Origin of the sequence: Nitratireductor indicus C115, assembly GCF_000300515.1 — a bacterium.
Taxonomy (GTDB): domain Bacteria; phylum Pseudomonadota; class Alphaproteobacteria; order Rhizobiales; family Rhizobiaceae; genus Nitratireductor; species Nitratireductor indicus.
The window spans coordinates 1-56333 of sequence record NZ_AMSI01000015.1; the positions used below are offsets into that span (position 1 = coordinate 1).

56 protein-coding genes and 1 tRNA gene are annotated in these 56333 nt (G+C 61.0%); 36 read left to right on the top strand and 21 right to left on the bottom strand.

Translation table 11 applies throughout. From position 1 onward, the window contains the following. Window positions 1–541 precede the first annotated feature (541 nt). Complete coding sequence (rcdA, locus tag NA8A_RS18885; protein WP_040673115.1) at window positions 542–1075, top strand: protease adaptor protein RcdA; 534 nt, start codon at window positions 542–544, stop codon at window positions 1073–1075. Window positions 1076–1116: 41 nt separating this feature from the next. Here the strand turns inward: rcdA and NA8A_RS18890 are convergent, their stop codons facing one another. Next, window positions 1117–1944 (bottom strand): sulfite exporter TauE/SafE family protein, encoded by an 828-nt coding sequence (locus NA8A_RS18890; RefSeq protein WP_338086169.1) that lies wholly within the window; start codon window positions 1942–1944, stop codon window positions 1117–1119. Window positions 1945–1986: 42 nt separating this feature from the next. Between NA8A_RS18890 and ruvC the strand changes: the two genes are divergently transcribed. From ruvC to pal, 9 genes are all read left to right on the top strand, one after another. After that, a complete protein-coding gene (gene ruvC / locus NA8A_RS18895; protein WP_009451979.1) occupies window positions 1987–2502 on the top strand; it encodes a crossover junction endodeoxyribonuclease RuvC in 516 nt (171 codons plus the stop codon). Beyond that, complete coding sequence (ruvA, locus tag NA8A_RS18900) at window positions 2499–3116, top strand: Holliday junction branch migration protein RuvA (RefSeq protein WP_009451980.1); 618 nt, start codon at window positions 2499–2501, stop codon at window positions 3114–3116. Before ruvC ends, ruvA begins: the two co-directional genes overlap by 4 nt. A 143-nt stretch (window positions 3117–3259) precedes the next feature. Further along, window positions 3260–4306 (top strand): Holliday junction branch migration DNA helicase RuvB, encoded by a 1047-nt coding sequence (ruvB, locus tag NA8A_RS18905; RefSeq protein ID WP_009451981.1) that lies wholly within the window; start codon window positions 3260–3262, stop codon window positions 4304–4306. After that, on the top strand, window positions 4303–4761 hold the full coding sequence (gene ybgC, locus NA8A_RS18910; RefSeq protein ID WP_009451982.1) for a tol-pal system-associated acyl-CoA thioesterase: 459 nt from the start codon (window positions 4303–4305) through the stop codon (window positions 4759–4761). The genes ruvB and ybgC overlap by 4 nt, the downstream gene beginning before the upstream one ends. Before the next feature lie 278 nt (window positions 4762–5039). Beyond that, on the top strand, window positions 5040–5753 hold the full coding sequence (gene tolQ / locus NA8A_RS18915; RefSeq protein ID WP_009451983.1) for a protein TolQ: 714 nt from the start codon (window positions 5040–5042) through the stop codon (window positions 5751–5753). Between the two features lie 12 nt (window positions 5754–5765). Further along, window positions 5766–6224 (top strand): protein TolR, encoded by a 459-nt coding sequence (gene tolR, locus NA8A_RS18920; protein ID WP_009451984.1) that lies wholly within the window; start codon window positions 5766–5768, stop codon window positions 6222–6224. Window positions 6225–6228: 4 nt separating this feature from the next. Further along, window positions 6229–7287 (top strand): hypothetical protein, encoded by a 1059-nt coding sequence (locus NA8A_RS18925; RefSeq protein ID WP_009451985.1) that lies wholly within the window; start codon window positions 6229–6231, stop codon window positions 7285–7287. 64 nt (window positions 7288–7351) lie between these two features. Continuing rightward, entirely contained in the window at window positions 7352–8665 is a 1314-nt protein-coding gene (gene tolB / locus NA8A_RS18930; RefSeq protein WP_009451986.1) for a Tol-Pal system beta propeller repeat protein TolB, read from the top strand. 183 nt (window positions 8666–8848) lie between these two features. After that, on the top strand, window positions 8849–9355 hold the full coding sequence (gene pal, locus NA8A_RS18935) for a peptidoglycan-associated lipoprotein Pal (RefSeq protein WP_009451987.1): 507 nt from the start codon (window positions 8849–8851) through the stop codon (window positions 9353–9355). 155 nt (window positions 9356–9510) lie between these two features. On the opposite strand, the gene rpe is transcribed toward pal, so the two are convergent. Continuing rightward, complete coding sequence (gene rpe, locus NA8A_RS18940) at window positions 9511–10179, bottom strand: ribulose-phosphate 3-epimerase (protein WP_009451988.1); 669 nt, start codon at window positions 10177–10179, stop codon at window positions 9511–9513. 250 nt (window positions 10180–10429) lie between these two features. Between rpe and dgcN the strand changes: the two genes are divergently transcribed. Both dgcN and NA8A_RS18950 read left to right on the top strand, forming a co-directional pair. Continuing rightward, a complete protein-coding gene (gene dgcN, locus NA8A_RS18945; protein ID WP_009451989.1) occupies window positions 10430–11425 on the top strand; it encodes an N-acetyltransferase DgcN in 996 nt (331 codons plus the stop codon). A gap of 92 nt (window positions 11426–11517) precedes the next feature. Beyond that, window positions 11518–13170: an alpha/beta hydrolase gene (locus tag NA8A_RS18950; RefSeq protein WP_009451990.1), complete on the top strand. Its 1653-nt coding sequence runs from the start codon at window positions 11518–11520 to the stop codon at window positions 13168–13170. 592 nt (window positions 13171–13762) lie between these two features. Here the strand turns inward: NA8A_RS18950 and NA8A_RS18955 are convergent. Further along, window positions 13763–14137, bottom strand: a complete 375-nt coding sequence (locus NA8A_RS18955; RefSeq protein ID WP_009451991.1) for a hypothetical protein — start codon at window positions 14135–14137, stop codon at window positions 13763–13765. Window positions 14138–14454: 317 nt separating this feature from the next. Here NA8A_RS18955 and NA8A_RS18960 point away from each other — a divergent pair. From NA8A_RS18960 to NA8A_RS18980, 4 genes are all read left to right on the top strand, one after another. Then, a tRNA-Thr gene (locus tag NA8A_RS18960) sits at window positions 14455–14530 on the top strand. 323 nt (window positions 14531–14853) lie between these two features. Then, a complete protein-coding gene (locus NA8A_RS18970) occupies window positions 14854–15354 on the top strand; it encodes a cupin domain-containing protein (RefSeq protein WP_009451993.1) in 501 nt (166 codons plus the stop codon). Beyond that, window positions 15341–15964, top strand: coding sequence for a 2-hydroxychromene-2-carboxylate isomerase (locus NA8A_RS18975; RefSeq protein ID WP_009451996.1), 624 nt, complete (start codon window positions 15341–15343; stop codon window positions 15962–15964). Before NA8A_RS18970 ends, NA8A_RS18975 begins: the two co-directional genes overlap by 14 nt. A 190-nt stretch (window positions 15965–16154) precedes the next feature. Beyond that, on the top strand, window positions 16155–16913 hold the full coding sequence (locus NA8A_RS18980; RefSeq protein ID WP_276276120.1) for an IclR family transcriptional regulator: 759 nt from the start codon (window positions 16155–16157) through the stop codon (window positions 16911–16913). A gap of 91 nt (window positions 16914–17004) precedes the next feature. On the opposite strand, the gene NA8A_RS18985 is transcribed toward NA8A_RS18980, so the two are convergent. The 4 genes from NA8A_RS18985 to NA8A_RS19000 all read right to left on the bottom strand — a co-directional run bounded on the left by NA8A_RS18985 (window position 17005) and on the right by NA8A_RS19000 (window position 20838). Next, window positions 17005–17811: a helix-turn-helix domain-containing protein gene (locus tag NA8A_RS18985; protein WP_009451998.1), complete on the bottom strand. Its 807-nt coding sequence runs from the start codon at window positions 17809–17811 to the stop codon at window positions 17005–17007. Between the two features lie 145 nt (window positions 17812–17956). Further along, window positions 17957–19279, bottom strand: coding sequence for a TRAP transporter large permease (locus NA8A_RS18990; protein ID WP_009451999.1), 1323 nt, complete (start codon window positions 19277–19279; stop codon window positions 17957–17959). Then, entirely contained in the window at window positions 19272–19757 is a 486-nt protein-coding gene (locus NA8A_RS18995) for a TRAP transporter small permease (RefSeq protein WP_009452000.1), read from the bottom strand. Before NA8A_RS18995 ends, NA8A_RS18990 begins: the two co-directional genes overlap by 8 nt. A 76-nt stretch (window positions 19758–19833) precedes the next feature. Further along, entirely contained in the window at window positions 19834–20838 is a 1005-nt protein-coding gene (locus NA8A_RS19000; protein WP_009452001.1) for a DctP family TRAP transporter solute-binding subunit, read from the bottom strand. A gap of 208 nt (window positions 20839–21046) precedes the next feature. On the opposite strand from NA8A_RS19000, the gene NA8A_RS19005 reads away from it, so the two are divergent. The 5 genes from NA8A_RS19005 to NA8A_RS19025 are packed head-to-tail and all read left to right on the top strand — an operon-like array spanning window position 21047 to window position 26284. After that, complete coding sequence (locus tag NA8A_RS19005; protein WP_009452002.1) at window positions 21047–21877, top strand: IclR family transcriptional regulator; 831 nt, start codon at window positions 21047–21049, stop codon at window positions 21875–21877. Continuing rightward, window positions 21874–23043 carry an acetyl-CoA acetyltransferase gene (locus NA8A_RS19010; protein WP_009452003.1) on the top strand — a complete coding sequence of 390 codons (1170 nt, stop codon included), beginning with the start codon at window positions 21874–21876 and terminating at the stop codon, window positions 23041–23043. The genes NA8A_RS19005 and NA8A_RS19010 overlap by 4 nt, the downstream gene beginning before the upstream one ends. Further along, complete coding sequence (locus NA8A_RS19015; protein ID WP_009452004.1) at window positions 23040–24671, top strand: acyl-CoA synthetase; 1632 nt, start codon at window positions 23040–23042, stop codon at window positions 24669–24671. The genes NA8A_RS19010 and NA8A_RS19015 overlap by 4 nt, the downstream gene beginning before the upstream one ends. Before the next feature lie 21 nt (window positions 24672–24692). Continuing rightward, window positions 24693–25433, top strand: a complete 741-nt coding sequence (locus tag NA8A_RS19020) for an SDR family NAD(P)-dependent oxidoreductase (RefSeq protein ID WP_009452005.1) — start codon at window positions 24693–24695, stop codon at window positions 25431–25433. Beyond that, window positions 25430–26284 carry a PCC domain-containing protein gene (locus tag NA8A_RS19025; RefSeq protein WP_009452006.1) on the top strand — a complete coding sequence of 285 codons (855 nt, stop codon included), beginning with the start codon at window positions 25430–25432 and terminating at the stop codon, window positions 26282–26284. Before NA8A_RS19020 ends, NA8A_RS19025 begins: the two co-directional genes overlap by 4 nt. A 14-nt stretch (window positions 26285–26298) precedes the next feature. Here the strand turns inward: NA8A_RS19025 and NA8A_RS19030 are convergent, their stop codons facing one another. Together NA8A_RS19030 and NA8A_RS19035 are read right to left on the bottom strand one after the other, a co-directional pair. Further along, entirely contained in the window at window positions 26299–26712 is a 414-nt protein-coding gene (locus NA8A_RS19030) for a PPC domain-containing DNA-binding protein (RefSeq protein ID WP_009452007.1), read from the bottom strand. Beyond that, a complete protein-coding gene (locus tag NA8A_RS19035; RefSeq protein ID WP_009452008.1) occupies window positions 26705–27259 on the bottom strand; it encodes a PCC domain-containing protein in 555 nt (184 codons plus the stop codon). Before NA8A_RS19035 ends, NA8A_RS19030 begins: the two co-directional genes overlap by 8 nt. A gap of 208 nt (window positions 27260–27467) precedes the next feature. Between NA8A_RS19035 and NA8A_RS19040 the strand changes: the two genes are divergently transcribed. Next, complete coding sequence (locus NA8A_RS19040) at window positions 27468–27938, top strand: Lrp/AsnC family transcriptional regulator (RefSeq protein WP_009452009.1); 471 nt, start codon at window positions 27468–27470, stop codon at window positions 27936–27938. 24 nt (window positions 27939–27962) lie between these two features. Here the strand turns inward: NA8A_RS19040 and NA8A_RS19045 are convergent, their stop codons facing one another. From NA8A_RS19045 to ilvD, 4 genes are all read right to left on the bottom strand, one after another. Continuing rightward, entirely contained in the window at window positions 27963–29246 is a 1284-nt protein-coding gene (locus tag NA8A_RS19045; protein WP_009452010.1) for a TRAP transporter large permease, read from the bottom strand. Between the two features lie 6 nt (window positions 29247–29252). Then, entirely contained in the window at window positions 29253–29798 is a 546-nt protein-coding gene (locus NA8A_RS19050) for a TRAP transporter small permease (protein WP_009452011.1), read from the bottom strand. Between the two features lie 192 nt (window positions 29799–29990). Next, entirely contained in the window at window positions 29991–30992 is a 1002-nt protein-coding gene (locus NA8A_RS19055; protein WP_009452012.1) for a TRAP transporter substrate-binding protein, read from the bottom strand. Between the two features lie 181 nt (window positions 30993–31173). Then, window positions 31174–32847 (bottom strand): dihydroxy-acid dehydratase, encoded by a 1674-nt coding sequence (gene ilvD, locus NA8A_RS19060; protein WP_009452013.1) that lies wholly within the window; start codon window positions 32845–32847, stop codon window positions 31174–31176. A gap of 138 nt (window positions 32848–32985) precedes the next feature. On the opposite strand from ilvD, the gene NA8A_RS19065 reads away from it, so the two are divergent. Further along, window positions 32986–33897, top strand: a complete 912-nt coding sequence (locus NA8A_RS19065) for a LysR family transcriptional regulator (protein ID WP_009452014.1) — start codon at window positions 32986–32988, stop codon at window positions 33895–33897. Between the two features lie 37 nt (window positions 33898–33934). Here NA8A_RS19065 and NA8A_RS19070 read toward each other — a convergent pair whose 3' ends face one another. The 3 genes from NA8A_RS19070 to NA8A_RS19080 form a co-directional block, all read right to left on the bottom strand. Further along, window positions 33935–34978 carry a quaternary amine ABC transporter ATP-binding protein gene (locus NA8A_RS19070; RefSeq protein ID WP_009452015.1) on the bottom strand — a complete coding sequence of 348 codons (1044 nt, stop codon included), beginning with the start codon at window positions 34976–34978 and terminating at the stop codon, window positions 33935–33937. Continuing rightward, complete coding sequence (locus tag NA8A_RS19075) at window positions 34978–35847, bottom strand: ABC transporter permease (RefSeq protein WP_009452016.1); 870 nt, start codon at window positions 35845–35847, stop codon at window positions 34978–34980. Before NA8A_RS19075 ends, NA8A_RS19070 begins: the two co-directional genes overlap by 1 nt. Before the next feature lie 246 nt (window positions 35848–36093). After that, a complete protein-coding gene (locus tag NA8A_RS19080) occupies window positions 36094–37128 on the bottom strand; it encodes an ABC transporter substrate-binding protein (protein ID WP_009452017.1) in 1035 nt (344 codons plus the stop codon). Between the two features lie 363 nt (window positions 37129–37491). Here NA8A_RS19080 and NA8A_RS19085 point away from each other — a divergent pair, with 363 nt between their 5' ends. Beyond that, a complete protein-coding gene (locus NA8A_RS19085) occupies window positions 37492–38430 on the top strand; it encodes a polysaccharide deacetylase family protein (RefSeq protein WP_009452018.1) in 939 nt (312 codons plus the stop codon). Window positions 38431–38456: 26 nt separating this feature from the next. After that, the gene (locus tag NA8A_RS24450; RefSeq protein ID WP_009452019.1) at window positions 38457–38969 is read left to right on the top strand and encodes an ureidoglycolate lyase; all 513 of its coding nucleotides are present in this window, start codon (window positions 38457–38459) and stop codon (window positions 38967–38969) included. A 12-nt stretch (window positions 38970–38981) separates the two neighbouring features. On the opposite strand, the gene NA8A_RS19095 is transcribed toward NA8A_RS24450, so the two are convergent. Next, a complete protein-coding gene (locus NA8A_RS19095) occupies window positions 38982–39878 on the bottom strand; it encodes a LysR family transcriptional regulator (protein WP_009452020.1) in 897 nt (298 codons plus the stop codon). 134 nt (window positions 39879–40012) lie between these two features. Between NA8A_RS19095 and NA8A_RS19100 the strand changes: the two genes are divergently transcribed. The 8 genes from NA8A_RS19100 to NA8A_RS19135 all read left to right on the top strand — a co-directional run bounded on the left by NA8A_RS19100 (window position 40013) and on the right by NA8A_RS19135 (window position 49831). After that, on the top strand, window positions 40013–40936 hold the full coding sequence (locus NA8A_RS19100; protein WP_009452021.1) for an N-carbamoyl-D-amino-acid hydrolase: 924 nt from the start codon (window positions 40013–40015) through the stop codon (window positions 40934–40936). Window positions 40937–40985: 49 nt separating this feature from the next. After that, a complete protein-coding gene (locus NA8A_RS19105) occupies window positions 40986–42479 on the top strand; it encodes an amidohydrolase family protein (RefSeq protein WP_009452022.1) in 1494 nt (497 codons plus the stop codon). Window positions 42480–42685: 206 nt separating this feature from the next. Continuing rightward, window positions 42686–43675, top strand: coding sequence for a TAXI family TRAP transporter solute-binding subunit (locus NA8A_RS19110; RefSeq protein WP_009452023.1), 990 nt, complete (start codon window positions 42686–42688; stop codon window positions 43673–43675). A 125-nt stretch (window positions 43676–43800) separates the two neighbouring features. Further along, the gene (locus NA8A_RS19115) at window positions 43801–44190 is read left to right on the top strand and encodes a DUF1850 domain-containing protein (protein ID WP_143088102.1); all 390 of its coding nucleotides are present in this window, start codon (window positions 43801–43803) and stop codon (window positions 44188–44190) included. A 42-nt stretch (window positions 44191–44232) separates the two neighbouring features. Continuing rightward, complete coding sequence (locus NA8A_RS19120; protein ID WP_009452025.1) at window positions 44233–46485, top strand: TRAP transporter permease; 2253 nt, start codon at window positions 44233–44235, stop codon at window positions 46483–46485. Beyond that, window positions 46482–47165 carry an aspartate/glutamate racemase family protein gene (locus NA8A_RS19125; protein WP_009452026.1) on the top strand — a complete coding sequence of 228 codons (684 nt, stop codon included), beginning with the start codon at window positions 46482–46484 and terminating at the stop codon, window positions 47163–47165. Before NA8A_RS19120 ends, NA8A_RS19125 begins: the two co-directional genes overlap by 4 nt. Before the next feature lie 28 nt (window positions 47166–47193). Beyond that, entirely contained in the window at window positions 47194–48543 is a 1350-nt protein-coding gene (locus NA8A_RS19130) for a dihydroorotase (protein WP_009452027.1), read from the top strand. Between the two features lie 10 nt (window positions 48544–48553). Then, window positions 48554–49831: a Zn-dependent hydrolase gene (locus NA8A_RS19135; protein WP_240532824.1), complete on the top strand. Its 1278-nt coding sequence runs from the start codon at window positions 48554–48556 to the stop codon at window positions 49829–49831. A 12-nt stretch (window positions 49832–49843) separates the two neighbouring features. Here the strand turns inward: NA8A_RS19135 and NA8A_RS19140 are convergent, their stop codons facing one another. From NA8A_RS19140 to NA8A_RS19155, 4 genes are read right to left on the bottom strand one after another with little or no spacing between them, the layout of a single operon-like run. After that, the gene (locus NA8A_RS19140; protein WP_009452029.1) at window positions 49844–50296 is read right to left on the bottom strand and encodes an SRPBCC family protein; all 453 of its coding nucleotides are present in this window, start codon (window positions 50294–50296) and stop codon (window positions 49844–49846) included. A 45-nt stretch (window positions 50297–50341) separates the two neighbouring features. Next, window positions 50342–50785, bottom strand: a complete 444-nt coding sequence (locus tag NA8A_RS19145) for a PaaI family thioesterase (protein WP_009452030.1) — start codon at window positions 50783–50785, stop codon at window positions 50342–50344. Beyond that, entirely contained in the window at window positions 50782–52314 is a 1533-nt protein-coding gene (locus NA8A_RS19150) for a class I adenylate-forming enzyme family protein (RefSeq protein ID WP_009452031.1), read from the bottom strand. The genes NA8A_RS19145 and NA8A_RS19150 overlap by 4 nt, the downstream gene beginning before the upstream one ends. Beyond that, window positions 52311–53312, bottom strand: a complete 1002-nt coding sequence (locus NA8A_RS19155) for a zinc-binding dehydrogenase (protein WP_009452032.1) — start codon at window positions 53310–53312, stop codon at window positions 52311–52313. The genes NA8A_RS19150 and NA8A_RS19155 overlap by 4 nt, the downstream gene beginning before the upstream one ends. A 389-nt stretch (window positions 53313–53701) precedes the next feature. On the opposite strand from NA8A_RS19155, the gene NA8A_RS19160 reads away from it, so the two are divergent. From NA8A_RS19160 to NA8A_RS19170, 3 genes are read left to right on the top strand one after another with little or no spacing between them, the layout of a single operon-like run. Continuing rightward, window positions 53702–54232 carry a thiamine pyrophosphate-binding protein gene (locus NA8A_RS19160; RefSeq protein WP_009452033.1) on the top strand — a complete coding sequence of 177 codons (531 nt, stop codon included), beginning with the start codon at window positions 53702–53704 and terminating at the stop codon, window positions 54230–54232. A 14-nt stretch (window positions 54233–54246) separates the two neighbouring features. After that, window positions 54247–54852: a thiamine pyrophosphate-dependent enzyme gene (locus tag NA8A_RS19165; protein WP_009452034.1), complete on the top strand. Its 606-nt coding sequence runs from the start codon at window positions 54247–54249 to the stop codon at window positions 54850–54852. Between the two features lie 34 nt (window positions 54853–54886). After that, complete coding sequence (locus NA8A_RS19170; RefSeq protein WP_009452035.1) at window positions 54887–56299, top strand: aldehyde dehydrogenase family protein; 1413 nt, start codon at window positions 54887–54889, stop codon at window positions 56297–56299. Window positions 56300–56333: the final 34 nt, after the last annotated feature.

Here is a 56333-nt window from a genome sequence, read left to right on the forward strand (position 1 = left end):
GATCAATTGAGTCTGGAGCCTAGGGCATTTTGCTGCCAGGTGGCATCATCTGGCATCCGCATGAATGTGGAGCAGCAAAAGGGCGCTCTATATCGGCTCATTGTTTCGCAGATTGCGCGGCCTCGCGCTATCTACTTGATTCTTCTGTGTTCGAGCGATGTCGCTTGCTGTCGTTCGGGCGTGAATGGTCGCGAACGAAGACATGTTGAAGCTGATTTGAAGCGATATTCGACAGTGTCATTAACCCATTATTAAGCTTTACAGGCGTTTACTGTGTTCATCCAGTGATCTGGATTCTTACCGAGTGGCTGGAGCCATTCTGTTTGACGCCTCCCTGTTTAAACTCCTGAGAGCCGCCTCCGCGGCTCTTTTTTTGGTTCTGTTCGCGATGTTAACCCTTTGTTAAGGATGAGCTTGCCACGCGCTCGCCAGAAGAGCATCCTGCCGCCGGGCGGAAATATTGTGACGCCTCGAGAGTTATGGTTGAAAACCGGTTCGGATTCGGCGACCGGGAAGTGAGTATCAGTGGGGCGTAAGAACAATGATTGAAGGCAGGGGCGGGCCTGTAACGATGATCAAGCTTGCCGAACATCGCGTTTTCTCCGATTCCTTCAAGCCGCTCTACAATCAGGGCATGGGGCTTGTGGAGGAGGCCGCCGAGTATCTCGATGGCGATGGCCGCGCTGCGGCCAAGCGGCTGTCGCGGCTCGGTGCGAACCTCTATGCAGCGGAATCGATGCGCCTTACCACGCGGCTCATGCAGCTTGCCTCATGGCTTCTCCTGCAGCGCGCCGCCAATGCTGGCGAGATGACGCGCGAACAGGTTGCGGCGGAAAAATCGAAGGTGCGGCTCGATACATCCTCTCCGCAGGAAGAGGCCGACGGCTGGTTCGACCTGCCGGAGGCTTTTCGCGACCTCGTCGTGCGCTCCCTGCGCCTGCAGGACCTCGTGCGACGGATGGACGAGGAAATCTATGGCTCCGAGCGGGGCGAAGAGGCTGAACTGGATTTCGGCAGTTCCAACCCCGTCTTTGACCAGATCACGCTTCTCAAGACGGCGTTCGGGCACCGCTGACGGCTTGCCTGATCCTGCTTCCTGCCGCTTCCGGCTCGGAATCAGGGTACATTTCCGGTCGTTCGGAACAAAATTCCGAGAAGTATATCCGTGACGGGAAGCGCCAAAAGCGCGGCGGCGGCAACCAGCGTCAGCGCCAATCTTCGGTATGCCGCCTCGCTCGCCGCGCCGTAGAGCCGCTCGCCCAGATAGACACTGAGAGCATAGAGCGGTGTCAGGACCAGGCCCAGTAGCAGGCGCTCCCGGTTGAAGAGGCCCGCGGCCCACAGGTTCGCGGCGGAAAAGATCTCGCTGAACAGAAACAGCGTAAGGAGGTTTGCCCGGATGATCCCGGACGGCAGGCTCGAAGCCATCCAGTAGATGACGACGGGCGGGCCGGGCAGGGCCGCAATGCCTGACAGGAGGCCCGACAGGCCACCGATCGCAAAGGATATGGGCAGGCCCCGCGATCCGCGATATCGCCAACCGCTCCACAGGATCGTGACGCAGATCAGGATGGCGATGCAGATGATCCAGCGCAGGATCATCGCGTCGGTGTGCTTCAATATGTAGACACCAAGCGGGACGAGCAGCGCCATGCCCGCAAGTACGGGCAGCACCTCGCGCCAGCGTGCGAGCTTTACCACCGGAAGGGTGACGGGAAGAGTGGGAAGCGAGTCGATGACGACCAGCATGGCGACCGCCGTGACGGGATCATACAGCGCGGCGGCCACCGGCGCGATGATCAATCCGGAACCGAAGCCCGACAAGCCGCGCACCACGCCCGCAAGTGTTATCGTGAGAGCAAGAAGAGCGAAACTGGTGTCGAGTTCAGGCAGCCTTCGGCTCCTCTCATGGCCATTGCTTGAGAGTTGATGGTCCGTTTGCAGTCGCTGTGTGGCAATGGGCCTGTGTGCGGCTATGTTGGTGCCATGAACACGGCGATTCGCATCATCGGCATCGATCCCGGCCTGCGCCGCACAGGCTGGGCCATCATCGACGCGCAGGGCAACTCCCTGCGCTTCGTCAATGCAGGAACCGTTCGCTCGGACGACAAGGCGGATCTCGCTTCCCGTCTCTGCCAGCTCCATGACGGGCTAGCCGATATCGTCCATGGGCATAAGCCGGAAGAAGCGGCGGTGGAGGCGACCTTCGTGAACAAGGATGCCACCGCCACGCTGAAGCTCGGTCAGGCGCGGGGCATCGCCATGCTAGTGCCGGCGCGCGCCGGGCTGCGGGTTGCCGAATACGCGCCCAATGCGGTGAAGAAGGCTGTGATCGGCGTTGGTCACGGCGACAAGAAACAGATTCACATGATGGTGAAGGTGCTGATGCCGAAGGCGAAGTTCGATACGGATGATGCCGCCGACGCCATAGCCATCGCCATCTGCCATGCCCATCATCGGCAATCGGCTGTCGGCCGTCTCGCACTGGAAAGCTTGAAATGATCGGCAAATTGAAGGGGCTCGTCGACGAGATCGGCGAAGATCATTGCATTATCGATGTCGGCGGTGTCGGCTATGTCGCCTACTGCCCGGTGCGCACGCTCTCCGGGCTGGAAGAGGGGACAGCGACGACGCTCTTCATCGAGACCTATGTGCGCGAGGACATGATCCGCCTCTATGGTTTTCGCTCCGCGCTTGAGCGTGAATGGTTCCGTCTCTTGCAGAACAATGTCCAGGGGGTGGGCGCCAAGGTGGCGCTCTCGGTGCTTTCCACGCTGTCGGCACCGGAGCTTGCCAATGCCATCGCGCTCAAGGATGCCGCCACCGTGGCGCGGGCGCCGGGCGTCGGCAAGAAAGTGGCCGAACGCATCGTCACCGAACTGAAGAGCAAGGCGCCGGCCTATGCGGGCGAGGCGAGCGGCACCATCGGTCTCAAGCAGGAACTGGGCGAGGGGGCTGCGCCAACGCCGGTTGCCGATGCGGTTTCAGCACTTGCCAATCTTGGCTATTCGCGCGACATCGCGGCCAATGCCGTGGCGGCTGCGCTGAAGTCTGCCGGCGAGGGGGCCGATGCCGGAACGCTGATCCGGCTTGGCCTGAAGGAACTGGCGCGCTAGAGCGTCCTTTGGGGTGCATTTTCGGGTGCGCAATGAGGACGACAGGCCGGCCATAAAGTGCTGTAGGGTGTTTCAGCACATCGCGCTTTCGAGAACGGATCGATGTTTTCGGGCCGGTGTGCCAGCAAGATGGAAGTCTGCGAATGACGGATGCCGAACGGCTCATTTCAGCCGACAAGCGCGGAGAGGATATCGACGCCACGATGCGTCCGCAGTCGCTCGACGAATTCGTCGGCCAGAAGGCGGCTCGGGCCAATCTCAAAGTGTTCGTGGAGGCGGCGCGCGGGCGTGGCGAAGCGCTCGACCATGTGTTGTTCGTCGGCCCTCCCGGTCTTGGCAAGACCACGCTGGCGCAGATCATGGCCCGCGAGCTGGGCGTCAATTTTCGCTCCACTTCCGGGCCGGTGATCGCCAAGGCGGGGGATCTGGCCGCGCTCCTCACCAATCTCGAAGAGCGCGACGTGCTCTTCATCGACGAAATCCATCGGCTCAACCCGGCGGTGGAGGAAATCCTCTATCCGGCGATGGAGGATTTCCAGCTGGACCTGATCATCGGCGAGGGGCCGGCTGCGCGTTCGGTCAAGATCGATCTTGCCAAGTTCACGCTGGTGGCCGCGACGACGCGGCTTGGCCTTCTCACCACGCCATTGCGCGACCGGTTCGGCATTCCCGTCCGGCTCGATTTCTATACGGTCGACGAACTGCAATCGATCGTCTCGCGTGGCGCGCGCATCCTGGGCCTGCCGCTTTCGACCGATGGTGCGGAGGAGATCGCGCGGCGCTCGCGGGGTACCCCGCGCATCGCCGGCCGGCTTCTGCGCCGGGTGCGCGATTTCGCGACGGTGGCGAATGCCAGCGAAGTGACGCGCAAGGTGGCCGACGATGCTCTGTCGCGGCTCGAAGTGGATGCGCTCGGCCTCGATCAGCTCGACCGGCGCTACCTCACCATGATCGTCGAGAATTTCGGTGGCGGTCCGGTGGGCATCGAAACCATCGCGGCGGCGCTCTCCGAGCCGCGCGATGCCATCGAGGACATCATCGAGCCCTATCTGATTCAGCAGGGGTTCATCCAGCGCACGCCGCGTGGCCGCGTTCTCGCCGCCCGGGCCTGGCGGCATATGGGGCTGCAACCGCCCAAGGAACTGGCCGCAGCGCAGATCAGCCTTTTCCAGCAGGGAGAGGGCGAATGAGCGGAGAGAACCCTTCTGTCGGCCTTGCGGGTGAGCTGACGCCATTCGGGCACAGGCTGATGGCGCGGGTCTATTTCGCCGACACGGATTTCACCGGGGTCGTCTATCACGCGCGCTATCTTGAGTTCCTGGAGCGCGGGCGCTCCGATTTTCTGCGCCTTGCGGGCGTTCATCATACGGAGCTCGCCGACGGAAAGCATGGCGAGACGCTTGCCTGGGTGGTGCGGCGTATGGAGATCGATTTCCGCCAACCGGCGCGCATTGACGATATCGTGACTGTCGAGACGAGGACGGATAAAATCTCCGGCGCGCGCATTTTCATGGTGCAACGGCTCCTGCGGGGTGAAGATGTTCTTGTCGAGGCCAAGGTGGAGGCTGCGATCATCGGCGCTTCCGGCAAGCCGAGGCGATTTCCCAAGGAATGGGTGAAGGCATTCGCGCCGGCGGAGTGCTGAACCCGCAGCTTCGATAAGCCGGCTTGTTCTTTTCAGCGTCCTGAAAGGCTTCTGGCGGCCCGGGAATCCTAACGCTTAATTAACCATAACGGTTCATGAAGAAATTCATGAAATCCGTAGCGATTCCGTGCGCCTTCCTTTCACCAAAATTTACCGGATAAAGGGCGGTGAAGCATCTTGCGGGGACGCCATGGTTCGAATGAAGCCACCGGCACGCAAGTGGGCGCGACCGGAACCGGAAAGACACGCCGCCCTGATCTTTAAGAGGATGTTGGTCCATGGAAAGTGTAACGCTCGCCGCACCTGGTGGGGAGTTGTCGATCTGGGCGCTGTTCTGGCAGGCAGGCTGGGTTGTGAAGCTGGTCATGATTGGCCTGCTCGCGGCATCCGTCTGGACCTGGGCGATCATTATCGACAAGCTCATCGCCTATGGGCGCATGCGCACCGCTCTCAACCGTTTTGAAAAAACCTTCTGGTCCGGCCAGTCGCTCGAGGAACTCTACCGCAATCTCTCCGAGCGCAAGACCACCGGAATGGGCTCGATCTTCGTTGCCGCCATGCGGGAGTGGAAAAAGAGTTTCGAGAAGGGTGCGCGCTCGCCGATCGGCTTGCAGACGCGCATCGACAAGGCAATGGACCTGGCGCTGGTGCGGGAGATGGACCGTCTCGAAAGCCGCCTTGGCTTCCTTGCCTCCATCGGCTCCTCGGCGCCATTCATAGGCCTGTTCGGAACGGTGGTTGGCATCATGACCTCGTTCCAGGCCATCGCGGGATCGAAGTCGACCAACCTTGCGGTCGTTGCTCCCGGTATCGCTGAAGCGCTCCTTGCAACGGCCATCGGCCTTCTGGCGGCCATCCCGGCCGTTATCGCCTACAACAAGCTGTCATCCGACGCAGCCAAGCTGGGCGGCAGGATGGAAGGTTTCGCCGACGAGTTTTCAACCATCCTGTCGCGGCAGATCGACGAAAAGGTCGCCGCCAAGGCGGCCTAGGAGATCATCGATATGGGAATGTCGGTTGGAACGGCGGGCGGCAATCGTGGCGGGCGCAGGCGTGGACGGCGCGGCTCGCGCAGCGGCCTGATTTCCGAGATCAACGTCACGCCTTTCGTGGACGTGATGCTTGTTCTGCTTATCATCTTCATGGTGGCCGCACCGCTATTGACGGTGGGCGTGCCCATCGATCTGCCTGAAACACAGGCCAAGGCGCTCAATTCCGAGACGCAACCCATCACCGTCTCGGTGAATGACAAGGGGCAGGTCTATCTTCAGGAAACGGAAGTGCCGCTCAACGAGGTCGTGGCGAAGCTTCAGGCCATCGCCCGTTCGGGCTATGACGAGCGCATCTATGTGCGCGGCGACCGCGCTGCCGACTACGGCACGGTGATGCAGGTGATGGCGCGGATTTCGGCTGCCGGTTACCGCAATCTCGGCCTGGTGACCTTACAGGAACAGGAAAACTGACCGAATGAAGACGGGGCTCGTCACATCGGCTACCCTGCATGCGGCGCTGCTCGGTTTCGGGCTCGTCTCGCTGTCGGCGCCACGCGCCTATGATGTGACGGATGTCGAGGCCTTGCCGGTGGACATCATTCCCATTGAATCCATGACGCAGATTCAGCAGGGCGAGAAGAAAGCGGAGCTTTCCGAAAAGCCGGCGCCGAAACCCACGCAGCGCCCTGATTCCGTTCCTGATGCCAAGAATTTCGGCGACAACGATGTCGACCTGAAGACGCCGCCTACCCCCGAAGCGCGGCCGCGCGAGGTGACACAGACATCCGAGCCGCCGCCAGCGCCAAAACCGCAACCCAAGCCTGAGCCGAAGCCGGAACCCAAGCCTGAACCGCCGAAAGCGGAGAAGACGCCTGTGCCGGCGACGGAAGTGCGCCCGGAACCGCAGCCAAAACAGGATGTGAAGCCCGATCCCGTGGCGGAAACCATCGTTGCTGAAAGCGCGGAAGCCGAGAGCGTGAACCTGCCCAACAGTGCGCCGGTGCCGCAGTCGCGCCCGCAGCCGCCGCAGGCAAGCACGGCAAAGGCGCCGGACCGGAAGGATTCCGAAAAGCCGGCCCAGAAGACGGCGACGAGCCAGTCGTCCGAGAAGTCCGACAAGCTGCTCGATGATGTCGCGGCCCTTCTGAACAAGGAAAAGGCATCTGGCGGCGGCGCCAAGCGCTCGCAAGAGCGGGCCTCGCTCGGCGGCGAGCGCAATTCGCAAGGTCAGAAGCTCTCGCAGAGCGAAATGGATGCTTTACGTGGTCAAATCCAGCGCTGTTGGAACGTGCCGGCTGGCGCGATGGATGCTGAGAACCTGAAGGTTTCCGTGCAGGTGAGGCTGGATGCGAGCGGTGCCATCGAGGGCAGCCCACGCATCATTGCGGGCGGCAACGGAACGCCGGTGGAGCGGGCTGCGGCTGAATCGGCGCGGCGCGCCATTCTGCAATGCGCGCCTTACAACCTGCCGCCGGAAAAATATGAAGCATGGGCCGATGTGATCGTCCACTTCGACCCAAGGGATATGTTTTAACCAGGGGCACCATCGGCCTGCGATGGGCGCTGAAGCCTAACCAGAGTGGGAGAGGCAAGAGCAAATGCAAAGTTTCCTGAAAGCCACCTTCATGATCGCGGCCATGGCCGCAGGGTTCGCGATGGCCACCCTGCCGGCGCGCGCGCTGGTGGAAATCGACATCAACAAGGGCGTGGTCGAGCCCTTGCCCATCGCCATCACCGAATTCATTTCGGCCGATGGCAAAGGCGCTGAAATCTCAAGTGTGATCGAAGCCGATCTCAGGCGCTCGGGCCTGTTCGCACCGATCGAGAAGGGTGCCTTCATCGAGAAGATCTCCAATCCCGATGCCGCGCCGCGCTTTCAGGACTGGACGGTGATCAACGCGCAGGCGCTGGTGACGGGCAAGGTTTCGGAAACGCCGGACGGTCGCCTGCGCGCCGAGTATCGCCTCTGGGATACCTATGCGGGGCAGCAGCTCGTGGGCGAGCAGTTCTTCTCCAGCAAGGACAAGTGGCGCCGCATCGCGCATATCATCGCCGACAGCATCTATCAGCGCCTGACTGGCGAGGGTGGCTATTTCGATACGCGTATCGTCTATGTCGATGAATCCGGCCCGCGCAACAACCGTGTGAAACGGCTTGCCATCATGGATCAGGATGGCGCCAACCAGCGTTTCCTTACCGATGGGCGTTCCATCGTTCTGACGCCACGCTTCTCGCCGACGCGCCAGGAAATCACCTATATGTCCTATGAGAGTGGCCAGCCGCAGGTCTATCTGCTGCAGCTCGAGACTGGACAGCGCGAGCTGGTCGGCAATTTTCCGGGCATGACCTTTGCGCCCCGCTTTTCGCCCAATGGACAGAAGGTGATCATGAGTCTTCTGCGCGACGATGGCAATTCCAACATCTTCGCGATGGATCTGCGCAGCCGAAACACGACGCGCCTGACCACCTCCAACGCCATCGATACCTCGCCGTCCTATTCGCCGGATGGCAGCCAGATCGTGTTCACCTCCGACCGTGGCGGGCGGGCACAGATTTATGTGATGGGTGCCGACGGCAGCAATCCGCAACGCATCTCCTTCGGTGATGGCACCTATTCGACGCCAGTCTGGTCGCCGCGCGGCGATCTCGTCGCCTTCACCAAGCAGACGGGCGGGGAATTCCAAATCGGTGTGATGCGCACGGACGGTTCCGGCGAGCGCATCCTTTCCTCTGGCTTCCTTCAGGAAGGGCCGACATGGGCGCCGAACGGACGTGTGATCATGTTCTTCCGCCAGCCCGCTGGCTCGGGCGGACCGCAGCTCTATTCGATCGATCTGACCGGTCGCAACGAGCAGAAGATTCCGACCGCAAACTTCGGATCCGATCCGGCCTGGTCGCCGCTGCTCGAATAGCAGCAGCGGTGCCTGCCTTCCGGAACGCCGCGTTTCCGCCGCATTTTAAGCTAGTTTGCGCGAAATAACTGTTCCGAGAGTGAATGGTAAGGCTTCGTTAACCGCGTTTCTTGAGGGGTCCTTAATGGCAACGTGGTTACTGATCGTTGAACGAAATTTCTCTAATTTGAAGGAGAGGGGGCCATGCGCTCGATTGCAGCCATAGCCAGAAACCCGGTCAGCATCGCCCTGGTGGCGGCGCTCGCACTTGCTGGATGTGCGAACCAGAAGACGGTGCCGAATTCGGCTGCCGATCTCGGGCTTGGCGGCGCAGGCGGCCCGCCCGGATCGCAGCAGGAATTCACGGTCAGCATTGGCGATCGTATTTTCTTCGATACCGATTCCTCCCTTATCCGCGCGGACGCGCAAGGTATCCTGTCGCGCCAGGCTCAGTGGCTGAACAAGTACACGAGCTACACGATCACAGTCGAAGGCCATGCGGACGAACGCGGCACGCGCGAGTACAACCTTGCGCTCGGCGCACGCCGTGCTGCCGCTGCCCGCGACTTCCTGGTGGCGCGCGGTGTCGCGGGCAACCGTATCCGCACGATTTCCTACGGCAAGGAGCGCCCGGTGGCGACCTGCGACGACATCTCCTGCTGGTCGCAGAACCGCCGCGCCGTCACCGTGCTGAACGGCGGCAACAGCTGATAGCTGGAATACGGCAATGAAAGGCCGCGCTGCCCGGATGGGCGCGCGGCCTTTTTCTTTTCGTGAATTTTCTTGTGGGCACGGCATTCGGTCTGGCGCAATGCTCCATTGCATCGGCGGTTCCGCCTGACCTCACAATGCCGTAGCGGATCGCCTCAGCGGGCGGCGGCGCGGATCGCTTCGATGTTTCTTGTGTAGCTCTCTTCGCTGTTGCCCTTGAAGACGGCGGAACCGGCGACCAGAACGTTGGCGCCCGCTGCAACCACCTCGCCTGCCGTTTCGGGGGAAACGCCGCCGTCGATCTCGATGTCGATGGGGCGATCGCCGATCAGGGCCTTCACCCGGCGGATCTTTTCCACCACGGAAGAAATGAAGGCCTGGCCGCCGAAGCCCGGGTTGACCGTCATCAGGAGCACGAGGTCGACCTCGTCGAGCACGTATTCCAGAACGCTTTCGGGCGTCGCGGGATTGAGCGAGACGCCTGCCTTCTTGCCGAGATTGCGAATGGTCTGGAGCGACCGATGCAGGTGCGGACCTGCCTCCGCATGGACGGTGATGATGTCGCAGCCCGCATCTGCGAACGCGGCAAGATAGGGATCGGCGGGAGCGATCATCAGGTGACAGTCGAACACCTTGTCCGTGCGGTCGCGAATGGCCTTGATGATCGGGGCGCCAAAGGTGATGTTGGGCACGAAATGGCCGTCCATCACATCGAGATGGATCCAGTCCGCGCCTGCGCGGGCGACGGTCTCGACCTCTTCGCCGAGACGCGAGAAATCAGCGGACAGGATGGAGGGGGCGATGAGCGTCGGGCGCACGGTCATGGCAAGCTTTCCGGAACGATGAGACAATAATGAAACTTGGCTTGCCCTAGACCATTTTTTGCTCTTGTGGAACCTCCGGCTGTGCGGCAGGTGCCGCATGGTGCGTTTCGCTGCGCGAAGCTGGCTTTTGAGCCAGAAGCCGGCGCAGGAACGGGCCACTGCTTGACATCCCCTGTCACATTGCGCCTTCTGCCGGTCTGGCCTACGGGTCGACAGGATTCACCCCCGTAATCGAGAAGAGACGCCACCCATGTTGAAGACGCCCTATCTCCTGTTTCTCGGGGACGCTCCCGATCAGCTCGCCGCCAAGGTCGCGCAAGGCATCAAGGATTGGCGCCCCGAGCATTGCGTTGGCCAGCTGCGTTTGGAAGGCTGCAAGGCAAATCTGGGCCTGAAGGATATGACCGTCGAGGAAGCGCGCGCTGCCGGCGCCGAGACGCTCGTTGTGGGAGCCGCCAATCGCGGCGGGGTGATCTCTTCCAGCTGGATGGCCACGCTGACGGCGGCGGCCGAGGCCGGGATGGACATCGCCTCCGGCCTTCACAACCGGTTGACGGCGCAAAAGCCGTTGGTGGAAGCGGCGGAGAAGGCGGGAACCCAGCTTTTCGATGTGCGCGTACCGCAGGAGGAATATCCCATTGCCGACGGCAAGAAGCGCGCCGGCAAGCGATGCCTGGCGGTCGGCACGGATTGCTCCGTCGGCAAGATGTACACCGCGCTTGCCATGGAGCGCGAAATGCGTCAGCGGGGCATGAAGGCGACTTTCCGTGCGACGGGGCAAACGGGTATCCTGATCACGGGTTCGGGCGTGCCGCTCGATGCGGTGGTTGCCGATTTCATGGCCGGAGCCGTGGAAAAGCTGACGCCCGACAACGATGCCGATCACTGGGATCTGATCGAGGGACAAGGCAGCCTGTTTCATCCATCCTTTTCAGGTGTGACAATGGCCCTGATCCACGGCGGCCAGCCGGACTCTCTGGTGCTTTGCCATGAGCCCACGCGCACGCATATGCGCGGCCTGCCGCATTACGGCCTGCCTTCGCTGGAGGCCTTGCGCGACCTCGCGCTCGTCACAGCACAGATCGTCAATCCTGATGTCACCGTGACCGGCATCTCGGTCAATACGGCCGCACTTTCGGCTGAGGAGGCAAAAGCCTGCCTCGAAGAGATCGAAAGCCGGATGGGGCTCCCCACGATAGATCCCTTCCGCGATGGCGCGGGCCGCCTGGTCGACGCGCTTTCCTGAGGGGCGGGCTGGCCGTTCGGACTTGCCACGGAGCCTGAGAGGCTTCACTCTCGGCTCCGATTGCGAGGGTCCTTCCAGCACTGGGGATTGCAATGGTCGAGCTTGCGGTGGAACCGAAGACACGTATCTGGCACAGTTTTTCAGTTATCGGACTGTGCCTCGGTACGTTGCTCTTCGCTGCATCGTTGACGCCCTCGCTGCTGCCACGGGCCTATTCCGTCCAGGGCGTTCTTTCCGGAGTGTCGCTGGCGCTGGGTTATGGGCTCGGCGCTTTCCTCGTCTGGCTGTGGCGCTATCTGGAGCTGCCCGAGCCGCGCCGGTCGCCGCGTTATTACGGAAAATGGGCCATGGCGGCGCTGTGCGTCGGTGTGGCTTTGTTCTTTCTCTGGAAGGCGGCGGACTGGCAAAATTCCATCCGCGCCCTGATGGAGCTTCCGCCGGTCGACACGGCACATCCGACCAAGGTCGGCCTTATCGCGCTTATTCTTTTCCTCCTTCTCGTCGGTTTGGGGCGTGGGCTGAGGCGGGTCTATTTCTTCGTTTCGGCCAGACTTAAGCGTTTCGTGCCGCGCCGGGTGGCCTATGTGATCGGCTTCGTGGTGGTCGGATTGCTCGTGGCTTCGCTCGTTGATCGGATTCTGCTGCGCTATGCCTTGCGCGTTGCGGATTCTGCCTATGCCGAACTGGATGCGCTGTTCGAGGACGGCATCGAGCAACCCGCCGATCCGCTCAAAACGGGTGGGCCGGGGTCGCTGATCGATTGGGAGAGCGTTGGCCGCACGGGTCGCAGCTTCATCGTCGAAGGGCCGCGCCAAAAGGACATTGCTGATTTCACCGGCAGGCCGGCACTGGAACCCATGCGGGTTTATGTGGGGCTGCGCTCTGCCGAAACGGCCGATGAGCGGGCGATCCTCGCGCTCGACGAACTCAAACGCATTGACGCCTTCAATCGCTCGGTGCTGGTGGTGGTTGCGCCAACCGGCACCGGCTGGGTCGACCCGGAAGGTGCTGACACACTGGAATATCTGCACAATGGCGACACCGTGATGGTGGCGCAGCAATATTCCTATCTGACGAGCTGGCTCTCTCTCTTGATCGAGCCCAACTATGGGGCCGAGGCCGCCCATGCCCTTTTCAGCAAGGTTTATGGATATTGGAAGACCTTGCCGAAGGACGCCCGGCCCGAACTCTATCTCTATGGTCTCAGCCTTGGAGCGCTGAGCTCGGAACAATCGGCTGAGCTGTTCGATATTCTGGGCGATCCCTATCAGGGTGCCCTTTGGGCAGGCCCACCCTTCAACAGCCGCATGTGGCGGTCGATCACTGCTGACCGCAATCCCGGATCTCCGGCGTGGCTGCCGCGTTATCGCGATGGTTCCGTCGTGCGTTTCACCGCGCAGAAGAATGCGCTCGACATTCCCGGTGCCTCATGGGGGCCGCTGCGCATCGTCTATCTGCAATATGCAAGCGATCCCGTTGTCTTCTTCGACCCGCTGGCGTGGTACCGGAGACCAGCCTGGCTGGTTGGAGAGCGAGGACCTGACGTTTCTGCGGAATTGCGGTGGTATCCGCTGGTCACCTTCCTCCAGCTCACGCTGGATATGGCGCTCGCCACCACCGCTCCGCTCGGCTATGGCCATCTCTATGCACCAGAGCATTATATCGATGCCTGGATGGCCGTGACCGCACCGAAAGGGTGGCCGCCAGAAGAGATCGAGCGGCTGAAGCAGAAGCTGGCGAAATAGAGGGTGATCCCTCCAGTTATGGCTGGCACTTTTCAAGCTCAGTGAAGTTGCAGGAGATGCCGGCAATTTTCAGCCGACCTCCGTGCGCCTCTTCATCTCGCGATCAACCCATGCGGGGGATTGATCTCGCCAGTGATATGCATCGTATGCGCCTCATCGTGGCGGAACCGGCCGGATGGCCCATCGCGATTGCGACTTGATACGTTTGCAACTGAGCGCCTGCTTGCGAGTTTGCGGAAATCCGCACGATGCCTTTTTGCGAGAGCAAACTGCACAAATAGAGGCTCGCATGGGCCGGAAAGGAAGTTGCTACAATCGTAAGTGCAGCGGAAAATAGAACCGGAAGCTTCTTCATATCGAAAACTCCTTCGATGATATCGAGCGTTACGCCCGGATATCGGCAAGGCGTACATGACGCTCTTCAGCCTCTGCAAAGCCGGCAGGAGATTTTTCAAAATATAACAAGAGTCGACGACCGACTCTCAGAGTGCATATGTTGACTGATAAAGTATACATATAGCTGAGAAGATTTGCAAGATGTGCCGGGAAGGGGCGGGCATGATTATGCCAAGTGGGCGGGAAACCGCTTCAGTCATGGAAACCTTCCACGTTGTCCCACGGCGATCCGTTCCGGGCGCGTCGGAACCTGTTTAGGTTGTGAGGCGGTTCTGTCCGTGGTTTGAACAGGGCCCCGAACAGGTTCGTTCTGCGGCGCATGTTGCGAATAAACGTTCGTGAGGCGGCACGAGATGCTTTTCAACGTCTTGCCACCGGCGGGGGCGCCGCGGGCAACGAGCCTGCCGTAGATGATGCCATAGACGCTCCAGGGATCGTCTGCCGTTATCTGCATGGAACCGAAGTCAGGCATCAATGACGATTTGCATTTGAATTCCATTGCCGAAGCCAGGTTCTGACAGGAGAGCATTGCTGCAAAGACCGTGATGAAGAAGATGGATTGATTGTTCATGGGAGTTCCAATTTTGTGGAGCACCCTGCTTAGGCCCGCCCCCATGAAAAGATGCTGTATCAAGATTTTAATGCATAACTGATCGGGAATACGGAGCAGTATGCCGTGATCCTCTTGATCCTGGGTGACAACGTGGCAACTTGGGCCTTGCTTGCGGCAACCGGTTTCTTTCGTGAAAATTTGCCGGTCGGGGCGTAGCCCGTTCAGAAATCAGTTGCACCGCCCGCGCCCTCCGGGTATGTCAGCGGCGAATGTTTCGCAGGGGTCCCATTGAGGTGCCGTGGCGAAGCAGGCGCTTCGGGTTTCCCGAGCGATGGGCCGCTTTAGCTCAGTTGGTAGAGCATCGCATTCGTAATGCGGAGGTCGTCAGTTCGAGTCTGACAAGCGGCACCACTCCACCTCTCCCGTCCAGTTCTCCGATGATCTCAAGGATCATGCATTTTTCCGTCTTTTGGCCGACGACGGCCTTGCGAACGCGATGCCAAGCATCGGCGATAGAGCGCGATGGCTGGTCGAAATCAACGGAACGCTCTCCCGCATGAATGACGATCAGCTCAGCCGGGCCGCGAAGATGCTGAAGGCATTCGTCGGGTAAATCGGTCGTTGCAACGTGTTCGGTTGAAGGACGTTTTCGAAAGCCTGAGTTCTTTTCAGTGGAAGAGCGATTTCCGGCGTGCTGAAAACGTGCCAACGATCAACGCGAAGGGGGTGAGACGATGAACAAGGGACCCGTGGTTTCGCTGGGGGAACTCGATTTCGCCGAACAGCGCCATGGCCAGCATTTCGCCGCACGTTTTGCTGCCATCGCCGCTCCCCGTGGCGCCGAGAGGCTGGGTGCAAGGCTGGTGGAAGTGCCCGCCGGCAAGAAGGCATGGCCTTATCACTGTCACCATGCCAATGACGAGCTGTTCGTCATTCTTGCCGGGCAAGGCACATTGCGCTTCGGCGGCGCGCTGTATCCGGTCAAGGCGGGCGATGTGGTGGTATGCCCTGCAGGCGGGCCGGAAACCGCGCACCAGCTTCAGGCTGATGAAGAATATCCGCTCCGCTATATCGCTGTCAGCACCATGAATGAACCGGATGTCATGGAATATCCCGATTCCGGCAAGATCGCAGCCTTTGCCGGGGCAGCGCCAGGTGGAGACAAGAACAGGCGGAGGGTGGCCTTGACGGTGCGGGCGCAAAGCGCCGTGGATTATTGGGATGGTGAAGACTGAAGCTTCCAGTGGGAGTGTTATAGAGTTCTGGTTCGACTTCTCGTCGGGCTATGCCTATTTCGCGGCGCTGGAAATCGAGGCGCTTGCCGAAAGGGTGGGGCGGTCGCTGGTCTGGCGCCCCTTTCTTCTCGGCACTGCTTTTCAGGTTACAGGCGCGCGGGGGCTGTCCTCCACTCCGATCAAGAGCGACTATGCGCGTCGTGATTGGGCGCGGATGGCGCGGCGCAAGGGTGTTCCCTTCCTGCTGCCGGCAAATCACCCGGTCATCTGTCTGGCGGCTGTGCGGGTATTCTACTGGATCGACCAACAGGACACACAAAAGGCTTCTGTTTTCGCGCGGCGGGTGTTCGAGCTCTATTATCGGGGCTTGCTCAATACCGCCGATCTCGATGCGGTTACGGTTCTGGCTGCAGAACAGGGTTTTGAGCTGCAGGACGTGAAGCGAGGAGCAGCCGGCGAGCATATCAAGCAGCTGGCGCGAATGACGGCGGAGGCTGGTGTAGCGCGTGGCGTGTTCGGTTCTCCATTTTTCTTCGTAGACGGCGAGCCTTTCTGGGGATCAGACCGGCTGGACATGCTGGAGAACTGGATCGTGACGGGCGGCTGGTAGCGCTCGTATATCGTTATTTATCGAGCTGCAATTTGAGCGGGATCAATGGAACCATCTCGCCTTTGTGGTGTTGTTGCGATGGGATTTTGATAAAATCCCATCTGTTCAACGCTAAGAAGGCGAGTGCTTATTGGGTCAGGAAATCAAGCGCAACAGTGATGCAGAAGGTCGCTCCGCCGTATCCTCCGCTTTGTCCAGAGGATTGAATCTGCTCGTTGCCTTTATCGACGCGCCTGTCTGGCTCAGCAATTCCGATCTCGTTGAGAAAACAAGCTTTCCGGCGCCCACGGTTGCGCGGTTGACCCGCTCGCTGGCCGATATGGGACTTCTGCACTATTCCACGAAACGCCGCCGTTATCGTCTGGCCGCAGGGGTCATGCAACTCGGCGGCAGTGCGGAAGGCGGGGTTGGCCTGATCGAGAGTGTCCGCCCGCTGATCCAGCAATTTGCAGACCAGCATCTGGTGCATGTTTCACTGGCAGCACTGGATGGCGCGGGCGCGCGTATCGTTGAGGTGTTTCACAGTTCGTCGACGCTGGTGACGCTTCGGCTCGAGTCGGGTTATGTGTTGCCTCTTGCGGGCACAGCCACCGGGCACGCGCTTCTTTCCTGCCTGCCAATCGAGCGGCGGGAGCCGCTGATTGGCGAACTGGCGTTGCGCCATCCCCATGCATGGCCAGCCCTTCGCAAGGCGATGATGGCGGCGTTCGAGGAAGTCAAACGGAACGGCTATACCCGTTCCATGGGCAGTTGGTATACCGATATCAATGCGGTGGCAGCACCCCTCCATTGCCCGCATCACGACGCCATCATGTCGATTGCCTGCAGTGGACCGGCTCAGCATCTGCCGCCTGAGCGGCTGGAGGAGGTGGGCCATGCGCTTGTGCCTTTGGCGGAAGCCCTGTGCTCGCGCGCGGCGGAGGAATTGCACACCTATGCGGGGCACTGATTATGCGGGGCACTGGCAATGGCGCCTGCCGCTCTCATCCCCTTTTGTCCTTGTGCAGATGCGGGATGACCAATCCTGAGCGCAAGACGCTCTATTCGTCCAGATAGCGGATGCCTGCGGCGGCCGCCTTCTGTTCGATCAGGCTCGCGGCTGCCAACAGGCTTCTGGCGATGTTGTCGGTGCGCAGCGGCGATTGCGCCCTCGGTGGAAGTGCAACTTCCAGCGCCAGCGTGGCATCGACAAGATGAATGGGGGTTGCCAAAAGAAGGCAGCCGCTCTCCAGATGCTCGAACCTGTGACAGCCGAAACTCCGGTCGAAGGAGCGAGGTGGCCGTTCGGCCAGAAGGGCTGTGTCGCCGGTGGAGGGAATATGGTGGGCAGCCTGGCCAGGCGCGATCTGGTCGGACAGGGATGGAGCCGTCTCGTTCCCGCTTAATCGAAGCGAAGCGAGAAGCGCCTGCCCCGCGGCGGAGCGGTCCATCGTTGTCGTCGAGCCCGCACGCGCGTGGCCCGTTCCTGGCGTTTGTCCCCTGCAAACCATGAGGCAGATGGCATTGTCTCCATGCGGAGCAGCAAGCGCCACGGCTATGTCATGGGCGCCGGCGAGCGATTGCATGATGGGGTGCGCCACACCGACGATGGGCGTGTGTGCAAAAAACGCTTGTGCCAGCGCTGTCGCCGTACGGCCGCATTGATAGCGTTCAGCGAAGCGGGCAGGTTCAACAAATCCCTGCATTTCGAGGGTTTTGACCAGCCTTGCGGTCATGTTCTCGCGCAAGTCAGCGCGTTGCGCCATTTCCTTGATTGTCAGAGGCCCTTCGTTGCAGAGAATTTGCACCAGCGCCAGGCCGTTCTGTAATGCGACGGTGTTGCCGCCGGCTTCAGTCTTCGTCAGCAATTTCGGGGCCGCCCCTCTCCCTCAAATCCGTGCCTGAGCCCTTACACGGAAACCCGATGGACAATTTTTATGCTGGGTTGGGCGATTGCGCAACAGGCGCAGATCGATATAGCCGGGGTGCTCACAATGCGCCCCGGCCATGATTTTACCCCAGAAAATCGACCAGGAAGGACGACATTTCCGGGATGGCTGCGACAATGGCCAACCCGATGACCGCAGTTATCAGGAAGGGAATGGCGCCCTGAGCGACGCGCTCAAGGGGCAGGCGGGTCACATTGGCGGCCACATAAAGGTTGATGCCGACAGGTGGTGTGAACAGGCCGATGGCGAGGTTGATCATCACCAGAATGCCAAACCAGACGGGATCCCAGCCAAGCTCGCGCGAGACCGGCAGGAAGATCGGCAGGCAGATGAACATGATGGTGATCGCGTCCATGAACATGCCGGCAATCAGGAGGATCACCATGATAACAAGCAGGATCACCCACTGGTTGTCGCTGATCCCCAGCAAGACCGACGAGTAATGGCCGATCAGATCGTCGACGGTGACGACCCAGCCGAAAAGGCTGGCATAGGCAACCACCAGCATGACCACGGCAGAGGAGGCGGCGGCGTCGGTGAGCGAATCGTAGAGCCCCCTCAGCGTCAATGTTCGGTAGATGAGGCCGCCGACGAAAAGGGCGTAGACGGTGGCGACCAGAGCAGCTTCCGTGGGTGTGAAGGCGCCTGAATAAATGCCGCCCAAAATCACGACGGGGGTCATCAGGCCCCAGAAGGAATCGAGGAACGAGCGCCACAGGCGCCGGCCATAGGGCAGGTCTGCATAGGGTGTAGGCATCAGCCGGTTGAGATTGGGCGAACCTTCCGCGACCTTCGTCTTCTTTGCGAAGGGTAGGGTGAGGAGCATCAGAATGCCCATGAACAGGCCCGGTATGATGGCCGCGATAAAGAGATGCGAGATCGAGGTTTCAGCGATGACGCCGTAGATGACCAGGCCGATCGATGGCGGGATAACGATGGAGAGAGCGGCGCCCGTGCACACAAGGCCAGCGGCGAAAGAGCGGTTGTAGCCGTCTTCTTCCATGCCCTTGACGATGAGCGGGCCGATGGCCGCGACCGAAGCCGGGCCGGAACCGCTGACGGCGCCCCAGAACAGGCAGACGACGGTGCCCACCACGCCCATGCCGCCTGGCAATGTGCCGATGAGGACGCGGAAGAAGCGGATCATGCGCTCGGCGATCCCGAGCGATCCCATCAGCGCGCCTGCCAGGATGAAGAAGGGGATGGCCAGCAGCGAGAACTTCGCAATGCCGGTGGCGACGAGGTCGCCCACGAGGTCGAGGCCGAAACCGAGCGTCCACATGGCATAAAGTGCCGACAGGCCAAGCGCGAAGGCGACCGGAAGGCGCAACACCAGAAGAATGAAAAAGAGGATGAGCATCTGCGTGCCCGCGCCGAGATCAAACATGGCGGGGCTCCTCATCGGAAAGCGTCTTCCAGGTATCGAGTATGTGCTGGACGTAGCGGATCAGGATCAGGGCAAAACCGAAGGGCATGCCGACGCTGTAGTACCAGGCAGGAATCTGCAGAGCATAGGATCGGATGCCGCTCGACATTTGATTGGACACCAGAACCCAGCTGAACCATGCGGAAAGGGCCAGGAGCAAGACCGACAGGATGCCCGCCAGGACAAGAACCAGCTTGCGCAGAGGCTTCGGCAACAGCTCGAAGAACAGGGTGACCGCCAGATGGTCACCATTGCGCGCTGCAATCGCGGCGCCGAGAATGGTGAGCAGCAGGAAGCCGTTGGTGAGAAGTTCCTCGGACGAGGCGAGGGAGTAGCTGGTGGTGTAGCGGACCACGACATTGACGAAGCCGAGCGCCGTCATGGCCAGGAAAATGACCGCGCAGGCGATCTTCTCTGCGTCGCGCAGGATGAAGGACATCGCTTTTCTCCAGAAGCCCGATGGAGAAGGACCGGCCTTTTGGGCCGGTCCCGGTTCGGTTTGGATTACGCTGCGGTCAGTTCGCGCCCGCTACGGTATCCTGGAAGCTCTTTACCAGCTCGTCGCCGACCTTGGCAGCCCAGGTGTCGAAGGCGGGCTTGGTGGCATCACGGAAGGCTTTCAGCTCTTCTGCGGTGGGCTCGTAGACTTCCATGCCCTTTTCGCGCAGGAAGGCGATGCCTTCCTCAGTGCTCTTGCGGGTGATTTCCTTCTGGTAAATCATGGCTTCGGTTGCAGCCTTCTGGACCTTTTCCTTCGTCGCATCGTCGAAGGAGTCCCAGCGCTTCTTGCTGACGCCGATGAAGATCGGATCGTAGGAATAGTGCCAGGTAGTCAGGTATTTCTGCACTTCATAGACGCGCTGGGGAATGATGACGGCGCCGATGGGGTTTTCCTGGCCGTCGACCACGCCCTGCTGTAGCGCGGTGAAGGTCTCGGTCCACTGCATCTGCTGCGGATTGGCGCCAAGCGCATTCATGACGTCGATATACATTGGACCTGCAACGCGCATCTTGAGGCCCTTCATGTCTTCGGGAGACTTGATGGTGCGCACATTGTTCGTGACTTCACGGAAGCCGTTCTCGCCCCAGGCCAGAACCACGATATCGCGGCTGGCCATGATCTCGGTCATTTTCTTGCCGGGCTCGCCACCGGTCGTGGCATCGACCTGCTCATAATTGGAATAGAGATAAGGCAGCGAGAAGACGGCCATCTCCGGAACCAGCGGGGTGACGTTGATCGCCGAGGTGATGACAAAGTCCAACGCGCCGCGACTGACCATCTCGGCCTGCTTCATCTGGTCGCCGCCGGAAAGCGTGGCGTTCGGGAAGACGCGAATCGTGAGGTCGCCATTGGTGGCAGCGCTCAGAAGCTCGTTGAACTTTTCAGCGCCCTTGTGCCAGGTGGTGGCATCGCCGGTATTGTGCGAAAGGCGCAGCGTCTCTGCGTTGGCCGAGCCGAACATGGCGAAGCATGCGACAGCCGATGACAGGGCAATCGCGCCCAGCTTTGAAAATTTCATGATTTCTCCTCCGTCGATATTGCCGTTGCCGGCGTGTGGACCGCATGACCTCCATCACGCTCTAGGTCCACATAATGGATCAATTTCCACGTCTGTGGAAGGGGCAATTTACATTCTGATCCAGTTACTGCAAGATAATTCGTGAGACTTGATATTGTAGGCGCAGATCGAATAGAATTATGTTCCATATTATGGACCCGTGGAGAGCATGCAGGTGACAGCGTTGAACGGTGCGCAAAGCGTCGATCGCGCCCTGGCGCTTCTATCGACGGTCGGCAGGCATGCCGACCGTGGCGCCTCCCTGTCGTCGCTTGTTGAGGAAAGCGGCCTCAACAAACCGACCGTGCGCCGGCTGCTTCTGGCGTTGATCCGGGGCGGCCTGGTGGAACAGGATGAGGAAAGCCGCCTCTATTATCTTGGCGAAGAGGCCTATGTTCTGGGCACACTGGCTTCGCAGCGCTTCAATCTTCTGGAGATTTGCAGGGCAGGTCTTAGCCGCCTTTCCGAGCGCACGCAGGACACAAGCTTCCTGTCGGTGCGCCGGGACATGCTGTCGCTTTGCCTCTATCGCGAGGAAGGTACCTACCCGATCCGCACCCATGCGCTGCAAATGGGCTTCGAGCATCCGCTCGGCATCGGTGCAGGATCGCTCGCCATGCTGGCTGCCCTCCCCGATGCCGAGATCGAGGAAGCGCTGGCCGTCAACGAGACCGTGCTTCTGGAGCGTTATCCCAGCCTTCCGCCGGAACGGGTTCGCGCTGACGTCGCTCTGACACGGCAGCGAGGGTATTCGTTGAACCCCGGTCTGATCGTAGCCAATTCCTGGGGGGTTGGCGTTGCGTTTCATTTTCCCGATGGCCGACTCGCCGGTGCGCTGAGCATCGCAGCCATCGATACCCGTATGCAGGAGACCCGGCAGGTAGAATTAGCCGGCTATCTCAAGCAGGAAGTCGCACGCATTGAGGAGAAACTCGCGGCAATGTTTTCCGCCCGCAAGAGCGTTTTGGAGAAGCCGCAGATGAGGAGGCAGAGCAGATGACGAAAGCACAGATCGTAGGTTGGGCGCATTCGCCCTTCGGGAAATCCGAACTGGAAGACACCGAGCAGCTCATGGCTTCCGTCGCCACCCCGGCGATGGAGCATGCGGGCATCGACATGAACGACCTCGACGGCATTTTCGTCGGCGTCATGAACAATGGTTTCTCGAAGCAGGATTTTCAGGGCGCGCTCGTCGCCATGGGCAATGAGAAGCTGGCCCATGTGCCGGCGACCCGGCTCGAAAATGCCTGCGCGACCGGCTCGGCCGCGCTCTACAGCGCTATGGACTTCATCGAATCGGGCCGTGGCCGCATCGCCCTTGTGGTGGGTGCGGAAAAGATGACCGCGATGCCGACTTCCGAAGTGGGTGACATTCTTCTTGGAGCGAGCTACCGCAAGGAAGAAGCGAATGTGGAAGGCGGTTTTGCCGGCCTTTTCGGGCGTATCGCGCAGGCCTATTTCCAGCGTTATGGCGACCATTCCGAAGAACTCGCCATGATCGCTGCCAAGAACCATGCCAATGGCGCGCTCAATCCCTATGCCCATATGCGCAAGGATTTCGGCTTCGATTTCTGCAACACGGTTTCGGAGAAGAACCCTTATGTCGCCGGCCCGCTGCGGCGTACGGACTGTTCGCTGATTTCCGACGGGGCGGCGGCGATCGTGCTTGCCGACGAGGAAACGGCGGCTTCATTGCAGCGCGCCATCGGCTTCCGTGGGCGTCGCCATGTCAACGATATTCTGGCTCTCAGCCGCCGCGACGTGCTTGCCTTCGAAGGCGCGCGCCGTGCCTGGGCAGGGGCGCTTTCCGATGCGGAGCTTGGCATTAACGATCTCTCCTTTGTTGAGACGCATGACTGCTTCACCATCGCCGAGATGATCGAATACGAGGCGATGGGCCTGGCCAAGCCGGGCGAAGGGCATCGCGTCATCCGCGAAGGCATCACCGCGAAGGGGGGCAAGCTGCCGGTCAACCCGTCGGGCGGCCTGAAGTCGAAGGGGCATCCCATTGGCGCGACGGGCGTTTCCATGCATGTCATGGCAGCGATGCAGCTTGCCGGCGAGGCGGGTGATATCCAGGTGCCGAATGCAGAGCTTGCCGGCGTCTTCAACATGGGTGGCGCTGCCGTTGCCAACTACGTCTCCATCATGGAGCGCGTGAAATGACGAATGCCGCTCCCAAAGGGGGTGTCGCGCCCTGTTCGACGCGCGTGATGAATCTGGCCAATTTCCTGTCCCAGGCGGCACGCCGCCATGCGGATGAGCCCGGTTTCGTCTGGGGCGATCAGGTCTGGAGCTGGTCGGAAATGGAGGCGCGCGTCGAGGCCATGGCCCATGCGCTTGTCGCCGATTTCGGGGTCACCAAGGGCGACAGGGTGCTGGTGCAGTCTTCGAACTGCAACCAGATGTTTGAGTCCATGTTCGCCTGTTTCCGGGTGGGGGCCGTCTGGGTTCCCACCAATTACCGCCAGTCGCCGGATGAGGTCGCATATCTCGGCCAGGCGAGTGGAGCGCGTGTGATGATCTGCGGCGCGGCGTTTCCCGAACACGCTCGCGTGTGCAAGGAAACCTCGCCGGAGCTGGAACATCTGATCTCCATCGGTTCGGCCGACTTTGCTGAGGATTACGACGCGGTGGTCGCGCGTCATATCGGCCGGAAGTTGCCGAGCGTTGCGGTGGATCGGGACGATCCCTGCTGGTTCTTCTTCACTTCGGGCACGACGGGCCGCCCCAAGGCCGCGGTGCTGACCCATGGCCAGCTTGCCTTTGTCATAACCAACCATCTCTGCGACCTGATGCCGGGAACGGGGCCGGACGATGCCTCCGTCGTCGTGGCGCCCCTCTCACACGGGGCGGGCGTTCATCAGCTCACCCAGGTGGCGCACGCAGTCAAGACCATCCTGCCGCCATCCGACAAGCTGGATGTGTCGCTCGTCTGGTCGCTGGTGGAGAAGTGGAAGGTAACGAATATCTTCACTGTCCCGACCATTCTGAAAATGCTGGTCGAGGACCCATCCGTCGACCGGTTCGATCATTCGACGCTGCGCTATGTGATCTATGCCGGTGCGCCCATGTACCGGGCGGATCAGAAGCGGGCGCTGGCCACACTGGGTGCGGTTCTCGTACAATATTTCGGCCTCGGCGAGGTGACGGGCAACATCACCGTTCTGCCGCCGGCTGCGCATTCGGCCGAGGATGGCGAGCATGCGCGCATCGGTACCTGCGGTTTCGAACGCACGGGCATGCAGGTGCAGATTCAGGACGAGGTGGGTAACGAAGTCGCGCTGGGCGAGCCGGGCGAGATCTGTGTCATCGGCCCCGCCGTCTTTGCCGGTTACTACAACAATCCCGAAGCCAATGCGAAGTCCTTCCGCGACGGCTGGTTCCGCACCGGCGATCTTGGGCGGATGGACGAGCAGGGCTTTGTCTACATCACCGGTCGTTCGTCGGATATGTATATCTCGGGTGGCTCCAACATCTATCCTCGCGAGATCGAGGAAAAGATATTGATGCACCCCGATATCAGCGAGACGGCGGTCCTTGGCGTGCCCGATCCGGTCTGGGGTGAGGTCGGCGTTGCCGTGTGCATCGCGCGGCCGGGGGTGGATGTGGCAGGCATCGACCTGCGTTCCTGGCTCGACGGCAAGATGGCCCGCTACAAACTGCCCAAGCTGTTTCTCTTCTGGGATTCCATGCCGAAGTCGGCCTACGGCAAGATCACCAAGAAGATGATCCGCGAGGAGCTGGAAAAACGCGGCGAGATGCCGGTCTTCGACACGGCCAAGGCGGGCTGAGGCACGATGGGAGGAGAGGATATGAAGAGCGTCGCCATAACGGGCGGCGCGTCCGGGATCGGCCTTGCGTCCGCAAAGCTGCTTCTGGCGCGCGGTTTTGCTCCCTGGCTTCTTGACCTGAAGCCGCAGATGCTGGCGGATGCCTGCATCGAACTTGGACTTCCCACGGAGCGCGGCATTGTGTGCAATGTGGCTGACGAGGCGTCGGTTGCCGAAGCTATCGGCAAGGTGGCTCAGGCGGGGCAGTTCGTGGGCGTCGTCAATTCTGCCGGTATCGCTGTGGACCGGCCGGCGGTGGAAACGAGCGTCGAGGATTTCCGACGCATTCTGGACGTCAACCTGACCGGTTCGTTCATCGTGTCGCGGGCGGCTGCCCGCATCTGGCTCGAGCGCGGCGTGGCGGGTTCCATCGTCAATATAAGCTCGATCTCGGGCATGCGCGGCAACAAGGGGCGCAGCGCCTATGGCGCCTCCAAAGGTGGCGTCAACACGATGACCATGGTGATGGCGAACGAACTTGGCCCGAACGGTATTCGTGTTAATGCCATCGCACCCGGTCCGATCGATACGCCGCTTGCGCGTGCGGTGCACACGGAAGATGTGCGCGCCCAATGGCAAAAGCGTGTGCCGTTGCGCCGCTACGGCACGACGGAGGAAATCGCGGGCGCCGTCGCTTTCCTGATGTCGGAGGATGGCGGTTATGTGAACGGCCAGGTGATCGCCGTCGATGGCGGCTTCATTACGGCGGGGCTTTCGGCATGAGTGGCCGCAGCATCAAGCATCCAGGTCCGATAGCGCATGAGCGCCATGCCGCCGTGGCCTGCCAGGCGCAATCGCTGACGATCACGCTCGAGCCGGGCAAGACCTTCAATGCGAGTGTGGCCGATGCGCTCTCCGCGCATGGTTTTCAGGCGGGCTATGTCCTGCTTGAGGACGTGCCGATGAAGCGCATGGACTACGTCATCCCCGCGGGTAGCCCCGGCGAGAGCCACGCCGCCTGGTACAGCGAGACCTATGTATGCCCTTCTGGCGGCACGATCCGGCGTGCGGGCCTTCATCTTGGACGCCGTGACGGCGAGGCGTTTTTGCACTGTCATGGGCTTTGGGAAGTTCCGGGGGAAGGGTTGCGCATGGGGCATCTTCTGCCCTTCGATGCGGAGGTGGGCAAGGCCACACAGGTGCGCGCCTATGGCATTTCCGGTGCTCTTCTCGATGTGGCTGATGATGCGGAGACGAATTTCCGGCTTTTTTCTCCCCGCGCCGCGCCCATTGCGAACCCGGCACGCCCGCGTCGTGCAGTGCTTGCCACCGTGCAGCCCAATGGTGACATCTGCGAAGCGATCGAGGCGATCTGCGCCGAACATGGTTTCGATGAGGCTGAGGTTCTGGGAATAGGCAGTCTTGTCGGGGCCGATTTTGCGGGAGGAGGACATGTTTCCTCCTATGCTACCGAGGTCCTGATCCGTGACGGGCGGGTGAGCCGCACGGCGGAAGGGCTGCGCGCACGGCTCGATGTCGCAATGGTCGGGATGGACGGCGCGATTGCCGAAGGCGTCCTTGTACACGGGGCGAACCCCATATGCGTCACGTTCGAGCTTCTGATCCTCGGATGAGCGACGGCGGAGGATCAGGCTGCCGTTGCCGTATCCATCTGCGCCGGCAGCCACTCCTCCAGCGTTACTTCGAAGGTCATGCAGATCGGGTTTGCGCCCGCCACGAAGGGGCCGCCATAGACTTTGCCTTCCGTGTCGGCCACGACACCGCTGAGGCTGGCGCGAAGCGAGCCATCGGGCTGGGCGCGAACTTCGCCTGCGAGGCTGACGATCTCCACTGCCGGTCCCTGTACCTGCCGCACGCCGCCCCCTGCCGTTTCGAGGCAGGCATCGACCAGGCTGCCAAGCGCGCCGCGCACGAAGGCGTTGCGGAAGCCTTCGGCAAGGCACAGCTTCTCGACCGCGTGAACGAGGTCCTCGTTCGGTGCGATGCGCGCATAGGCGACGCGGCCCATGGAGCCGCTTTCAACGATGGTCCGGTCAGTCATCGGCCTGTTCTTTCCTGGGCTGGAGGAGGGGAATATTGGTCTCGGGATCATATGCCTGCTGCAGGTTGAACCCTTCGAGAGAAGTAACGAGGGCGGAGATCGGCTGCGGTCCGATCACGCAATCCTCCGTGAGGATGTGTCCGCCGCGAAGCTCTCCGGCGGCGGTGCGGAGGGTGGCGTGGCAATGAACGAGCGGCTCCCCTTTCAGGCTGCGCCCGAGCGTGGCATTGCCGAACACCATGTAGGCCGTGCCCGCATCGATGGGCGCCGTATAGGCGATCACGGCCTGACCCGAAGGGTCGGGCGGCGCGACGCAATAGGAAAGCACATCGAAAGCGCCGCCGAGAATTGTCAGGGAGGCGTTGCGGATGCCGATCCCGGCCAATGGCTTGACGATCGCTTCATAGAGCGTGCAGCCGGGAGCGAGAGAAAGGCGCACATGCCGGGCCGTAGGCGCGCCGAGGCTGTTGATCCGGACCGGATTGAACCGGCCGGGATGGATCAGAAGGCGCGGGCGCGCCCGGTTCGGCGTTTCGGCTTGGCGCAAGGCGTTCCTCCCGTAACCTGCTGCAACCTTTTGCAAAGTGTACTCCTGCACGCGCCGAAGGTGCTTTTGAAGGAGAGGCCGGGGAGGTCGGTTTCAGGCAAGATTTTTTGCCGCCAAAGTCGGCGACGGAAGAAATTTCTGTTTGGGAATTCGGGGGCGAACCGCGCGGTACGCCCCATGCAAAACGGTGTTCGTGGAGGCGAAACGGATGAGAACGCTTGATCGGATCGACCGCAAGATCCTCAAGGAGCTCCTGGCCGATGGCCGCATCAGCAATGCAGAGCTCGCCGAGCGGGTGGGGCTGTCGCAAAGCCCCTGCTGGCAGCGCGTCAAGCGGCTTGAGGATGAGGGTTTCATTCGCGGCTATGCCGCACAGATCGACCAGTCGATGCTTGGTTTCACGGAGACCGTTATCATAGAAGTGATGCTCGACCGGCATGACGACGACACGCTCGAAGCCTTTGGGGCTGCCATGACGTCCTTTCCCGAGGTGATCGAGGCTTTCCTCACCACGGGCGAATATGATTATCTGGTCAAGGTCGCGGTGAAGGGCACGGCAGGCTATGAGGAGTTCTTGCGCAAGAAGCTCTACCAGGTGGCCGGCGTGCGCCACACGCGCTCCTGCTTTGCGCTCAAATGCCTGAAGAGCGGCGGCTCCATTCTCGATGAAGCCGACTGAAGCCGGATAAGCTTACCGCTTCGATCAATAACCGCCCATCTTGGGCAGCCAGGTGGACAGCGCCGGGATGAAGGTGATGGCGAGCAACACCAGGAAATGCGCCACAAGAAAGGGCGGCATTTCCCGGATGATGTCGCTGACCCTTATCTTCACCGCCGATGACACCACGAACAGCAAGGCACCCACCGGTGGCGTCAGTAGCCCGATGGTCAGGTTGACGATGACCACGATGGCGAAATGGATCGGGTCAATACCGAGCGAATGGGCGATGGGGCTCAGGATCGGCACGAGGATCATCACGCCGGGCAGCGGATCCATGAACAGGCCGAAGACAAGCAGGAGCACATTGATCGCGAGCAGGAACAGGACCGGGCTGAGATCCCATGAGACGATGGTCGCGGCTATGGCCTGGGGAATGCCCTCGATGATGATGATCCAGGCGAAGGCGCGCGCGGCGGCGAGGATCAGAAGGATGGCTGCCGTCACGAGCGCTGAGCGGAACACGATCTCGGGGAGGTCGCGCAGACGCAGCGACCGATAGAGGAAAAGGCCGCACAAAAGCGCGTAGAACACCGCGACGACCGAGGCTTCGGTGGGCGTGAACATGCCGCTGCGAATGCCGCCGATGATGAGCACGATGAGGAAAATGGCGGGCAGGGCCTTGAATGTCGTGCGCACCATCTCGTCGAAAGGCGGGCGCGGGGACTGGCTTCTGAAACCGCGCGTGCGGCACACATACCAGTTGGTGGCGGCCATGGCCGAGGAAATGAGGATGCCGGGGATGAGGCCCGCCATGAACAGGGCGATGACCGAAACCCGATTATCCTGCATCGCATAGAGGATCATGATGATCGATGGCGGGATGATGGGACCGACCACCGAGGCGGAAGCCGTGAGCGCGCTCGCATAGGATTTGTCGTAGCCGTCCTTCTCCATCATGCGGATCATCATCGCACCAGGGCCGGCGGCATCGGCAAGCGCGGAGCCCGAAATACCGGCGAACATGGTGGAGGACACCACATTGGCATAGCCGAGGCCGCCGCGAAAATGACCGACGAACTGCGATGCGAAACGCAGCAGAATTTGCGTCATGGCGCCGCTGGTCATCAGCTCCGCCGCCAGGATGAAGAAAGGCACGGCCATGAGCGGGAAACTGTCGAGGCCGGAGAACATCTCCTTGACGACGACGATCTCCGGATAGTTGCTGCCGAGCCCGATTGCAGCCCAGGCAGCAAGCGCCAGAGCGAAGGCGACCGGCATGCCGATCAGGAGGAGCAGGAAGAAGGAGCCGAAGAGGATGAGCGCCACGGTCGTCTAGTCCCTGTTTGCCGCAAGCCCGGGCGTGGGTTCGCCATGGCCGGAGATGGACGCTGTGTCGGTTTCCACTTCCGCGAAACGGTTTTCCAGCACGAAGCTTTTTGCGATGAGGAGAAGGTGCACGATCAAAAGCGTGAAGCCGATCGGCATGGCGGCGTAGATATAGCTGAAGGAGATGCGGGTGGCCGGCGTCACCTGAAAGCGGGCGCGCGCCATGTAGTCCTTACCCATCCAGATCATGATGGCGCAAAAGACAAGCAGCAGAAGCAGGATGACGATGCGCAAGGCGCGTTGTGCAGCCTGCGGCAGCATCTCCTGAAAATTGGCGATGGCCACATGCCCGCCCATGCGTAGTGCCATTCCGGCACCCAGGAACGTCATCCAGACCATGAGATAACGCGCGACTTCCTCGGCCCAGGTTATGGAGAAATTGGTCGTATAGCGCAGCGAGACATTGGCGAACACGATCACCGCCATGGCGGAAAGCAGGACCACCAGAGCCCATTTGTTCGCGGCCAGAAAATAGTGCTCAAGCCTGTTCACTGTTCCCTCCCCAAAGGGTTGCCCCGGCAATCGCAGGGGAATGTCCCCGTCCTGGCATCAGGGTAATCTCCCAGCCCTGTTTAAAGCATGATCGTGGAAAGTGGGAACCGGATTCGGGAAATTCGATCCGCAAAAGGAAAGGACCATGGCAGCGCCCTGAGGGTGCCGCCATAGTCCTTCTTCGTCAGGCCGCTACTCGGTGGCGATGATCTTGTCGATCGTCGCCTTGTCGTACTGGCCGTAGTATTTCTCATAGGCCGGGGCGAGCGCCTTCTGGAACGCCGCCTTCTGTTCGGCGGTCATTTCGCTCACATTCATGCCCTCCTTCTTGAGCTGTTCAACGCCGGAAGTTTCGACATTGTCCACATAGGCACGCATAGCCGCCACGGCTTCCGTCGCAGCGTCCTTGAATATCGTCTGATCCTCAGGCGACATGCCCTCCCAGAGCTGCTTGGAGACGAGCAGCATGGCCGGCGAATAGACGTGGCCGGACAGGGTCAGATATTTCTGAACTTCGGAAAGCTTGGCAGAGGTGATGACGGAGAGCGGGTTCTCCTGCCCGTCGATCGTGCCTTGCTGAAGGGCGCTGATGACCTCAGGCCAGGCCATGGGCGTGGGGGCCGCGCCCAGCGTTTCGAATGCCGTGATGTGGATGGGATTTTCCATCGTGCGCAGCTTGAGGCCTGCCACGTCTTCCGGCTTGTCGATCTCGTTGCGGTTGTTCGTGATGTGGCGGAAGCCCTGCTCGCCCCAGGCAAGAGCGACGAGGCCTACATCGTCAAACTTGGCGAGGATGCTCTGGCCGACTTCGCCGTCCAGCACCTTGCGGGCATGGGTGAGATCGCGGAACAGGAAGGGGATGTCGAAGATGCCGGTTTCCGGCACGAAGTTGCTCAGCGTTCCGGAGGAAACGATGGTCGCCTCAATGGTGCCGAGCTGGAGCCCTTCGATAACTTCGCGCTCGCCGCCGAGGCCGGACGAGGGGAAGTGACGGAACTTGTAGCGGCCGTCGCTTTTGGCCTCGACGACCTCCTGCCATTTGTCGGCGGCAACACCGTAGTGCGAGGTCGGCGCGAGCGCATAGCCGATCTTGATTTCCTGCTGAGCGTTGGCTGCGCCTGCCCAGCCGAATGCGCCCAATGCAACCGCCAATGCGGCGGCGGGGGCGAAATTCCGTAATGCCAGTGCTTTCATGAAACCCTCCCTGATTTCGCAAAATTCATATGTACACTAACGCACCGAAACGGAAACCGGAATCGGTTTTCCAAGTGTCCGATGCGCAGATCCATCACCCTGCGACGTACGCTGTGCGCCCGCAGGTTGCAGGCGGGTTGCGTGAGGCCGCAGTGTTTCCTTAGCGTTTGGACCAGCCGCGTCATCCAGTCAATGCGCCATCGCTTGCAGGACCAGCAAGTCTGGCGAACTTGGCCAACACACCTCGCGTGTAGCGTGGTTCGGGCTTTTTCCACTCCGTGCGGCGGCGGGCGATTTCCTCCTCGGGAACCTCCAGCTGCAGAAGTTGCCTGTCGGCGTCGATGGTGATGCTGTCGCCTTCCTCGACCAGCGCGATGGTGCCGCCCTCATAGGCTTCCGGCGTGATGTGACCGACAAGAAGCCCCCAGGATCCGCCGGAGAAACGGCCATCGGTGATGAGGCCGACCTTATCGCCGAGCCCTCGGCCGATGATGGCGGAGGTGGGGGCGAGCATTTCCGGCATGCCGGGGCCGCCCTTGGGGCCGAGATAACGCAGCACCAGAACGTCGCCCGGGCGTATGCGGTCCGACAGGATGGCGTCCATCGCCGATTGTTCGTCGTCGAAGACGCGCGCCGGGCCGGTGATGCTCGTCGATTTGAGGCCGGTGATCTTGGCCACGGCTCCCTGCTCTGCGAGGTTGCCTCTGAGGATGGCAAGATGCCCTTGTGCGTAGAGCGGTGAGCCGATTGGGCGGATGACGTCCTGGTCCGCCGGCGGAGTGTCGGGGATTTCGGCGAGTTCCTCCGCGAGCGTTCGGCCGGTGATGGTCAGGCAGTCGCCGTGCAGGAGCCCGGCCTGCAGGAGCACTTTCAGAACCTGCGGGATGCCGCCTGCCCGGTGCAGGTCGACAGCCATGTATTTGCCGGTCGGCTTCATGTCGCACAGGACAGGCACCTTGCGGCGAATCCGCTCGAAATCGTCGAGCGTCCACTCCACGTCGGCGGCCTGGCAGATGGCGAGATAGTGAAGCACGGCATTGGTGGAGCCGCCGGTGGCCATGACGAGCGCAATGGCGTTCTCGACGCTGCGGCGATTTATGATATCGCGCGGCTTGAGGCCCTTGCGCACTGCCTCAACGAGAACCCGCGCGGAGCGTTCGGTGGAAAGCCGCTTTTCTTCCGAGACATTGGCCATGGTAGAGGAGCCCAGAAGCGCCATGCCCAAAGCCTCGAAGGACGAGCTCATCGTGTTGGCGGTGAACATGCCGCCGCAAGCGCCGGTGCCGGGAACCGCATTGCGCTCCACGGCCTTGAATTCATCCTCGCTCATATGGCCGGCCTTGAGTGCGCCCACAGCCTCGAAGGCGGAGACAAGGGACAGGTCGCGCCCGTTCAGGTGACCCGGCATGACCGTGCCGCCATAGACATAGATGGCGGGGACATTGGCGCGGGCGATGCCGATCATTCCGCCGGGCTTGTTCTTGTCGCAACCGCCGATGACGAGGACCCCATCCATCCATTGCCCCTGAACGACGGTCTCGATGCAGTCGGCGATGACCTCACGGGAAACGAGGGAGTATTTCATGCCCTCCGTTCCCATGGACATGCCGTCGGAGATGGTAGGGACGCCGAAAATCTGCGGATTGCCGCCTGCCTTGCGCACGGCTGAAACGGCCGCGTCGGCAAGCGGCTGCAGGCCCGCATTGCAGGGAGTGATGGTCGAATGGCCGTTGGCGATGCCGATCATCGGCTTGGAGAAATCCTCCTCCTTGTAGCCGAGGGCATAGAACATGGCCCGGTTGGCGGCGCGCTCGACGCCCTGCGTTATCACCTTCGATCGCTCATTCGCTGACATGCTATTCTCACTCTTCTGGCGCGCTTTCCCGCGGCTCTGCTGCTACAGGCGGCTTGAGTGGAAAGCCTAGAAGCGATTGAGTGATATGAGAAATATATATATTGTATTGTATTGATCTGTCTGACGAATGAGGGTTCCATGGAAATCCGGCAGGTGCGCCATTTCGTCGTGCTGGCGGAAGAGTTGCATTTCGGGCGGGCGGCGGAACGGCTTGGCATGACCCAGCCGCCGCTCAGCCAGAGTATCCAGCTTCTGGAAGCGGCACTCGGCCTCAAGCTTTTCGAGCGCACGCGGCGCAGCGTTTCCCTGACCCCGGTGGCGCGGGAGTGGCTGCCGCATGCAAGACGGGTTCTCGAAGAGGCGACGCAACTGCCTGAAACCGCGCGGCGTTTGTCGCGGGGCGAGGTGGGCACGGTGCGCCTCGCCTTTGTGAGTTTCGTGAGCTACAGCTTTCTGCCGGCGCTGGTCCGGCGGTTCAAGGAGCGGTTTCCGGAGGTGGAGCTGACGCTGAGCGAGGCGACCAGCGACATACAGATTTCGGAGATGGCGGATGAAGCGCTGGATGCGGGCATCGTCATCGCACCGCCCGGCGGCAGTCTGCCATCCTCTCTGGATTACCTTCCCATCGGACGCGAGCCGCTGGTGGTGGCGGTGCCGGAGGAGTGGGTGATTTCGGGTAAGGTCAAGCCGACAGGTGGCAATCTTGCCTTCGAGGCATTGCGCGAACTGCCGGTGATCCTGTTTCCGCGCCGCGGCGCGCCGGCCTTGCATGACCTCGTCACGCGTTTTTATGCGGCGCATGGCGCCGAGCCCGTGCGCGGGCAGCGTGCGGTGCAGATGCAGACCATCATCAATCTGGTGTCGGGCGGGCTCGGTATCGCCTTCGTGCCGGCGACGATGCGCGCTCTGGCGCGGCCGGGTGTCGCCTATTTTCGCCTTGCTGGGCGGCAACCTGAAATCGAAGTGGGGCTCGCCTTCCGCGAACCGGGCGGAAGCGCGGCTCTTGGCCATCTGGTGGCGCTGGCGCGCGAGATGTTCGTGGGGCGCTGAACCCCGCTCCCTGTCGGTGGCGGGGTTCAGCAGAAGATCAGGATGCGGGTGCGGCGTGGCGGGCAAGCGCCCGGATCACCTGCTTGGCGGTGAGCCGACCCACCTGATTGCCTTCGGCATCGACGACGCCGACCCAGGCGTTTTCCGCGAAGAGCGGCAGAACGTCCTCGCAGCGCGCGTCCATGGGAACGGCCTGGTCGCAGGGCTCGTGATCGCCCTTTTCCATGATGGAGTGAACCTTGATGGCGCGGGCCTTGTTCACGGCCTGCACGAATTCCTCCACATGCTCGTTGGCCGGCGAGAGCACGATTTCCTCGGGCCGCCCGATCTGCTGCAGCGCGCCGTCCTTCAGGACGGCGATACGGTCGCCCACCTTCAGTGCCTCGTCGAAATCGTGGGTAATGAAGAGGATCGTCTTGCCGAGGGACTTCTGAAGCTCGATCAACTGGTCTTGCATGCCCGTGCGGATCAACGGATCGAGTGCTGAGAAGGCCTCGTCCATCAGCAGGATTTCCGTATCGAGGGCCAATGCGCGGGCTAGGCCCACACGCTGCTGCTGGCCGCCGGAAAGCTGGCGGGGCCGGCTTTTTTCGTAGCCCGAGAGACCCACGGTCTCGATCCATTTCTGGGCTGTCTTCAGACGTTCTTCGCGGTCGACACCGCGCACTTCCAGTCCGTAGGCGACATTGTCGATCACCGAGCGGTGCGGAAGCAGGCCGAATTTCTGGAACACCATGGCAACGCGTGTGCGGCGATATTCCCGCAACTCGCGCATGTTCATCTTCAAGACATCCGTTCCGCCGACGATGATCTCGCCCGAGGTCGGGTCGATCAGGCGGTTGACGTGGCGGATGAGCGTCGACTTTCCTGAGCCGGAAAGCCCCATGACGACAAAAATCTCGCCGGGCATGACGTCCAGCGATACGTCATCGAGACCGACGACATGGCCGGTCTCGGCGAGAACCTCGCTTTTCGACTTGCCAGAACGCAGGAGAGCAAGTGCTTCCTGCTCGTTGTTGCCGAAAATCTTGGTCACCGCGCGCATGGAGATGGCGGGCGTCTTTTCATTGTTTTCCGTCATCAGCGTTGCTCCGCCAGTCCAATCCGTTCCTGAAGCCTGCGGCCGAAGGCCTGCGTCACCCGGTCGAAGACGATCGCAAGCGCCACGATGCCGAGGCCGGCGAAGAGGCCACGGCTCACCTCGAGACGGCCGATGCCCTGGAGGACCTGATAGCCAAGGCCGCCAGCACCGATCATCGAAGCGATGACGACCATGGCGAGCGCCATCATCGTCGTCTGGTTGATGCCGGCCAGAATGGTGGGCAGGGCGAGCGGTATCTGGATGCCGAACAGGCGCTGACTGGTGCTGGCGCCGAAAGCGCGGCTTGCCTCCATTACCGCAGGATCGACCGTGCGCAGGCCGAGATCGGTGAGGCGCACCAGCGGCGGGGCGGCATAGACAATGGTGGCGATCAACGCCGGTATCTTGCCCGGCCCGAAAATCATGACCGTCGGTATGAGATAGACGAAGCTTGGCAATGTCTGCATCAGGTCGAGGATCGGGGTCATCGCCTGGCGAACCCAGGCGGAGCGCGACATCCAGACGCCGACCGGAATGGCGAAGATGATGGCCGTAAGCGTGGCTGATATCATCAACGCCATGGTGCTCATGGCGTCGCCCCAGAGCCCCATCACGCCGAGGAAGAGCATGGAGACCAGCACCACCAGGGGCAGCTGCCAGCGGCGGGTCGCCAGCCATGCAATGCCCGTCAGGATGGCGATCATCAGCCACCAGGGGGTGGCGACCAGAAGCCCCTCGATCCATTTCAGGAGCAGGAGCAGAGGATGGGCGGCGGCCTCGAAGCGGTCGCCCCAATTGCGGACGACCCAGTTGAGACCGTCGTCCACGGCCCGGCGCAGCGGGCGTGTGTCGATCAATTCAGGAAACAATTCGATTTTCTCCCGCTGGAGCGCCTTGTGTCCGCCATGTGTTCATGGTCAGGCGCTGCACCCCGTCATCTTGATTTGCGCATTCCTGCGGAGCCGAAAGGCTCGGTCCGGGTGTGGACCGTTCCGGCGTTCGGGCCCGTAGGCCGGCGCATTCCCTGTTAAATTCGTGGGGCAGAACCCATACGACGCAGCCGGGGCGTTCCCCCGGCTGCGTCGCTTTTCTTATCGGGACTGCCTTCATGGCCGTCAGTTGAGGCTTGCGTCCACCTTGGCCGCAACTTCCTCCGGCACCCACTGATGCCAGACGTCCTTCTTGGTCTTCAGAAAGTTTTCGGCGGTGGCGGCCGCATCGGCCTTGTTCTCCTCGCCGTAGACCAGCAATTCACTGATCTGAGCGTTGGTCAGGCCGACCTTGCTGAAATATTCGGCGACGTTCGGTGCATCTTCCTTGACCCAGCTTGCCGCACCCACGACGGCGGGCGAAGAGGGATAGGCGGTGACGGCGGCCGGCTCGTCGCAATCCGTGTCGGTGTTGCAGGCATAGACGTCGGGCTTTACCTCACCGAGGTCGAGCTGGACGGCGTCATATTTGCCGAGAATGGCGGTCGGGCCCCAGTAATAGAACAGGATCGGCTCCTCGCGGGTGAAGGCGCGGGCGATGGAGGCATCGAGCGCACCGCCAGAACCAGGCGAGAAGAGGTTCCATTTGTCTTTCATCTCGTAGGCTTCATAAAGCGCCGAGGTGGAGAGCTCGCAGGCCCAGCCGGGCGGACAGGAATAAAGCCGGCCCTTGGACGGGTCCTCCGGATCGGGGAAGAGGTCCGGGCGGGCGATCACGTCTTCGGCCTTCACCAGTTCCGGATTGGCTTCCTGCACATAGCGGGGGATGAACCAGCCTTCGACCGTGCCGTCGGTGATTGCGTCGGCAAGCTCAACAAGCTTGCCTTCCTCTATACCCTTCTCCCACTGCTGCTCGATTGCCGAGGTCCAAAGCTCGGGCGCGATGGCCGGCGTCCCGCGCGACAGCATCGACGAGGACGTCGGCACCGTGTCGCCGGTGACCACCTCGACATTGCAGCCGTAACCCGTCTCCAGAATCTTCGCGTGAATGCGTGCGAGCGCGGCCGCGGAAGGCCACGTCATCTCGGCGATATCAATCGTGCGGTCGGTGCCGCAGGCGGACGCGTCCTGAGCCTGTGCAAGGCCCGCACCGCCAAGAAGAGCAGCGGAAAAAACGGCAACACGTGTCGCGGCGGCAATGCCACCGGAACCATAAAGCATACTTCATTCTCCTGATAAGTTCACCTGAGTTGAGAACCTAGCGGTCTGCCTTTTTCGTGTCAAATTTCATTGAGAATTTTTCAACGCAGGATGAAATTATATTGTCGTATGCTCAAATTTCGGCTTTGTCATCAAAGCAATATATCGTGTGCGTATATTTTATATTTTCTTCCTGGCTCCAAGTCTCACCAGGTATCTTTGAAGTAAAGGTGGGCTTTACTCTTGCATTTCGGATGCGGCCTGCATCGCTACTGTGTGGTGTGCGATGCCGGATTGGCTCTCCATAACCTACGCTTATTCGCTGGGGTTATTGCGAATTGGACTTTGCGTATCGCGCGTGGCTGATGGTGCCGGCAATCGAGAATGGAATGGCGGCACCTGCTCATGATCACACCGGAACGGGATTTCATCGGATATGGCGAGAACTGGCCGGATCCGAAATGGCCGAATGGAGCACGGCTCGCGCTGCAATTCGTTATGAACTACGAGGAAGGCGCCGAATATGGGGCTTATGACGGGTTCAAGCGCAATGAGATCGGCCTTGCCGATACGCCTGGCGGGCGGGTGCCGGGTGGCCAGCGCGACATGGCTTTCGAGAGCATGTACGAATTCGGCAGCCGGGTCGGCGTATGGCGGATATTTCGGCTGTTTGCGGAACGCAAATTGCCGCTGACGGTGTTCGCCTGCGCGGTCGCGCTGGAGCGCAACCGGCATGTGGTTTCAGCAATGCAGCGGCATGGCTTCGACCTGTGTTGCCATGGCTTGCGGTGGGAGGAGCACTTCACGCTTTCAAGGGAGGAGGAGAAGCAGCATATTGCGGAGGCGGTTGCGTTGATCGAGCGGCTCACTGGCCAACGTCCGCTTGGCTGGTACTGCCGTTATGGGGCGAGCGAGCATACGCGGGCTCTACTCGCGGAAGAGGGCGGTTTCGTCTATGACAGCGACAGCTACAGCGATGAGCTTCCCTATTGGACAAGGGTTGGCGGCAAGGATCATCTGGTCGTCCCCTATAGCCTCGATACCAACGACACGAAGCTTGCACCGGGCGGGGGCATTTCCAGCGGGGAAGCCTTCTTCCAGCACCTCAAGGAGAATTTCGATTTTCTCCGCGCCGAGGGCGCTCATAGGCCGCGCATGATGTCGGTGGGGTTGCATGCCCGCATTGTCGGGCGGCCCGGGAAAGCCCTGGGCCTTGCCCGTTTCCTGGACTATGTGAGCCAGCATGAGGATGTCTGGATAGCCTCGCGGCTCGATATCGCCAGACATTGGCAGCGGCATCATCCGGCTCCCGCAGCGGGCTGACCCCTCTTCAAATCGGGATTTCTTTCATGGACGCCATCGCCACGGGCCTTGAGGCCGTGCCCCTGACACCGGAGGCCTTCGAGCCGTTCGGTATTGCCTTTCCCCTGGATTGTCCGGGATCGAGCGCGCCGCTTGTCTCCTATGAGCGGGCGCATCCGGGGCTTGATCTTCCCCGGTTGACGACAACCCGACTCGAACCTTCCAGCCTGCCCGTGCGGATCGGGCGCATGGAGTATCATCCATACTCCTCTCAGACCTTCATTCCGCTTTCCTGCTCGCGCTATCTCATCGCGGTTGCGCCGCGCGCCGTCGACGGCGCGCCCGACCTGCGGCAGGTTCGCTGTTTTCATGGCACTGCGCGTTGCGGAGTTCATTACGCGGCAGGCGTCTGGCATGCCTCTATGGTGGCGCTTGAGGAACCGGCGCGGTTCGCGGTTCAGATGTGGCGGGGCGAGGCGGTTGAAAATGACGTCTTTCTCGACCTCGCCGAAGCGATCACCTGCAACGGATTGCGAGGCGAACCAGGTGACCCCACCTGACCGCAAAATGCGCTAGTCGGCGCCGGGGTCTTCCACGATCACATCGCGCAGAATGCGCGAATAATTCTGGGCGATGCGGCTTAGCGGTGTCTCGCGTGAATAGACCATGTAGGCGACCACGGGAACGGCGGGCTTGAACGGACGCTTTTCCAGATGGGCGAATTCGGTGGCGCGGGCGATGTACTCGTCCACCAGGGCGACGCCTATGCCCATGCCGGCCATGCTGCAGGCCGTGTAGCCATAGCGGGTCTCGACCGACCAGTCATATTCCTCCTGCGAAGTCTTGAAGGCGCGCGCGATCTTGAGCCCCAGCGGGGTGCCACGCTCCATGGAGATGATGCGGTGCCCGCGCAGGGTTCGAGGTGTGATGACCTCCTCCCGCGCAAGAGGATGGCTCTTTGTCAGGACAGCGACGAACTTGCCCTCGTGGATTGCTTCGGTATGAATGGACGGGTGTTCCTCGAAGGAGAGCGCAATACCGATCTCAGCCTGTCGTGTCTGGATCTTCTCGATCAGATTCTCCATGCGGCGGATGTCGAGCGTGATGCGCACATTTGGCCAGCGGTCGAGGAAGCGCTTCAGCGAGTGGCCCACGATGGAAGAGGCCATGCTGGGCGTTGCCACGATGCGCAATGAGCCTGCGCTGGAATCGCGCAGATCGGAAATGCGCTGCTCGACCCCCTTGAGCATTGAAAAGACGGGTTCGAGATCCTGATAGATGCGCTCGGCTTCTGCCGTCGGCACGAGGCGCCCGCCGCGACGGGCGAAGAGTTCTATGCCGATCTGGTCTTCCATGTGCCGCACCAGATTGCTTACATTCGGCTGGGATACGCCAAGTTCATGGGCGGCGGCAGCGGTCGTGCCGTTGCGCACCACAGCGTGGAAGGCTTCGAGCTGCCTGAGTTTCATGTCGTTGCTCCTCCATCTAGTCGAATCCGAGATCGATCAGTCTATAATGTGTTATTATTGATCGCCGTCCTTATTTCATACGACATAATAGGATGTGCTGGCTAGAGTTCCCGAAATCGTTTCGGGAGGATTACATGACGCGGCGCATAAGGATCGGCGGTGCCCAGATGGGGGCAATATCGAGATCCGACAGCAAGAAGGAAATCGTCGACCGCCTGATTGCGCTGCTTCGGCAAGCCAGTGAAAAGGGCTGCGAACTGGTCGTCTTCCCCGAACTGGCGCTCAGCACCTTCTTCCCGCGCTGGTATGCCGAGCGCGACGGTATGGACGGCTATTTCGAAGACGGAATGCCCAATGCCGCTACGCTGCCCCTTTTCGAGGAAGCGCGCCGGCTGGGCATCGGCTTCAGCCTTGGCTATGCGGAGCTTGTCCAGGAAGATGGGCGGGTTCGGCGTTTCAACACCACCGTGCTCGTGGAGCGCAATGGCGAAATCGTCGGCAAATACCGGAAGATTCACCTGCCGGGCCATGCCGAATATGAGCCTGAGCGCAGTCACCAGCATCTGGAAAAACGCTATTTCGAGGTGGGCAATACGGGCTTTCAGGTTTGGGATGCCTTTGGCGGTCGTGTGGGCATGGCGATCTGCAATGACCGGCGCTGGGTCGAGACCTATCGCGTGATGGGGCTTCAGGATGTGGAGTTGATCCTGATTGGCTACAACACGCCGGTGGCCGATTCCCTTTCAGGGGAAAGCGAGACGCTGCGCATGTTCCACAATCACCTTACGATGCAGGCGGGGGCTTATCAGAACTCGACCTGGGTGGTGGGGGTTGCGAAGGCAGGCGTCGAAGACGGGCATCGCCTGATGGGAGGCAGTGTCATCGTCGCGCCGACGGGCGAAATTGTAGCGCAGGCGATGACGGAAGGGGACGAACTCATCGTTGCCGATTGCGATCTCGATCGCTGCCGCTACTACAAATCCCACATCTTCAATTTCGCGGCGCATCGCCGTCCCGAATTCTATCAGCGGATAACTTCACAGACCGGTGTGGAGTGATATTTAGCCGGGTCAAGAGTTGGCCGCATGGGCTGCATTGAGGGTCGAAATGGTTGAAAGAATTTGTATCCGCGGCGGGCGCGTCCTCGATCTCGATGGTGAAGCCGCACCCCATCTGGATGTGTTGATCGAGGATGGGGCGGTTCTTGAGCTTCTTGCGCCGGAGGCCGCAGAGGGAATATCAGCCCGGGTCATCGATGCTTCCGACTGTCTGTTGATGCCGGGCATGGTCAATGCGCATACGCATGGCCATGGCAGTCTCGGCAGGGGCATGGGCGACCGGTGGTCTCTCGATCTTCTCCTGAATGCCGGACCATGGATTTCCGGGATGCGGACGCTGGAGCATAAATACATTGCCGCAGCACTCAACGCGGCCGAGATGATCCTCAAGGGATGTACGGCGGCATACGACCTTTATTTCGAGTTTCCGGCGCCGACCCCGGAAGGCATGGACGCGGTTGCACGCGCCTATCGCGATGTGGGTGTGCGCACCGTCATTGCGCCAATGCTTGCCGATCTCAGCCTCTATGAGGCGATTCCCGGTTTGATGGACAGCCTGCCGGAGCCCCTGAAAAGGGAAGCGGCCAAATTCCACCTCAACCCGTTCGAGGAGACGGCGAAGGCATGTGAGCGGTTTCTCGCCTCATGGTCGCATCCGCTCGATGAGGCGAAGCCTGCGCTTGCCCCAACCATCCCTCTGCATTGCAGCGACCCTTTCCTGGAACGCTGCCGCGACCTTGCCCGGGCGCATGGAATAGGCCTGCACACGCATCTGGCCGAATCCAAGACGCAGGCCGTTTCAGCCCTCAAGCGCTACGGCAAGACCCTGACGGCACATATGGACGATCTCGGGCTTCTCGGCCCGAACTTCACGGCAGCCCACGGCATCTGGCTGGACGATGACGATATCGCCCTGATGGCCGAACGCGGATGCTCGGTCGCGCACAATCCGGGCAGCAATTTGCGGCTCGGGACCGGTGTTGCCCCGGTGCGGAAATTGCTCGATGCGGGCGTTTGCGTGGGGGTCGGGTCCGACGGCACAAACTCTTCCGACAATCAGAACATGTTCGAGGCTCTGCGCCTTGCCGCCAATGTCTCGCGTCTCTGCGACCTGGATGTCAATCGTTGGGTCTCCGCCCGCGAGGCGCTGGAAATGGCCACGCTCAACGGGGCGCGTATGCTCGACCTGCCGGCCAGGATCGGCGAACTCGCACCGGGGGCGCGCGCGGATATCGTTTTCCTCGACCTCAACAACGTCAATCTGGTGCCATTCAACAACCCGTTGAACCTGCTTGTCTATTCGGAAGATGCCAGCTCGGTGAAGAGCGTGATGGTCAATGGGAGGCTGGTGCTCGAGGATCGCCGGTTCACCAGTTTCGATTACGCAGGACTGCGCAAGAAGGCGCAAGAAGCAGCCGGCTGGCTGCGCGAGCGCACGGAAGAAAACCGCAAGACGGCGATGAGGCTCGAGGGCTTCGTTGCACGGCACTGCCTGTGTCTTTGCAGGGAAAACTACCCGGTCAAACGCCTCGTCTGTGATTAAAACAAAGGCAGATATAATAGCTTTCAGTTATAGAATATCGTATCAATTTTATTAGACATTATTGATTGCGGATTGCGATACTGAAGGCAGAGGTGAACACGACTTGGACCTCTTAGGGTCGGGCGCCAGCCATCGAAGAAATGACTCCGCTCCTCTCTATGGCACAAGAGGCATCAGCCAGGATGCTGCAAACAATGGAGGACGAAATGTCTCATATTAGCTGGAAATCAAAAGCCGCAGCGGTCCTGGCGGGGCTGTGCGTCGCGGTCGGTACGGTTGCTCCCGCAGCTTCCGCGGACCGTATTTTCTTCGGTATCGCCACGGGGTCGACGGGCGGCGTCTACTATCCCCTCGGGGGGATGATCGCCCAGGTGATCTCCAACAGTGCCGAGGTAAACGGTGCGCGTGTGATCGCCACGGCGGAAACGGGCAATGCCTCGGTCGCCAATGCGCGCCTGCTGCAGAACGGTTCCATCGAAGCAGGCATGATGGGCGCGGACATTGCCGATCAGGCTTATCGCGGAGCGGCCCAGTTCGCCGATGGCGCGGTGACCAATCTCCGCGCCATTGGAGCGTTGTTTCCCGAAACCGTTCAGGTGGTGGTGCGTGCGGATTCCGGCATCAAGAGCTTTCAGGATTTGAAGGGCAAAAGGGTTTCCTCCGGCCCTGCGGGCTCGGGCATGTATCAGCTCTTCGGTGACGTGCTCGGGGTGTTCGGCATGAAGCGCGAAGATGTCAGCGAGGACTTTTCGAGCTTCAGTCAGGCGGTCGACAAGCTGCGTGACGGCAATATCGATGCCTTCTTCGCGATTGGCGGCCTGCCGACGGTCTCGATCCAGGATCTGGCGAGTAGCCACGACATCCGTCTTCTCGCGCTCACCGATGAGGATATCGCCAAGGTGCGTGAATCCCAGCCCTATTATGCGGCAACCGTCGTTCCGGCGGGCACCTATGAAGGACAAGGCGAGGACATCAAGACGCTCGCGCTGCGCGCGCTTCTCGTTACCCATGACGGTGTCGAGGACGATGTGATCTACGAGGTTGCCAAGGCGATCTACGAGAACAACGACACGCTCTCGAAGGTTCATGTCCAGGGTAAGAACGTGAAGCTCGAGACGGCGCTCGAATCCGTTTCCATCCCCGTGCACCCCGGCGCGAAGCGCTATTATGAGGAAAAGGGGATCAAGGCCGAGTGATTTCGCCCGGTCTTCCTTGCCGCGGCGCGCTCCTGTGTGCCGCGGTCCTTTTCAACTCCCCGGTTTTTCTCGCTCTTGCGGGTGACGGGGGGCAGGCGGAAGGCTGCGCGTGGGAACTGCGCCTTATGGAGCCGCGCACGCAACGCGAGCTTCTGGATGTGCCGCTTTCGCCAGGCGACCCGACCTTCAGTCTCTCCTACACGCATTCGGTCTTCCACACCGAGGTGGTGAGCGAATACCAGGTCAGGGAAAGCGGGATCGTGCAGGTGCGGGAGACCTTCACCGACCCCGGATATGGAATGGAGAGCTCGCCCGACGACGTGAAGGGGCGGCTCGAGCAGATCGACGGCCACTTGCGGATGGAGCTGGAAAGGCCGATCCCCAATCTGGTCGTGCGGGTGCAACGCGCTCAGAACAATCGCATCACGGGTCTTGAAAGCATGGATCTCAGCCAGCTTCTTGGCGATGGGCCCATCGCAATTCGACCGACAAGGATATGCTCGCCTGAGGGGTGAGTTGGGCTTTGCCCGTAAACACAGCTAGGAGGCCTTTGAGCCATGAGCCGCGCAGGCTTGACGACCGCGAACGACCCGTCCCTCCAGGACGATGTCACGCATCTTCAGGAGATCGTGGATCCTGAAACCAATTTCAGGGCCGTGGCGGGTTTCACCGCCAAGCTGGTGACGGTTCTCGCCTTCGGGCTGTCGGCCTATCACTTTTATACGGCCGGCTTCGGCGTTCTTACCGAGGTGATCCATCGGTCCGTCCATCTGGCCATCTCGATGGCGCTGATCTTCCTGCTCTTCAGCAGGGCGGACAGCCAGTGGTCGGTTCGGTCCACCATTTCGACGGCCTTCTTCTCCGCCTGTTACCTGTGGATCAGCTGGAAGGCCTGGTCGGCGCTTGGCCTTGCTGCCTCCTCACCGGATACGATCTTCTTCTGGGGGGCGGTCGCGGTCATCGTTTTCCTGTCACTGCCCAATGTCAGGGGTAATCGCGCTGCCGCGGCAGCGGACAAGGGCATCGGCATCACCTATTATCTGATGATGCTGCTCGCGGCGAGCTTCTCGGTCTATCTGATCGTCTTCTTCAAGGAGATATTCATTGCCCGCGTCGGCCAGCCGATTGCACGGGATTATCTGATGGGCGCACTCGCCATGATCCTCGTGGCCGAGGCAACCCGCCGGACAATCGGCGCGGCGCTGCCGGCAATCGGCATGTTCTGCCTCTTCTATGCCGTGGCCGGACCCGAGCTGCCGGCGGAGATCGCGCATCGCGGCTTCAGCATGCCGCGCATCATCAACCATCTTTATCTGGGCACCGAGGGCATCTACGGCGTTGCCACAGGCGTGGTGGCAACGTTCGTGTTCCACTTCATCCTGTTTGGTGTCGTGGCGCAGCTTTCGGGGCTTGGACAGCTTTTCATCGGTCTTTCCACGGCAATTGCCGGTCGTTTTTCGGGCGGTCCGGCCAAGGTTTCAGTCGTTGCTTCCTCGATGTTCGGCATGATTTCAGGCTCGACGGTCGCAAACACCGTGACCACGGGGTCGCTGACCATTCCGCTGATGAAGAAGGCAGGTTTCCGCGCGCCTTTTGCCGGGGCGGTCGAGGCTTCGGCCAGTGCGGGCGGGCAGATCACGCCGCCCATCATGGGCGCTGCGGCCTTCGTGATGGCGGAATCGCTGGGCATTCCCTATGTCGAGCTGATCCTGATCGCCATCCTGCCGGCGGCATTTCATTATCTGTCGGTGCTTCTGTCGGTGCATTTCGAGGCCAAGCGGCTCGGCCTCGGTGCACTGCCGGACGAGGAGATACCGAGCGCGCTCGCGGTCGCCAGACAATACTGGCATCTCGCGCTTCCGCCGATCGTGATGGTGACGTTGCTTCTGATGCGCTTCACGCCGTTCATTGCAGCCTTCTGGGGCATCATCCTCGTGGTTCTCGTGTCGTATGTCCCGCTTGCCGCGCGCTATGCGGGCATGCCGGGGCTGGTCAAAGGCGAGGGTGGGCATGTGCTGACGCCGCGGCGTATCGTCGAGGCGTTCGAGGAGGGCGCGCGCTTCACGCTCGTGATCACGGCGACTTGCGCCTGCGTGGGCTTCATCCTGGGAACGGTCACGCTTACCGGTATCGGCTTCAAGCTTTCGGCTGCGGTTCTTTCGGCCGCGCATGCGGGTGCCGACATGATCGCCTTCCTCGATCCATTCGACCTGATCGACAGCCGGGGTGCTATCCTCTTCTGCGCACTGGTCCTCACCGCTGTTGCCTGCATTCTCATGGGCTGCGGAATTCCCACCGTGCCGCTCTACATCATCCTTTCGGCCATCGTGGCCCCGGCGCTTTATGAGTTCGGCGTGCCGCTGCTCGCCACGCATTTCGCGGTGTTCTATTTCGGGCTTCTGTCGGACTTGACGCCGCCCTTTGCGCTTGCGGCATTCGCCGGGGCAGCGCTTGCCCAGGCGGACCCCATGCGAACGGCGTTCATCAGCTTCCGGCTTTCCATCGCCAAGCTTCTGGTGCCCTTCATGTTCGTCTACAGCCCGGCGCTGCTCCTCATCGATTTCGATCCGGTGACCTTCGCCTTCGCTTTGGGTAGCGGCATCCTGTCGATCCTTTCGCTGGCCATCGGCTTTACCGGATTTGCCTTCAGGCCGCTCGGTGCGGTGCAGCGTGTCGTGCTTCTCTTATGCGGTTTGTGCCTTGTCTTCGATCAGGTGCAGACGATCATCGTCGCGGGGCTGGTCAGCCTTGCCATCATCGTCAACAACCTTCTGGTTGCCAGACGGGAAGCGAGAGGGGCCGCCGCATGAACAGTCAATCTCGTGGCAGGGTGCTGATCATCAACCCGAATTCGAACGAGGCTGTTACCGCGGCCATGGGCGTGGCGATTTCGTGCCTGAGCTGCACAACAGGTGTTGAAATGGAAACGCGCTCGCTGGCCGGGGCCCCGTTCGGAATCGAGAGCGAGGCCGACGCCGCACGGGTCGCTCCGATGCTTGCCGAACTGGTAGGCGAAGAAGAAGCCGGTTACGACGCGTTCGTGATCGGGTGTTTTCTCGATCCGGGGCTTGCGGCCTGCAGGCACATGACGAAAAAGCCGGTCTTCGGAATTGGCGAGTGTTCTATCTATGCAGCGCTCAGCCTTGCCGATCAGTTTGGCGTGCTGGCCCTTTCACGTGCGTCGGTCGGCCGGCACAAGCCGATCTTCAGGCGCCTTGGCGTCTGGGACCGGCTGGCCGGCGAACTGCCGCTTTCGATCAGCGTTGCCGAGGCGGTGAGCGAGGAAAGCGTCTATCCGCGTCTTCTCGATGCTGCGCTTTGCCTGCGCGACTCGCATGGCGCAGGTGCCGTCGTCCTGGGATGCGCGGGCATGGCGAGGCATCGCCAACGCCTTCAGGACGATACGGGGATAAGCATCATCGATCCTGTTCAGGCGGGGGCGATGCGCGCTCTGGGCGCGGTACTGACAAATCAAGCCGCTTCCGCGTAGGGGCGGTGGCAAGCAAAAGGATTCCGACATGTTCGATCTGGTGGTGCGCGGCGACCTGGTGACGGCCAGCGCGGTTTTGCCGGGGCATTATCTCAGCATTCTTGATGGCAAGGTGGTGGGGATCACGGCGCAGGACCCGGGCGCGGCGCGCGAACGCATCGATGCCCAGGGGGCCTATGTGTTTCCCGGCGCGGTGGACGCGCAGGTTCATTCCCGCTCGCAAAAGGGGAGCGAGGGGCTTGCCGCGTGCACGCGCGCTGCGGCGGCGGGCGGCGTCACCACCATCGTCGAGATGCCCTATGACGAGGGGTTGCTGGTATGCAGCGCGGATGCGGTTCGCTCCAAGGCAGCGGATGCCGAGCGCGAAGCGCATGTCGATGTGGCGCTTTACGGCACGGTGCATCCGCAGGACGGCACGAGCCTCATAGCCGAGCAGATCGAGGCCGGGGTCTGTGGCTTCAAATTCTCGACCTTCGGGACGGATCCGGTGCGTTTCCCGCGGATTCCGCCCTGGCTGATGCGGGACGCCTTCGCAGCAATCGCTCCGTCCGGGCTTGCGGCAGGCGTGCACAACGAGAACCACGAGAGCGTCATGCACGATCTCGAATGCGTGAAGGAAGCCGGTCTCACCGATTACACGGCCCACGGAAAAAGCCACACGGATTTCGCCGAGGCGCTGGCCATGGCAGAGATCTACGAAATCGGCGCCTATACCGGCTGCCGGGCACATGTGGTGCATTGCTCCATCGGGCGGGGCATCGATATCTGCGAGAGCTATCGGCGGCAGGGTTTCGATACGAGCGTGGAGGTCTGCATCCATTATCTTGTGTTCAGCGAGGACGAGGATGTTGCGCGGCTTGGCGGCAAGGCCAAGATCAACCCGCCGATCCGTCCGTCGCAGGAGCGTGAGGCGCTCTGGCGTCATCTGGCGGCGGGCAATATCGATCTCGTCTCGACCGACCATGTCGCCTGGTCGCTCGACCGCAAGAACGACCCGAACATGCTGAAAAACGCGTCCGGCGGTCCGAGCATCGAGGTCATGGTGCCGGTGCTCATCAAGAAGTGCCTTGAGCGTGGTGTCGACCTGTCCATGGCGGCGCGGCTTCTTGCTGCCAACCCGGCACGGCATTTCCGGCTTTTGCCGCGCAAGGGAGCGTTGACGGCGGGCGCCGAAGCGGATTTCTCCATTATCGATCCGAGCGAGGCGCGCTGGAGTGTGGAAGGCAGCCAAACCATTTCCGACTGGAGCCTTTATGATGGTATGTCGCTGCCTCAGGTGAAGGCGACCTATGTCCGGGGCCAGCAGGTCTGGGACGGCAAGAGCGTCGTCGTTGCCGAAGGGTTCGGCGGTTTCGTGAAGCCATTCGGACGCGCTTGAGGAGGATAGGGTGACCACGGAAATGAAAGACGGGAGCCTGCGGCTTTCGATCAATGCAGACCGCTTGTGGGAGCGCGTCGAGGCGCTGGCAGAAATCACGGACCCGGAGCGGCCATGGAGCCGTGTCGCATTCAGCGAACTGCACAAGCAGGGCCGCGTCTGGCTGACGCGTGAGATGGAGGCGGCCGGTCTTGCGGTCAGCGTAGATGCGGGGGCCAATGTGATCGGCCGCTTGCCGGGGCTCGAAGACGCACGGGCACCCATTGTTGCCGGCTCGCATACGGATACGGTTCCGCGTGGCGGTCGCTTCGACGGCATTGCCGGTGTGCTGGTGGCGCTCGAGGCGGCGCAGACCATCGCCGAGAACGGCCTGAAACTGCGCCATCCTCTCGAGGTCATCGACTTCCTGGCGGAAGAACCGAACCAGTATGGGCTTTCCTGTATCGGCAGCCGGGCCATGGCGGGTGTGCTGACAAAAGCCCAGCTTGCCTATGTGGCTCCCGATGGGACGACGACAGCAGAGGGCATCGCCGCCATGGGCGGCGATCCTTCCAGGCTCACCGGTCCTCTTCGAGACAAGGGCGATGTCGCAGGCTTCTTCGAACTGCATATCGAGCAGGGCGTCGTGCTGGAGGATGACGGGCTCGATATCGGTGTCGTCACCGACATTGTGGGCATCACGCGATACCAGATCGATGTTATCGGCGAGGCAGCTCATGCAGGCACAACGCCGATGGGGCGGCGCAAGGATGCCCTCGTCGCGGCGGCAATGATGGTGCAGGAAGCCGAAACGCGGGCTCAGGAGCAGGATACGAATGGCGCTTACCTGGTCGCGACGATCGGCAAGCTCGAAGTCATTCCGAACGGATCCAATGTCGTGCCTGGTCGTGTGGTATTTTCCATCGAGGTACGCTCCAACCGAAATGCGGAAGTGGAACGTTTCTTCGAAGGCTATCTCGCCCGCGCACGGGAAATCTGCGTGCAACGTGGTCTCGAATTCGAAGCGCAGCGCGTAAGCGACGGCATGGCGGTCGCCTGCGACGAAGCAATTCAGGCGGCCTTTGCCGCGGGGGCCGAGCAGGCGGGTGCGAGCCATATCGCCATGTCCAGCGGCGCCGGCCATGATGCCGCCTATATGGCGCGCATCGGGCCTTCTGGCATGATTTTCATCCCCTGCCTGAAAGGACGTAGCCACTGCCCTGAAGAATGGGCGGACAAGGAAGCTCTGGCAAAGGGCGCGCAAGTTCTCCTGGATGCGATCTGCATCTATGACGAGCAGGCAAACTGAGGCTGGGTTTCGTCAGCCGCTGCTTATGCGCTGATTGAGCCGTGAGAAGAATTCGGCTGCGAGTTTCTTCGAGGTGGATTGAATGAGACGGCTGCCGAGTTGGGCGATCTTGCCGCCCACCTCGGCCCGTGCGGTGTAGGCAAGGAGCGTCGTTTCCGGCCCCGCTTCGGTAAGCGAGACGTCAGCGCCGCCCTTGGCGAAGCCGGCGATGCCGCCTTTCCCTTCTCCGGAAATCGTGTAGCCGCGCGGCGGGTCGATGTTGGACAAAGCCACCGCGCCGTTGAACCGCGCCTTGATCGGGCCGATTTTCAAGGACACGACGGCCGAAAGCGTATCATCGTCCCCGCGCTCCAGCGTCTCGCAGCCGGGGATGCAGGCCTTGAGCGTTTCCGGGTCGTTGAGGGCGGCCCATACTTCTTCGATGGGAGCAGCGACGCGCTCCTCTCCGGACATGTCGACGGCCATGGGGAGGAATTCCGATCTTGTCTCTGGCGATGAGGGAAAACGCGGTCAGGATTTCTTGCCTGCTTCCGACGTCTGCGTGGTCAGAAAGCTGCCGCGTCCGCTGGCAAGCAGGCGCCCCTGCTCATCCAGCACTTCGGCTTCGCTTGTTCCGACAGTGCGGCCGAACTTGACGACCCGGCCCCGCACGATCAGGTCTCCGCCGATGGCGATGCGGTGGTAATCCACCCGCAGATCGATGGTGAGAACCGGCCCTCCCATCTTGTTGATCATGGCGAGATTGGCGGCAAAATCGATGAGCGCCGCGTGGATGCCGCCCTGGGTTTGCCCTACCTTCGGATTGGCAACCCATTCGGGGCGCCAGGTCGCTTTTGCCTCGATCGTATCGGGACCTACCGACTGAACCTTGAGACCGAGCCAGGACAGGAACGCGCTCCGGTCAACGATAGCCTGCACGTCCGCGGCCGTCTTGTTATGGGTTTCGGCGCTCATGCGCTTTCCTTTCTGGCGTCTTCTTCTTTCTGGATCCGTCGCGCTTCTGCTTCCAGAAAGCGGCGGTCGACCTTGCCGACGGTCGTCATGGGCAGGGCATTGATGAACATGACCCGGCGCGGGTGCTGGTAGGGCGGTGCATTGCGAAGCACATGCGCTTTCACATCCTCTTCCGTCATTCCGGAGCCAGCCCGCATGACCACAAAGGCGTAGGGCACCGTATGCTTGATCTCATGGGGAGCGGGAACGACGGCTGCCTGCTCGATGTCTTCATGACGCTCAAGCACCAGTTCGACCTCGGCCGGGTAGATGTTGTGTCCGCTTGAGGTGAACATGTCGTCCGATCGTCCCACGAAAAAGTACCAGCCATGTTCATCGCGGCGCAGGATGTCTCCCGTATTGAACCAGCCATCCTCATCAAAGCGCCTTGCCATTTCCTGGGGGTTATTGAGGTAGCCGCTCATCATGCCCGGACCGCGCACGTGCAGGACCCCGAAATTCTCATCCTCGCCACCGACGAGCCTGAACTCGTTGCCCTTGACCGGATAACCGACCGAATGACGGGGGCGCGGCAGATTTTCCGGATGCCGTCCGAACAGGGCCGCGCTCGTTTCGGTAATGCCGAAAATGAGGTTGATCTGAGCATTGGGAAACAGTTCCGCCACGGAGTCGATCAACTGGTCGGAGGCCGGCGCGCCGCCCATGGTGGCAAGGCGAACGAAGGAGTAATCGTTGCCGGCAAGCAATTCGCGTTGCTGGAGGATCATCGCGAAAATGGTCGGCACGCCCGAAACGACCGTCGCCTTGTAGCGGTTGATCGCGTCGACATAGATACGGGCGTCGAACTTGCGCAGCAGAACGACTGTCGAGCCGCCATAGAGAACGCATTTGATCGAGTTCATCGCGTGCTTGTGGTAGAGCGGCGCGGCGACGATCATCGTGTCGTCGGGGCAGAAGAAGCGTTCCTGCGAAATGGTGCGTGCAACCCAGCTATGGGCCCGATGCGAGAGCAAGGCGCCCTTCGGACGGCCCGTGGAGCCGGACGTATAGGCCACGAAAGCGGTCGAATCGTATTCCGGCTGGAAATATTCAACGGCACCAAAATCCTTGAAGGCAGACAACCCGTCTTCGCCGTCGGCATCGACGATCACCGCGAGGGTTCCCTGTGGCAGATTTTGCTGTAGTGCCGCCTCGCAGAAAACCATCTTCAGGCCGGTGTCCTGCACGATCCAGGCGATTGTGTCAGCCGGTTGAAGGATGCCCATCATCACCGGTACGACCCCGACGCGCATCGCACCGAAGAAAACCTCAAGGAATTCGAGCCGGTTGGAGCAATAGACGCCGACCCTGTCACCTGCCGAAAGGCCACGGTTCAGAAGGCCGCGTGCGACGGCATCGCAATTTGCATTGTAGGTGGGATAATCGATCTCGCGGGGGTGCTCGGGATCGTAGAGATCGATGACGGCGAGGTGGCCCTTGTCGCGGAACTGGGTGCCGATGCAGCCAAGGTTGGAGATCAGGTTGCTCATGGTGTCACGATGACCTTGCCGAAGATGTTGCGGCTTGCCAGAAGTTCGACACCTTCTGCGGCCCGCTCGAGCGGCAGGCGGACCTCCACCACCGGCTTCAGGCGCCCGGAGGAGACGAAGTCGAGGCACGCCACTATATCTTCGGGAACGTAGGCGCGGCTTCCGATGATCTCTGTTTCCCGATGCCAGAGAAAACGAACGTCGATTTCGCACAGATGGCCGGCAGTCGAGCCACAGGTGAGGATGCGGCCTCCGGTCGCCATGCTGCGCTGCGTCTGTATCCAGGTGTCGCCGCCTGTGAAATTGATCGCGACGTCCACGCCCTTCTTGCCGCTTGCCGTCCATACGGCTTTGGAGAATTCAGGGGTTTCCACGTAGTTGATGATGTGGTCGGCACCCAGTTCGAGAAGCTTGCGGCCTTTTTCCTCGCTCGACGTGCAGGCAAAGACCTCGCAGCCCGCCATCTTGGCAAACTGCAGGCAAGACACACCGACACCGCCGCTGGCTCCGAGAATGAGCACCTTCTCACCGGCCTTGATGTGGCCGCGGGTGAACAGCATGCGATGCGAGGTTCCGTAGGCTATCGGGAGTGCGGCGGCATCCTCGAAGCTCACATTGTCGGGAATTTCTATCAGCTGACGCTGGTCCGCGGCGATGAATTCGCACAGACCACCATTGCCGTTTTCGCCGAGCACGCCACCTGTTGGAAATCGGGGAAAGAGCACGACCCGCTTGCCGAGCCAGTCTGAAGACACGCCGGCGCCCACCTTGCGCACGATGCCGGCAATGTCGCCACCGGGAATGCGGGGCATGGTCGTGGGCATGTCCGGCATTCCGTGAAGAACGAACACATCCATATAGTTCAGCCCGCAGGCCTTGATCTCGACCAGCGCCTGACCTTCCGCAGCTTCGGGAACCGGCCATTCCTCGACCTTCAGTTGCTCGATGCCGCCATGCGCTCTCAAGGCCACCACTTTCATGGCTGTGTCATTCCCCATGTGGACTGCTCCATTGTCTTTTCATGTGAGGATAGGGCGCGGGCTTCTGCCAAACAAATGATTAGAAATACGAGATTAATCGTAAAAATCGATAAATGAGTTCTTCGGCGGGCGTTACGTCGGCCGATAAAAGAATTGCGTTTCGGGCTGATCGGATGCGCATCGTACCCATTGCTATATCGCGCATTGATGCGAAACCGCTGCCGAATGCCGGCAAAACTTCGGAAACCCGATTTATCGGAAAAACAAAACAATTCGCAAAAATTAATAATTTGCGCGCCGAGGGGCGGCGAGGCTAGCGTTTTCACCATCGGGTAGACGACCGAATGGCGAAGGCCTGACGGTTTTCAACCACCCGGACAGTGTCGAATTCACCTCGGGGAAAGACAGTGGGCGCAAATCAGAAAGCCGAACAAGAAGGGTGGGCCGACATCGTCGTTCGCATTCTTAAGCGGAACGATATCGATCTCATCACATATGTGCCGGACAATGTCCTGCGACCATTGATCGACGCCGTCACGGACGACCCTTATTTCACCGTCATTTCGCCTGCGCGGGAAGAGGAAGCCGTCGCCATTGTCGCCGGCGCCTATATGGGGGGGCGCAAGGGTGTGACCCTGATGCAAACCAGCGGGTTTGCAACCATTCCCAATGCGCTTGCCTCGCTCGCTTGTCCGTTCCAGCTTCCCATCGTGATGTTCATTTCAGAGCGCGGCGTCATCGGCGAATTCCAGCAGGGACAAGCAATGGTCTGCCGCACCATGCGGCCTGTTCTGCAGAGCCTCGGCATCGAGCATTTCGCCATTCAGGACAAGAGCCAGGTCGAGTTCGTCGTCGAAGGCATGATCAAGCAGGCTTTTGCCACGCAGGCGCCCGCCGCGATCATTCTGTCGCCCCTTCTGACCAAGCGGCCGCATTGATGAGGGGATTGAACATGTCCGTCAGCGAAACGCAGAAAAGCCGCTCCACCGCCAAGGTCATGAACCGCAGCGCCCTTACACGGCGACTGGTGGCGAAGCTCAAGAATGATGAAGCGGTTATCGGAGGCATCGGGAACAGCAATTTCGACCTTTGGGCCAGCGGCCAGCGCCCCCAGAATTTCTACATGCTGGGCAGCATGGGGCTGGCAAGCTCCATCGCGCTTGGAGTGGCCGTTGCCCAACCCAAGCGTCAGGTGTTCGCCCTGGATGGTGACGGTTCCATCCTCATGCAGCTCGGTTCGTTCGGCACTGTTGCGACGGTAGCGCCCGACAATCTGTGCATCGTTATCTGGGACAACAGCCTCTATCAGATCACCGGGTCGCAAAAGACGCTCACTTCCACCGGCGTCGATCTTGTCGGCGTGGCCCAGGGCGCAGGGCTCATGCAGTCCGACTGGGCCCAGGATGAGGAGCATTTCGACGCTCTTGTCGAGAAGGCCCTCCATATGGATGGGCCAAGGCTCATCGGCGTTCGGATCGACGGAGAAAAACCCGCGGGAACCACAGAGCGCGACCCCGTGAAGATCCGATTGAATTTCATGAACGGCCTTGGAGCCTGAGCTGATGAGAGCGGCAGGAAAACAGGAAACCGGCATGTCCAGACTTCTGATCGGCGGTTCCTGGGTCGATGGCGAAAGCGTTGACGAACTGACCGAGAAATATCGCGGAACGACCTACGGCCAGATGCAGGTGGCTTCACCGGAACAGGTCGATGCGGCTGTTGCCGGTGCGCTTGAAGGCATCTCGGCGTCGAAGCTCACGCCCTATAAGCGCTACAAGATACTGCTTGCCACGGCGCGTCTCGTCGAGGAGCGCAGGGAACATCTCATCTCTCTCCTTCGCGACGAGGCGGGTTTCACGCGGGCCGACGGTGAGAACGAGGTCAGTCGCTGTATCCAGACGCTCGAACTCTCCGCCGACGAAGCGCGGCGGCTGAACGGGGATCTGGTTCTGATGCTCTCGGCTGCCAATGCAAGTGACAGGATGGGTTTCACCATCCACGCGCCGCGCGGGGTGATCTGTGCGATAACGCCGTTCAATTCGCCGCTCAACACGCTGGCCCACAAGGTTGCACCCGCGCTTGCAGGTGGGAATGCCGTGCTGATCAAGCCGTCGAGCTATACACCGCTTTGCGCGGTTGAGCTTTGCAAGGCGCTCCTGGATGCGGGCCTGCCCTCGGGGCTTCTGGCACTTGTTCATGGGCCTGGGGGCAGGATCGGCAGACAACTGCTCGCGGACCAGCGCATCGCTTATTACGCGTTCACGGGCAGCACGCAGGTGGGGCGTGAAATCCAGCAGGCTGCGGGCCTGCGTGGCACGCAACTGGAACTTGGCAGCATTGCCAGCACCATCGTGTGCGACGACGCCGATTTTACACGGGCCATTCCGAAGATTCTCAACGCGGGCTTTCGGAAGGCGGGGCAGGTGTGCACCTCGGTGCAGCGGCTTCTGGTTCAAAGAAACATCCTCGACGATTTCGTGCCGCTTCTGATTGCGGCTGTCGAAGCGCTGAAAGTGGGCGACCCATCCGATCCTGAAACGATCATCGGACCGATGATCAGCCAAGCTCATGCGGAGCGCGCGCAAAACTGGGTGGAGGAAGCCGTCGCCGGAGGTGCGCGAATTCTCACCGGCGGGAAGCGTGAAGGCTCCATCGTGCAGCCGACGGTACTCACCGATGTTCAGGAGAGCATGAAGGTCTATTGCGAGGAGATATTCGCACCCGTCCTCAGCGTCATTCCATTCGATACGGACGATGAGGCGGTAGAGCGGGCAAACGCCAGCCCCTACGGTCTCGCTGCCGGGCTCTTCACTTCGAACCTGCACAGGGCGCTGCGCATGTCGCAGGCCATGCGCTTCGGGGGTGTTCATGTGAACGAGGCATCGAGCGCACGGGTCGACGCCATGCCCTTCGGCGGGGTCAAGGACAGCGGTTTTGGCCGGGAGGGGCCGGCCTACGCAATCCGCGAGATGACGGAAGAGCGTCTCATAACGATCTCCTACTGAAATTCGCAAAAGAAGAAAAACACAGGTCATCGAC

Bases quoted from the DNA above. Each gene is read 5' to 3' on its own strand.
- rcdA (WP_040673115.1), top strand. From the start codon at position 542: ATGATTGAAGGCAGGGGCGGGCCTGTAACGATGATCAAGCTTGCCGAA.
- ruvC (WP_009451979.1), top strand. From the start codon at position 1,987: ATGAACACGGCGATTCGCATCATCGGCATCGATCCCGGCCTGCGCCGC.
- ruvA (WP_009451980.1), top strand. From the start codon at position 2,499: ATGATCGGCAAATTGAAGGGGCTCGTCGACGAGATCGGCGAAGATCAT.
- ruvB (WP_009451981.1), top strand. From the start codon at position 3,260: ATGACGGATGCCGAACGGCTCATTTCAGCCGACAAGCGCGGAGAGGAT.
- ybgC (WP_009451982.1), top strand. From the start codon at position 4,303: ATGAGCGGAGAGAACCCTTCTGTCGGCCTTGCGGGTGAGCTGACGCCA.
- tolQ (WP_009451983.1), top strand. From the start codon at position 5,040: ATGGAAAGTGTAACGCTCGCCGCACCTGGTGGGGAGTTGTCGATCTGG.
- tolR (WP_009451984.1), top strand. From the start codon at position 5,766: ATGGGAATGTCGGTTGGAACGGCGGGCGGCAATCGTGGCGGGCGCAGG.
- NA8A_RS18925 (WP_009451985.1), top strand. From the start codon at position 6,229: ATGAAGACGGGGCTCGTCACATCGGCTACCCTGCATGCGGCGCTGCTC.
- tolB (WP_009451986.1), top strand. From the start codon at position 7,352: ATGCAAAGTTTCCTGAAAGCCACCTTCATGATCGCGGCCATGGCCGCA.
- pal (WP_009451987.1), top strand. From the start codon at position 8,849: ATGCGCTCGATTGCAGCCATAGCCAGAAACCCGGTCAGCATCGCCCTG.
- rpe (WP_009451988.1), bottom strand. From the start codon at position 10,179: ATGACCGTGCGCCCGACGCTCATCGCCCCCTCCATCCTGTCCGCTGAT.
- dgcN (WP_009451989.1), top strand. From the start codon at position 10,430: ATGTTGAAGACGCCCTATCTCCTGTTTCTCGGGGACGCTCCCGATCAG.
- NA8A_RS18950 (WP_009451990.1), top strand. From the start codon at position 11,518: ATGGTCGAGCTTGCGGTGGAACCGAAGACACGTATCTGGCACAGTTTT.
- NA8A_RS18955 (WP_009451991.1), bottom strand. From the start codon at position 14,137: ATGAACAATCAATCCATCTTCTTCATCACGGTCTTTGCAGCAATGCTC.
- NA8A_RS18970 (WP_009451993.1), top strand. From the start codon at position 14,854: ATGAACAAGGGACCCGTGGTTTCGCTGGGGGAACTCGATTTCGCCGAA.
- NA8A_RS18975 (WP_009451996.1), top strand. From the start codon at position 15,341: ATGGTGAAGACTGAAGCTTCCAGTGGGAGTGTTATAGAGTTCTGGTTC.
- NA8A_RS18990 (WP_009451999.1), bottom strand. From the start codon at position 19,279: ATGTTTGATCTCGGCGCGGGCACGCAGATGCTCATCCTCTTTTTCATT.
- NA8A_RS18995 (WP_009452000.1), bottom strand. From the start codon at position 19,757: ATGTCCTTCATCCTGCGCGACGCAGAGAAGATCGCCTGCGCGGTCATT.
- NA8A_RS19000 (WP_009452001.1), bottom strand. From the start codon at position 20,838: ATGAAATTTTCAAAGCTGGGCGCGATTGCCCTGTCATCGGCTGTCGCA.
- NA8A_RS19005 (WP_009452002.1), top strand. From the start codon at position 21,047: ATGCAGGTGACAGCGTTGAACGGTGCGCAAAGCGTCGATCGCGCCCTG.
- NA8A_RS19010 (WP_009452003.1), top strand. From the start codon at position 21,874: ATGACGAAAGCACAGATCGTAGGTTGGGCGCATTCGCCCTTCGGGAAA.
- NA8A_RS19015 (WP_009452004.1), top strand. From the start codon at position 23,040: ATGACGAATGCCGCTCCCAAAGGGGGTGTCGCGCCCTGTTCGACGCGC.
- NA8A_RS19020 (WP_009452005.1), top strand. From the start codon at position 24,693: ATGAAGAGCGTCGCCATAACGGGCGGCGCGTCCGGGATCGGCCTTGCG.
- NA8A_RS19025 (WP_009452006.1), top strand. From the start codon at position 25,430: ATGAGTGGCCGCAGCATCAAGCATCCAGGTCCGATAGCGCATGAGCGC.
- NA8A_RS19030 (WP_009452007.1), bottom strand. From the start codon at position 26,712: ATGACTGACCGGACCATCGTTGAAAGCGGCTCCATGGGCCGCGTCGCC.
- NA8A_RS19040 (WP_009452009.1), top strand. From the start codon at position 27,468: ATGAGAACGCTTGATCGGATCGACCGCAAGATCCTCAAGGAGCTCCTG.
- NA8A_RS19055 (WP_009452012.1), bottom strand. From the start codon at position 30,992: ATGAAAGCACTGGCATTACGGAATTTCGCCCCCGCCGCCGCATTGGCG.
- ilvD (WP_009452013.1), bottom strand. From the start codon at position 32,847: ATGTCAGCGAATGAGCGATCGAAGGTGATAACGCAGGGCGTCGAGCGC.
- NA8A_RS19065 (WP_009452014.1), top strand. From the start codon at position 32,986: ATGGAAATCCGGCAGGTGCGCCATTTCGTCGTGCTGGCGGAAGAGTTG.
- NA8A_RS19070 (WP_009452015.1), bottom strand. From the start codon at position 34,978: ATGACGGAAAACAATGAAAAGACGCCCGCCATCTCCATGCGCGCGGTG.
- NA8A_RS19080 (WP_009452017.1), bottom strand. From the start codon at position 37,128: ATGCTTTATGGTTCCGGTGGCATTGCCGCCGCGACACGTGTTGCCGTT.
- NA8A_RS19085 (WP_009452018.1), top strand. From the start codon at position 37,492: ATGGAATGGCGGCACCTGCTCATGATCACACCGGAACGGGATTTCATC.
- NA8A_RS24450 (WP_009452019.1), top strand. From the start codon at position 38,457: ATGGACGCCATCGCCACGGGCCTTGAGGCCGTGCCCCTGACACCGGAG.
- NA8A_RS19095 (WP_009452020.1), bottom strand. From the start codon at position 39,878: ATGAAACTCAGGCAGCTCGAAGCCTTCCACGCTGTGGTGCGCAACGGC.
- NA8A_RS19100 (WP_009452021.1), top strand. From the start codon at position 40,013: ATGACGCGGCGCATAAGGATCGGCGGTGCCCAGATGGGGGCAATATCG.
- NA8A_RS19105 (WP_009452022.1), top strand. From the start codon at position 40,986: ATGGTTGAAAGAATTTGTATCCGCGGCGGGCGCGTCCTCGATCTCGAT.
- NA8A_RS19110 (WP_009452023.1), top strand. From the start codon at position 42,686: ATGTCTCATATTAGCTGGAAATCAAAAGCCGCAGCGGTCCTGGCGGGG.
- NA8A_RS19115 (WP_143088102.1), top strand. From the start codon at position 43,801: ATGGAGCCGCGCACGCAACGCGAGCTTCTGGATGTGCCGCTTTCGCCA.
- NA8A_RS19120 (WP_009452025.1), top strand. From the start codon at position 44,233: ATGAGCCGCGCAGGCTTGACGACCGCGAACGACCCGTCCCTCCAGGAC.
- NA8A_RS19125 (WP_009452026.1), top strand. From the start codon at position 46,482: ATGAACAGTCAATCTCGTGGCAGGGTGCTGATCATCAACCCGAATTCG.
- NA8A_RS19130 (WP_009452027.1), top strand. From the start codon at position 47,194: ATGTTCGATCTGGTGGTGCGCGGCGACCTGGTGACGGCCAGCGCGGTT.
- NA8A_RS19140 (WP_009452029.1), bottom strand. From the start codon at position 50,296: ATGGCCGTCGACATGTCCGGAGAGGAGCGCGTCGCTGCTCCCATCGAA.
- NA8A_RS19145 (WP_009452030.1), bottom strand. From the start codon at position 50,785: ATGAGCGCCGAAACCCATAACAAGACGGCCGCGGACGTGCAGGCTATC.
- NA8A_RS19150 (WP_009452031.1), bottom strand. From the start codon at position 52,314: ATGAGCAACCTGATCTCCAACCTTGGCTGCATCGGCACCCAGTTCCGC.
- NA8A_RS19155 (WP_009452032.1), bottom strand. From the start codon at position 53,312: ATGGGGAATGACACAGCCATGAAAGTGGTGGCCTTGAGAGCGCATGGC.
- NA8A_RS19165 (WP_009452034.1), top strand. From the start codon at position 54,247: ATGTCCGTCAGCGAAACGCAGAAAAGCCGCTCCACCGCCAAGGTCATG.
- NA8A_RS19170 (WP_009452035.1), top strand. From the start codon at position 54,887: ATGTCCAGACTTCTGATCGGCGGTTCCTGGGTCGATGGCGAAAGCGTT.